Origin of the sequence: Sphingobacterium sp. NGMCC 1.201703, from assembly GCF_047784615.1 — a bacterium.
Lineage (GTDB): Bacteria > Bacteroidota > Bacteroidia > Sphingobacteriales > Sphingobacteriaceae > Sphingobacterium.
Genome location: NZ_JBLOHD010000012.1, coordinates 173,014 through 230,402 on the forward strand (window position 1 = coordinate 173,014; position 57,389 = coordinate 230,402).

At 40.9% G+C, this 57,389-nt stretch carries 58 protein-coding genes and 2 tRNA genes (2 of these 60 only partly in view); 39 read left to right on the top strand and 21 right to left on the bottom strand.

What is annotated here, in order from left to right; translation table 11 throughout:
* Positions 1-401: the beginning of an XdhC family protein gene (locus ACK8HY_RS22215; RefSeq protein ID WP_416134867.1), read on the bottom strand. The gene continues 730 nt to the left of window position 1, outside the view; 401 of the gene's 1,131 nt are visible here — the first part of the coding sequence; the start codon lies at positions 399-401; its stop codon lies off the left edge, out of view.
* 294 nt (positions 402-695) lie between these two features.
* Here ACK8HY_RS22215 and ACK8HY_RS22220 point away from each other — a divergent pair, with 294 nt between their 5' ends.
* The 7 genes from ACK8HY_RS22220 (at position 696) to ACK8HY_RS22250 (ending at position 8,570) form a co-directional block, all read left to right on the top strand.
* Positions 696-1,166 carry a (2Fe-2S)-binding protein gene (locus ACK8HY_RS22220; RefSeq protein ID WP_416134868.1) on the top strand — a complete coding sequence of 157 codons (471 nt, stop codon included), beginning with the start codon at positions 696-698 and terminating at the stop codon, positions 1,164-1,166.
* Between the two features lie 26 nt (positions 1,167-1,192).
* Complete coding sequence (locus tag ACK8HY_RS22225; protein ID WP_416134869.1) at positions 1,193-3,484, top strand: molybdopterin cofactor-binding domain-containing protein; 2,292 nt, start codon at positions 1,193-1,195, stop codon at positions 3,482-3,484.
* 158 nt (positions 3,485-3,642) lie between these two features.
* Positions 3,643-3,996 (top strand): hypothetical protein, encoded by a 354-nt coding sequence (locus ACK8HY_RS22230; RefSeq protein ID WP_343560870.1) that lies wholly within the window; start codon positions 3,643-3,645, stop codon positions 3,994-3,996.
* Positions 3,997-3,998: 2 nt separating this feature from the next.
* Entirely contained in the window at positions 3,999-4,760 is a 762-nt protein-coding gene (locus ACK8HY_RS22235; protein WP_416134870.1) for a PoNe immunity protein domain-containing protein, read from the top strand.
* A gap of 37 nt (positions 4,761-4,797) precedes the next feature.
* On the top strand, positions 4,798-5,676 hold the full coding sequence (fdhD, locus tag ACK8HY_RS22240; protein WP_416134871.1) for a formate dehydrogenase accessory sulfurtransferase FdhD: 879 nt from the start codon (positions 4,798-4,800) through the stop codon (positions 5,674-5,676).
* A 106-nt stretch (positions 5,677-5,782) separates the two neighbouring features.
* On the top strand, positions 5,783-6,133 hold the full coding sequence (locus tag ACK8HY_RS22245) for a DUF7009 family protein (protein ID WP_077433473.1): 351 nt from the start codon (positions 5,783-5,785) through the stop codon (positions 6,131-6,133).
* 34 nt (positions 6,134-6,167) lie between these two features.
* The gene (locus ACK8HY_RS22250) at positions 6,168-8,570 is read left to right on the top strand and encodes an FdhF/YdeP family oxidoreductase (RefSeq protein ID WP_416134872.1); all 2,403 of its coding nucleotides are present in this window, start codon (positions 6,168-6,170) and stop codon (positions 8,568-8,570) included.
* Here the strand turns inward: ACK8HY_RS22250 and ACK8HY_RS22255 are convergent.
* Positions 8,558-9,190 (bottom strand): NTP transferase domain-containing protein, encoded by a 633-nt coding sequence (locus ACK8HY_RS22255; RefSeq protein WP_416134873.1) that lies wholly within the window; start codon positions 9,188-9,190, stop codon positions 8,558-8,560. The genes ACK8HY_RS22250 and ACK8HY_RS22255 overlap by 13 nt on opposite strands.
* A 219-nt stretch (positions 9,191-9,409) precedes the next feature.
* On the opposite strand from ACK8HY_RS22255, the gene ACK8HY_RS22260 reads away from it, so the two are divergent.
* From ACK8HY_RS22260 to ACK8HY_RS22270, 3 genes are read left to right on the top strand one after another with little or no spacing between them, the layout of a single operon-like run.
* On the top strand, positions 9,410-9,874 hold the full coding sequence (locus ACK8HY_RS22260) for a (2Fe-2S)-binding protein (RefSeq protein ID WP_416134874.1): 465 nt from the start codon (positions 9,410-9,412) through the stop codon (positions 9,872-9,874).
* Between the two features lie 14 nt (positions 9,875-9,888).
* Positions 9,889-10,530: a hypothetical protein gene (locus ACK8HY_RS22265; RefSeq protein ID WP_416134875.1), complete on the top strand. Its 642-nt coding sequence runs from the start codon at positions 9,889-9,891 to the stop codon at positions 10,528-10,530.
* A 32-nt stretch (positions 10,531-10,562) separates the two neighbouring features.
* Entirely contained in the window at positions 10,563-12,773 is a 2,211-nt protein-coding gene (locus ACK8HY_RS22270; RefSeq protein ID WP_416134876.1) for a molybdopterin cofactor-binding domain-containing protein, read from the top strand.
* A 179-nt stretch (positions 12,774-12,952) separates the two neighbouring features.
* On the opposite strand, the gene ACK8HY_RS22275 is transcribed toward ACK8HY_RS22270, so the two are convergent.
* Entirely contained in the window at positions 12,953-13,282 is a 330-nt protein-coding gene (locus ACK8HY_RS22275; RefSeq protein ID WP_416134877.1) for a YegP family protein, read from the bottom strand.
* A gap of 364 nt (positions 13,283-13,646) precedes the next feature.
* Here ACK8HY_RS22275 and ACK8HY_RS22280 point away from each other — a divergent pair, with 364 nt between their 5' ends.
* Positions 13,647-14,108 carry an alpha/beta fold hydrolase gene (locus tag ACK8HY_RS22280; RefSeq protein ID WP_416134878.1) on the top strand — a complete coding sequence of 154 codons (462 nt, stop codon included), beginning with the start codon at positions 13,647-13,649 and terminating at the stop codon, positions 14,106-14,108.
* Between the two features lie 50 nt (positions 14,109-14,158).
* On the opposite strand, the gene ACK8HY_RS22285 is transcribed toward ACK8HY_RS22280, so the two are convergent.
* Positions 14,159-14,249: transfer RNA gene (locus tag ACK8HY_RS22285), tRNA-Ser, on the bottom strand.
* Between the two features lie 144 nt (positions 14,250-14,393).
* On the opposite strand from ACK8HY_RS22285, the gene ACK8HY_RS22290 reads away from it, so the two are divergent.
* Positions 14,394-14,867: a 3-oxoacyl-ACP synthase gene (locus tag ACK8HY_RS22290; RefSeq protein ID WP_416134879.1), complete on the top strand. Its 474-nt coding sequence runs from the start codon at positions 14,394-14,396 to the stop codon at positions 14,865-14,867.
* A 77-nt stretch (positions 14,868-14,944) separates the two neighbouring features.
* Positions 14,945-15,457 (top strand): BON domain-containing protein, encoded by a 513-nt coding sequence (locus tag ACK8HY_RS22295; protein ID WP_416134880.1) that lies wholly within the window; start codon positions 14,945-14,947, stop codon positions 15,455-15,457.
* 87 nt (positions 15,458-15,544) lie between these two features.
* On the opposite strand, the gene ACK8HY_RS22300 is transcribed toward ACK8HY_RS22295, so the two are convergent.
* The 6 genes from ACK8HY_RS22300 to ACK8HY_RS22325 all read right to left on the bottom strand — a co-directional run bounded on the left by ACK8HY_RS22300 (position 15,545) and on the right by ACK8HY_RS22325 (position 22,482).
* Positions 15,545-16,270 (bottom strand): tRNA threonylcarbamoyladenosine dehydratase, encoded by a 726-nt coding sequence (locus ACK8HY_RS22300; protein ID WP_343559535.1) that lies wholly within the window; start codon positions 16,268-16,270, stop codon positions 15,545-15,547.
* Positions 16,267-16,926: a TatD family hydrolase gene (locus tag ACK8HY_RS22305; RefSeq protein ID WP_343559534.1), complete on the bottom strand. Its 660-nt coding sequence runs from the start codon at positions 16,924-16,926 to the stop codon at positions 16,267-16,269. Before ACK8HY_RS22305 ends, ACK8HY_RS22300 begins: the two co-directional genes overlap by 4 nt.
* 66 nt (positions 16,927-16,992) lie before the next feature.
* The gene (locus tag ACK8HY_RS22310) at positions 16,993-18,282 is read right to left on the bottom strand and encodes an anthranilate synthase component I family protein (RefSeq protein ID WP_416134881.1); all 1,290 of its coding nucleotides are present in this window, start codon (positions 18,280-18,282) and stop codon (positions 16,993-16,995) included.
* Between the two features lie 3 nt (positions 18,283-18,285).
* A complete protein-coding gene (locus ACK8HY_RS22315; RefSeq protein WP_343559529.1) occupies positions 18,286-19,563 on the bottom strand; it encodes an adenylosuccinate synthase in 1,278 nt (425 codons plus the stop codon).
* 130 nt (positions 19,564-19,693) lie between these two features.
* Positions 19,694-20,185, bottom strand: a complete 492-nt coding sequence (locus ACK8HY_RS22320; protein ID WP_077433329.1) for a Fur family transcriptional regulator — start codon at positions 20,183-20,185, stop codon at positions 19,694-19,696.
* A gap of 77 nt (positions 20,186-20,262) precedes the next feature.
* Positions 20,263-22,482 carry a bifunctional (p)ppGpp synthetase/guanosine-3',5'-bis(diphosphate) 3'-pyrophosphohydrolase gene (locus ACK8HY_RS22325; protein ID WP_343559525.1) on the bottom strand — a complete coding sequence of 740 codons (2,220 nt, stop codon included), beginning with the start codon at positions 22,480-22,482 and terminating at the stop codon, positions 20,263-20,265.
* A gap of 150 nt (positions 22,483-22,632) precedes the next feature.
* Here ACK8HY_RS22325 and ACK8HY_RS22330 point away from each other — a divergent pair, with 150 nt between their 5' ends.
* From ACK8HY_RS22330 to bshB1, 3 genes are all read left to right on the top strand, one after another.
* Complete coding sequence (locus ACK8HY_RS22330; protein WP_343559522.1) at positions 22,633-23,268, top strand: DUF4294 domain-containing protein; 636 nt, start codon at positions 22,633-22,635, stop codon at positions 23,266-23,268.
* Positions 23,269-23,360: 92 nt separating this feature from the next.
* A complete protein-coding gene (locus tag ACK8HY_RS22335) occupies positions 23,361-23,852 on the top strand; it encodes a glutathione peroxidase (RefSeq protein WP_343559520.1) in 492 nt (163 codons plus the stop codon).
* Positions 23,853-24,020: 168 nt separating this feature from the next.
* Positions 24,021-24,752, top strand: coding sequence for a bacillithiol biosynthesis deacetylase BshB1 (gene bshB1 / locus ACK8HY_RS22340; protein ID WP_343559518.1), 732 nt, complete (start codon positions 24,021-24,023; stop codon positions 24,750-24,752).
* 90 nt (positions 24,753-24,842) lie between these two features.
* On the opposite strand, the gene ACK8HY_RS22345 is transcribed toward bshB1, so the two are convergent.
* From ACK8HY_RS22345 to ACK8HY_RS22360, 4 genes are read right to left on the bottom strand one after another with little or no spacing between them, the layout of a single operon-like run.
* The gene (locus ACK8HY_RS22345) at positions 24,843-25,652 is read right to left on the bottom strand and encodes a phosphate ABC transporter ATP-binding protein (protein WP_343559515.1); all 810 of its coding nucleotides are present in this window, start codon (positions 25,650-25,652) and stop codon (positions 24,843-24,845) included.
* On the bottom strand, positions 25,610-26,461 hold the full coding sequence (locus tag ACK8HY_RS22350; RefSeq protein ID WP_077433317.1) for a PstA family ABC transporter permease: 852 nt from the start codon (positions 26,459-26,461) through the stop codon (positions 25,610-25,612). Before ACK8HY_RS22350 ends, ACK8HY_RS22345 begins: the two co-directional genes overlap by 43 nt.
* On the bottom strand, positions 26,454-27,350 hold the full coding sequence (gene pstC, locus ACK8HY_RS22355; RefSeq protein WP_077433315.1) for a phosphate ABC transporter permease subunit PstC: 897 nt from the start codon (positions 27,348-27,350) through the stop codon (positions 26,454-26,456). The genes ACK8HY_RS22350 and pstC overlap by 8 nt, the downstream gene beginning before the upstream one ends.
* Before the next feature lies 1 nt (position 27,351).
* Complete coding sequence (locus ACK8HY_RS22360; protein ID WP_416134882.1) at positions 27,352-28,332, bottom strand: PstS family phosphate ABC transporter substrate-binding protein; 981 nt, start codon at positions 28,330-28,332, stop codon at positions 27,352-27,354.
* 136 nt (positions 28,333-28,468) lie between these two features.
* On the opposite strand from ACK8HY_RS22360, the gene ACK8HY_RS22365 reads away from it, so the two are divergent.
* The 9 genes from ACK8HY_RS22365 to ACK8HY_RS22405 all read left to right on the top strand — a co-directional run bounded on the left by ACK8HY_RS22365 (position 28,469) and on the right by ACK8HY_RS22405 (position 37,545).
* Complete coding sequence (locus ACK8HY_RS22365; RefSeq protein ID WP_416134883.1) at positions 28,469-30,574, top strand: HEPN domain-containing protein; 2,106 nt, start codon at positions 28,469-28,471, stop codon at positions 30,572-30,574.
* Positions 30,575-30,585: 11 nt separating this feature from the next.
* Complete coding sequence (gene cobA / locus ACK8HY_RS22370) at positions 30,586-31,344, top strand: uroporphyrinogen-III C-methyltransferase (RefSeq protein WP_416134884.1); 759 nt, start codon at positions 30,586-30,588, stop codon at positions 31,342-31,344.
* A gap of 2 nt (positions 31,345-31,346) precedes the next feature.
* A complete protein-coding gene (locus ACK8HY_RS22375; RefSeq protein ID WP_416134885.1) occupies positions 31,347-31,925 on the top strand; it encodes a precorrin-2 dehydrogenase/sirohydrochlorin ferrochelatase family protein in 579 nt (192 codons plus the stop codon).
* Entirely contained in the window at positions 31,915-32,616 is a 702-nt protein-coding gene (locus tag ACK8HY_RS22380) for a phosphoadenylyl-sulfate reductase (protein WP_343559501.1), read from the top strand. The genes ACK8HY_RS22375 and ACK8HY_RS22380 overlap by 11 nt, the downstream gene beginning before the upstream one ends.
* A 54-nt stretch (positions 32,617-32,670) precedes the next feature.
* Entirely contained in the window at positions 32,671-33,561 is an 891-nt protein-coding gene (gene cysD, locus ACK8HY_RS22385; RefSeq protein WP_416134886.1) for a sulfate adenylyltransferase subunit CysD, read from the top strand.
* A 37-nt stretch (positions 33,562-33,598) separates the two neighbouring features.
* On the top strand, positions 33,599-34,843 hold the full coding sequence (locus tag ACK8HY_RS22390) for a sulfate adenylyltransferase subunit 1 (protein WP_077433303.1): 1,245 nt from the start codon (positions 33,599-33,601) through the stop codon (positions 34,841-34,843).
* Positions 34,844-35,521: 678 nt separating this feature from the next.
* Entirely contained in the window at positions 35,522-36,853 is a 1,332-nt protein-coding gene (gdhA, locus tag ACK8HY_RS22395; protein WP_077433301.1) for an NADP-specific glutamate dehydrogenase, read from the top strand.
* A 99-nt stretch (positions 36,854-36,952) separates the two neighbouring features.
* A complete protein-coding gene (locus ACK8HY_RS22400) occupies positions 36,953-37,198 on the top strand; it encodes a hypothetical protein (protein WP_077433299.1) in 246 nt (81 codons plus the stop codon).
* Positions 37,199-37,206: 8 nt separating this feature from the next.
* Positions 37,207-37,545: a hypothetical protein gene (locus ACK8HY_RS22405; protein WP_077433297.1), complete on the top strand. Its 339-nt coding sequence runs from the start codon at positions 37,207-37,209 to the stop codon at positions 37,543-37,545.
* A 34-nt stretch (positions 37,546-37,579) separates the two neighbouring features.
* Here the strand turns inward: ACK8HY_RS22405 and ACK8HY_RS22410 are convergent, their stop codons facing one another.
* From ACK8HY_RS22410 to ACK8HY_RS22420, 3 genes are all read right to left on the bottom strand, one after another.
* Entirely contained in the window at positions 37,580-38,236 is a 657-nt protein-coding gene (locus ACK8HY_RS22410; RefSeq protein WP_077433295.1) for an MgtC/SapB family protein, read from the bottom strand.
* A gap of 62 nt (positions 38,237-38,298) precedes the next feature.
* Entirely contained in the window at positions 38,299-40,671 is a 2,373-nt protein-coding gene (locus tag ACK8HY_RS22415; protein WP_077433293.1) for an endonuclease MutS2, read from the bottom strand.
* Between the two features lie 20 nt (positions 40,672-40,691).
* Positions 40,692-41,450 carry a DUF4296 domain-containing protein gene (locus ACK8HY_RS22420; protein WP_077433291.1) on the bottom strand — a complete coding sequence of 253 codons (759 nt, stop codon included), beginning with the start codon at positions 41,448-41,450 and terminating at the stop codon, positions 40,692-40,694.
* A gap of 72 nt (positions 41,451-41,522) precedes the next feature.
* Between ACK8HY_RS22420 and ACK8HY_RS22425 the strand changes: the two genes are divergently transcribed.
* The 10 genes from ACK8HY_RS22425 to ACK8HY_RS22470 all read left to right on the top strand — a co-directional run bounded on the left by ACK8HY_RS22425 (position 41,523) and on the right by ACK8HY_RS22470 (position 49,467).
* Entirely contained in the window at positions 41,523-42,215 is a 693-nt protein-coding gene (locus tag ACK8HY_RS22425; RefSeq protein WP_077433289.1) for a YggS family pyridoxal phosphate-dependent enzyme, read from the top strand.
* Positions 42,208-42,660, top strand: coding sequence for a GNAT family N-acetyltransferase (locus ACK8HY_RS22430; protein ID WP_416134887.1), 453 nt, complete (start codon positions 42,208-42,210; stop codon positions 42,658-42,660). The genes ACK8HY_RS22425 and ACK8HY_RS22430 overlap by 8 nt, the downstream gene beginning before the upstream one ends.
* A gap of 26 nt (positions 42,661-42,686) precedes the next feature.
* Positions 42,687-43,478: a DUF3298 domain-containing protein gene (locus tag ACK8HY_RS22435; RefSeq protein WP_416134888.1), complete on the top strand. Its 792-nt coding sequence runs from the start codon at positions 42,687-42,689 to the stop codon at positions 43,476-43,478.
* 25 nt (positions 43,479-43,503) lie between these two features.
* On the top strand, positions 43,504-44,766 hold the full coding sequence (locus ACK8HY_RS22440; RefSeq protein WP_077433284.1) for an aspartate kinase: 1,263 nt from the start codon (positions 43,504-43,506) through the stop codon (positions 44,764-44,766).
* Complete coding sequence (locus tag ACK8HY_RS22445; protein ID WP_077433282.1) at positions 44,767-45,954, top strand: class I SAM-dependent methyltransferase; 1,188 nt, start codon at positions 44,767-44,769, stop codon at positions 45,952-45,954.
* Positions 45,955-46,000: 46 nt separating this feature from the next.
* Positions 46,001-46,990 carry an LLM class flavin-dependent oxidoreductase gene (locus tag ACK8HY_RS22450; RefSeq protein ID WP_077433280.1) on the top strand — a complete coding sequence of 330 codons (990 nt, stop codon included), beginning with the start codon at positions 46,001-46,003 and terminating at the stop codon, positions 46,988-46,990.
* Between the two features lie 58 nt (positions 46,991-47,048).
* The gene (locus tag ACK8HY_RS22455; protein WP_416134889.1) at positions 47,049-47,858 is read left to right on the top strand and encodes a hypothetical protein; all 810 of its coding nucleotides are present in this window, start codon (positions 47,049-47,051) and stop codon (positions 47,856-47,858) included.
* Positions 47,859-47,897: 39 nt separating this feature from the next.
* Complete coding sequence (locus ACK8HY_RS22460; protein WP_254846211.1) at positions 47,898-48,524, top strand: DUF1345 domain-containing protein; 627 nt, start codon at positions 47,898-47,900, stop codon at positions 48,522-48,524.
* 43 nt (positions 48,525-48,567) lie between these two features.
* Positions 48,568-48,957 (top strand): hypothetical protein, encoded by a 390-nt coding sequence (locus ACK8HY_RS22465; RefSeq protein WP_077433276.1) that lies wholly within the window; start codon positions 48,568-48,570, stop codon positions 48,955-48,957.
* 90 nt (positions 48,958-49,047) lie between these two features.
* Complete coding sequence (locus tag ACK8HY_RS22470; RefSeq protein ID WP_077433274.1) at positions 49,048-49,467, top strand: c-type cytochrome; 420 nt, start codon at positions 49,048-49,050, stop codon at positions 49,465-49,467.
* A gap of 193 nt (positions 49,468-49,660) precedes the next feature.
* On the opposite strand, the gene ACK8HY_RS22475 is transcribed toward ACK8HY_RS22470, so the two are convergent.
* Positions 49,661-49,740 (bottom strand) — tRNA-Leu (locus ACK8HY_RS22475).
* A gap of 182 nt (positions 49,741-49,922) precedes the next feature.
* Between ACK8HY_RS22475 and ACK8HY_RS22480 the strand changes: the two genes are divergently transcribed.
* Positions 49,923-50,879 (top strand): aldo/keto reductase, encoded by a 957-nt coding sequence (locus ACK8HY_RS22480; protein WP_416134890.1) that lies wholly within the window; start codon positions 49,923-49,925, stop codon positions 50,877-50,879.
* A 235-nt stretch (positions 50,880-51,114) separates the two neighbouring features.
* Here the strand turns inward: ACK8HY_RS22480 and coaD are convergent, their stop codons facing one another.
* Genes coaD through ACK8HY_RS22495 form a run of 3 tightly spaced genes read right to left on the bottom strand, consistent with a single transcriptional unit; the run spans position 51,115 to position 52,920 of the window.
* On the bottom strand, positions 51,115-51,591 hold the full coding sequence (gene coaD, locus ACK8HY_RS22485) for a pantetheine-phosphate adenylyltransferase (protein ID WP_416134891.1): 477 nt from the start codon (positions 51,589-51,591) through the stop codon (positions 51,115-51,117).
* Between the two features lies 1 nt (position 51,592).
* Positions 51,593-52,132: a 16S rRNA (guanine(966)-N(2))-methyltransferase RsmD gene (rsmD, locus tag ACK8HY_RS22490; protein ID WP_416134892.1), complete on the bottom strand. Its 540-nt coding sequence runs from the start codon at positions 52,130-52,132 to the stop codon at positions 51,593-51,595.
* Positions 52,123-52,920, bottom strand: coding sequence for a DUF3822 family protein (locus ACK8HY_RS22495; protein ID WP_077433266.1), 798 nt, complete (start codon positions 52,918-52,920; stop codon positions 52,123-52,125). The genes rsmD and ACK8HY_RS22495 overlap by 10 nt, the downstream gene beginning before the upstream one ends.
* Before the next feature lie 85 nt (positions 52,921-53,005).
* On the opposite strand from ACK8HY_RS22495, the gene ACK8HY_RS22500 reads away from it, so the two are divergent.
* The 3 genes from ACK8HY_RS22500 to ACK8HY_RS22510 form a co-directional block, all read left to right on the top strand.
* Entirely contained in the window at positions 53,006-54,430 is a 1,425-nt protein-coding gene (locus tag ACK8HY_RS22500) for an ATP-dependent DNA helicase (RefSeq protein ID WP_416134893.1), read from the top strand.
* Between the two features lie 89 nt (positions 54,431-54,519).
* Complete coding sequence (locus ACK8HY_RS22505; protein ID WP_416134894.1) at positions 54,520-57,006, top strand: DPP IV N-terminal domain-containing protein; 2,487 nt, start codon at positions 54,520-54,522, stop codon at positions 57,004-57,006.
* An 8-nt stretch (positions 57,007-57,014) separates the two neighbouring features.
* Positions 57,015-57,389, top strand: partial view of a hypothetical protein gene (locus ACK8HY_RS22510; RefSeq protein ID WP_416134895.1) — the 5' portion only. The gene runs 165 nt beyond the window's last position; the window shows 375 of its 540 coding nt (coding positions 1-375); its start codon is at positions 57,015-57,017; its stop codon lies off the right edge, out of view.

Sequence of the window (57,389 nt, forward strand, 5' to 3'; positions counted from 1 at the left end):
CAGGTCGCCAAAAGAGCTTCATGCCGCTGTTGTAATAGGCTTTCCAGCAGTATGATCGGATGATCTGTCCGCTGCAGGTCTATATATTCAAAAAGTATGTGCACAATACCATTGCATCCAAGCTGCAGCCCGATCGCCGAGCCTTCCGCAGTATTGGTATCGTAAGTGACAAGCCGATTTTTACGTTGATGAATGGCCAGCAATGCTTTTTTGAGTGCATCGCCTTCCAAACAGCCGCCGCTGATCGCGCCAGTCATCCGGCCATCTTCCGTGACCAGCATACGTGCTCCCGGTCTACGGTAGGAAGAGCCCTCCACCTTGACTACCGTGGCCAATGCCATCGCGTTATTTTCGGAAACGGCTTCACGCGCAGCCAATACAATGTCTTTGATCTCTTTCATGCAATTACGGGCAAGCCGGGTTGAACGCGGATATATATTGATTAAATGGAACAGCTTTTTATTACAATACCGTTGATCAAATTTAACGATTTACACGGTAAAAAACATGAAAACTGTAATATTGGTAAAAACATCCGTAAAATGTATAAATAATTGATTAATTTAAATACGATTTTGATGACCGAATGCACTGAAAGCGAATACATAAGTGAAAACTTATCGCATGGAATGGCGAAAAGCAGAATCATTCAACCGATTAAACAAAACTTGTAAAGTCAAGAAAAAAATAAGATTATGGCTAAATATTCAATTCTGGTAAACGGTAAAAAGCACGATGTTGATGTGCTGGAAGATATGCCCTTGCTCTGGGTTCTCCGTGATATTATCGGCCTGAAAGGCACCAAGTTTGGCTGTGGCAAGGCCCTGTGCGGAGCCTGTACCGTTCACCTCAATGATACCGCAATCCGATCCTGCTCTTTTCCCATTTCCGCCATCGGTGATGGCAAAGTGACTACGATTGAAGGACTCTCTGAAGCGGGCGACCATCCGGTACAGGAGGCCTGGGAGAAACATGTGGTCCCCCAGTGCGGCTACTGTCAAACGGGACAGATTATGAATGCTGCTGCGTTATTGAAAAAAAATGCCAAACCTTCGGAACAGGATATTGAGCAGGCCATGCAGGGCAATCTATGCCGCTGTGGTACCTATAACAGAATTAAAGCAGCCATCCTGGAAGCGGCCGGTACAACGGTCACAACCGGCTAACCCTTCACCAAAAAAGTAGAGATCGCATGAAAATATTAGCTCCTTTTCAAGAAAGAAAATCCCAAAAGGTAGATTCGGAGGTTTTTAGTGTTTCCCGGAGAGACTTTTTAAAAGCCAGTGGGCTGCTTACGGGCGGACTGGTACTCGGTGTCAGCTTTTTCAGCTGTGACGATAAAGGTAAAAAGGTGGCCACAGTGGCTCCTAATGTCTACCTGAGCATTGCTTCGGACGGCAAGGTAACTATTGTCGCCCACCGTTCGGAAATGGGACAGGGTATCCGCACTTCACTGCCGCTGATCGTCGCAGACGAACTGGGCGCCGACTGGAGTAAGGTCGAAATCGTACAGGCCGAAGGGGATGAAAAGAAATATGGCAACCAGAATACCGATGGTTCTTTCTCGGTACGCATGTTTTATAAACCCATGCGTGAGGCAGGCGCCATCGCACGCTTGTTGCTGTTACGGGCTGCTGCCAAAGAATGGCAGGTAGACATTGCTGAGCTGGACACCCAAAATGGCCAGGTTATTCAACAGGGTTCGGGCAAGAAGAAAGATTTCGGCGATCTGGTGCAAACAGCCTTATCCCTGCCTATTCCTAAAGTAAATGAAATCAAACTGAAAGACAGCAAGCAATTCAATATGATCGGCAAGGAGACGCCAATTATTGATCTGCATAATATTGTCACTGGTAAAGCTGTTTTCGGAATCGATGCGGTTACAGAAGGAATGAAAATCGCGGTGATCAAGCGCTGTCCTGTTGTTGGAGGTACCGTAAAATCCGTCAACGACAGTAAAGCTTTGGCGGTACCCGGTGTGATCAAAGTGCTGACGATCAAAGGTGCTGGTTTGCCGGCAACGTTATCCCGGCCACTCAGTGGGGTAGCGGTTATTGCTGAAAATACCTGGGCAGCGATCAAGGCCCGTGATCTGCTGGAGGTGGAATGGGAATTGGGCCCCAATGCGGGCTACGATTCCACCAAACAGATTGAGGAACTCAAGCGGGTGGTGGCGCAGGAAGGCACGCTACGCCGTAAACGCGGCGATTTCAAAGCGGCCAAGGCCAATGCAAAAAAGGTCATTGAACATACTTATATCGCGCCCTACCTGGCGCACGCTACCATAGAACCACCCTGCGCCCTCGCTGTGGTGAAAAATGGAAACTGTGAAATATGGGCATGTACCCAAAACCCGCAGGGTGCCCGTGATGCGGTAGCCAAGGAGCTGGGAATTGCGGTGGAAAAGGTAAAAATGAATGTCACACTACTGGGCGGTGGATTTGGCCGGAAGTCCAAGCCAGATTTTATCCTCGAAGCGGCGGTACTGGCCAAAGAGTCGGGGCTGCCGATCAAGGTACAATGGACACGGGAGGACGATATCCGCCATGACTATTATCATGCACTGAGCGTACAACGTATTGTGGCAACCATTGACAGCCAAAACAAACTAAGCGGTTGGGCTCACCATATTGCCAATCCGTCGATCTCGGCAACCGAAGACCAAGCTGTAGTACAACCCAGTGATGGCGAACTTATGCTGGGGGCTTCGGATTTCCCCTACAACGTGCCGGCCATCAATATTGCAACACATGATGCCAAAGCACATCTGCGTATCGGCTGGCTGAGATCGGTACGCAACATCCCACAGGTATTTGCTGCGGCCACCATGTTGGATGAAATTGCTGAAGCCAGAGGTATCGACCCCGTTGCCAATGCCTTGGAACTGCTTGGAGAAGACCGTCATATCACTTTTGACCAGGAGCTGATCAAAACCAGCTATCCCAACTATGGTGAGAAGATCAGTGACTATCCCTGGGATACAGGCCGTATGAAAAAGGTAATCGAACGGGTAGCCAAGGAGTCGGGCTGGGGAAAAACAATGCCTGCAGGCAGCGCACTGGGTTTTGCAGCACATAAGAGCTTCCTGACCTATGTGGCCTGTGTGGTGGAGGTACGTGTGGATCAGGACAAGAAAATCAGCATTCCGAATGTATATTACGCAGTGGACTGTGGCCTGGCTGTCAATGTAGACCGAATCAAATCGCAATTTGAAGGCGGAGCACAATTTTCTGCAAGCCTGGCACTCAAAAGTACCATTACCGTAAAAGATGGTCAGGTAGAACAGGGAAATTTTGACGGTTATCAGATTATCCGGATGCCCGATTCACCCAAACAGATCCATGTGCATATTGTGGACAGTGATGCCAAACCGACGGGGGTGGGCGAGCCACCGGTACCGCCATTTACCCCGGCGCTCTGCAATGCCATTTATGCGGTAACGGGAAAGCGGATCTATACATTGCCGATTGATCTGAAGGTATAAGTGGCTTGAAAATTGGTTTTCTGACACTTCTTTGGGTTTTTGGCTTTAATTTTTATGTCTTTAAAACGAGTAAAGTGGATATTTCTTTATTAAATGAAATAATGATACTAATTTAGTGTACTGAAGTGATATAAAATTTGAAATTCTATAAAATTTAAATGAAACAAATAGTACTTGTTGTAAGTTGTCTTTTAGCAATGAGCTGCAATTCAAAAAAACAGGAAGATCCAAAACTTATCGGTAAGTGGAACGGAGCAGTGAAAGATTCGGAAACAGGCGGTTCCATTGAGAAAATCTCGCTGGAATTTACAAAGGACGGAAAACTCATTCAGCAGTCGGGGGAAGGTGAAATGCAGCTTATAACTACATCAACCTACGAAACCCAACAGGATAAACTTATCACTGTGGAGACGGCTACAAAAGAGAAAACTGAAGGTAATTATAGCATAAAGAATGACACATTATCAATTATTTATGAAGGAGTTCAGAATAAATATGTGAAACTTAAGTAAACATGGGTTTTTTCAGCAAAATTTTTGGAGGCGCAGAACCTAACAGTTCATCGCAACCAGTAAGGGCGCAACATAAAAAAATAAAATACTTCGAGAACGAACTGGAAAGAATTGATCTGTGGATGCAAGATGACGATGAAGACTTCCAGCGCTATAAAGAAAAAAATGGCAGTCTGGAAAATCACCATTATATTGAAGCCTGTAGTATCAGGCTTCAAAAAATCCAGCTTATTTATTCCAAAGGCGGGGAGCTAGAAGCGATACTTCCTATACTGGACGAAGCGATAACCTTTCTCCTTCAGGCAGATCCAAAGGAGTTCAAAAATAACTCGCTATTTCTTAAATGCTGTTCTTTGCTATTTCTGCTGAAAAAACTTCAGGATCATTATCCCGGAATACAAACTTTCATAAACATTTGGGAGAACAGCGATACTGAACCGGCTTTTAAACCGGTTAACTTGATATACTTTATCGTCGGTCTTGAGCGCAAGGACAAAAGTACAAATGATTATCGCCCATTTGTGTTATTACAGGACATCATCAACCTTCCTGACAAAGAAGCGGAGCTAGCCATCAAGCAATACCTGAAAAACTGGTATGCGATGCACAAGGAGGAAGCTTGGTACAATTCCCATCTGAGGGAGTGGGGCTATTGTGGTTATTGGGCATTTGAAGTAGCTGCTGTAGTAAAAAGAATGGGGCTAGATGAAAATACCTTTAAAGACAGTGTTTATTATCCGTACGACATGGTACATTGGAAATAAGAACCTTTAATAGTTAGGACGTATAAAGACCTGCATAATGAAATCCACTGTATTACAGCATATCACCATAAAAAACATTGACTTGGTCAAAGTGAGCGACCGATCGCAGGAGCGGATATCGGATTGTATCTCGGTAGAGGAGCCCTTGGAAATCCGGATACAAACGACAGTGGGGGGAATAACAGCGCATAAGAATATTTCCGTCACGATGCGTACCCCGGGGCATGATGCTGAACTCGCCACTGGATTTCTCTTTACCGAGGGACTTATTTCGGAAGCGGGCCAAATCAAGTCGGTGGATCACGTCGATGCATTGTGTACCCGAAATAGCCATAATATTATTTTGGTGGAACTTTGTGACGGATTTGCACCCGAAACAAACAGCTTGGACCGGAATTTCTACAGCAGCTCCAGTTGTGGCGTATGTGGAAAAGGATCAATTGGGGCAATCAAAACAGTCAGTATTTTTAAGGAACTTGTTGCCGAACCTTTCACGCTGAACTACGAAGTGCTCTACACATTATCGGACCAGCTCCGCGCTGCGCAGGGAAACTTTTCCGCGACCGGCGGTATACATGCAGCAGGCCTATTCGATCTAAACGGACAGCTTATTGCATTGCGGGAGGATATAGGGCGCCATAATGCACTCGATAAGCTCATTGGCCATGCGCTGATGAACGGTTTATTGCCCTTGCAGAAAACGATACTGCTATTGAGTGGCCGTGCCAGTTTTGAGCTTGTGCAAAAAGCGGCCATGGCGGGTATCTCCTGCATTGCGGCAATCGGTGCCCCTTCCAGCCTAGCAATCGAACTGGCCGAGGAATTTGACATAAGCTTATTGGGATTTTTGCGGGATCACAGATTCAATATTTACCATCAGGGAAACAATATGACGATTGGAGGGTTAATACCATAAGTTCCGTACGATCCAAAAAAACGATGTCGATCGACAATAAAATTTAGAGAGATTAACAAATTTAGAAAGATAAAATCAGGCAGCAAATTGATAAATAGCTAGAAAGATGAAAATACGAATCAAGGATAATACAGTCAGGCTGCGGTTGACCAGGTCTGAAATTGATCAGTTAGGTACCCAGGGGGAAGTATCCGGGCGGACCGAATTCATCCAGCAGGATCTTGTTTACAACATTGTCCAGTCAGCTACCGAATCACTTGTAGCCTCTTTTGTGGGCCATAAAATCACGGTCGGTTTATCAGCTGAGATGATCAGGGAATTGGTCCAAACGGAACGGATCGGCTTCGAGGGGCAATCGGGAAAAGTAAAATTGCTCGTGGAAAAAGATTTTGCCTGTATTGACAATACGACGGAAGATCAAAGTGACAATTATCCGAACCCCAATCTCGCATGCTGACTTTAAAAAAATAAGTATCCCAATACCTATCGTCATGGAAGAAAACAACAGAAAGCAAAAACTGGAGCATGATATTCAGGCCGAGCCACAGGCAGAAAACCCTTATAAGCTTCTTGACCTTAAGCTGACCCCCGTGGAAAAATCGGCGGCGGGTATTCCGGCAGTTTTGGCTGCCTTTGCAGATCTTATTGAAGAAAAGACGCTTTTTAGGGGCTCCAAAGCCTTATTCAAAATGAATCAGATGGGCGGATTTGACTGTCCCAGCTGTGCTTGGCCTGATCCTGACGATGAACGCTCGCCCGTAGGTGAATATTGTGAAAATGGCGCTAAAGCCCTGGCCGAAGAGGCAACCACGAAGCGGGTGACACCGGGATTTTTCAAAAATAATTCGGTCTATGAGCTGGCACAGCTCAGCGATTATGAGATCGGAAAAATGGGACGCCTGACAGACCCGATGTATTTAGCGCCGGGGGGAACGCACTATGAACCGATCAGCTGGGAGGGGGCATTTCAGAAAATTGCCACTCAACTCAATTCCTTGGCCTCACCACATGAAGCAGCTTTCTATACTTCTGGCCGTACCAGCAATGAAGCTTCTTTTGTCTATCAGCTATTTGCCAAAGAATTTGGCACCAATAATATGCCCGACTGTTCCAATATGTGCCATGAAACTTCGGGTTCGGCACTACGTCCAACCATCGGTATCGGAAAGGGCACTGTCAAGCTCGCAGACTTTTATGAAAGCGAACTGATTGTCATCATCGGACATAATCCGGGAACCAACGCCCCCCGCATGATGAGTGCGCTGGAAAAGGCCAAAAAAAATGGCGCCAAAATTATTGCCATCAACCCCTTACCGGAAGCTGGCCTGATGGGTTTCCAGAACCCGCAACAGATCAATGGTATTATCGGCAAGGGGGTAAGTCTGGCCGATCTCTACTTACCCGTGAAGATCAATGGCGATATGGCGCTCTTAAAAGCACTGGAACTGATCTTACTGGATCTGGAGCATAAAAATCCAGGAAAAGTACTCCATACCGACTTTATCAAGAATAAGACTAAAAGTTTTGAAGCCTTTCGGCAGCAGTTTGATGAACCCAAATACACACTTGAACAGCTAAGCAAGCTGAGCGGTGTTGCTGTAGCCGACATTCAACAGGCAGCGGAACTGCTGGCTTTCAAAAATAAGATTATTTTCTGCTGGGGAATGGGACTGACGCAACAGCCCAATGGGGTGGATATGATCCGCGAGATCCTGAATATCCTGCTGCTGAAAGGAAGCATCGGGATCAAAGGTGGCGGTGTCTGCCCAGTACGTGGGCACAGTAATGTGCAAGGCAACCGTACTATGCTCATTGACGAGAAACCCACAGATGAACAGCTGGATAGGCTGCAACAGTATTTCGGATTCGAACCGCCACGCGAACATGGCTACGATGTGGTACGCGCCATCAAGGCCATGCACGCCGAAAAGATTAAATTTCTCTTCTGTATGGGCGGCAATTTCCTGTCAGCGACACCTGATACCACATTTACGGCAAACGCACTGCGAAAGCTCGATCTATTAGTTTGCGTATCCACAAAGTTAAACCGCGGGCACCTGATCCACGGCAAAGCAGCCCTTATTTTACCTACTTATGGGCGTAGCGACAAAGATATCGTCAATGGGGAGGTTCAGATTGTCAGCACAGAAAATTCCATGGGCGTGGTACAGGCTTCCAAAGGTGTCTTAGATGCGGTATCCAAAAACCTCATCAATGAAACGCAGATTGTATGCCGTATGGCAATGGCGACCTTGGGTGAACGCTCCGTTATCGACTGGCAGCGTTATCACGATAGCTATGATGCAGTACGTGATGCGATCGAGCACTGTATTCCCGGTTTTGAAAACTATAATGTCAGGGTACGGCAGAAAGAGGGCTTCTATCTACCCAATGAAGCCCGTGATTCCCAGTCTTTTGCCCGGCAACTGGGTGGTTTAGCACCTTTTACACAAACTGAGCTGCCGGATAACCAGCTCGCAGATGATGAATATATGATGGCGACAACACGTACCCATGATCAATTCAACACGACCATCTATGGCCTGGACGACCGTTATCGGGGAATCAAAAATGAGCGCCGTGTGATTTTTATGAATCCGAAAGATATAGTCAAGGCGGGTTTTAAAGCCGGAGATAAAGTCGATCTTTATAATTATGATGATGGAATAGAGCGTGTAGCACCTTTATTTCTGATCGTGTCCTACGCCATTCCGGAGAAGAATACAGTCACTTATTTCCCCGAAACGAATGTGCTTGTATCGGTTAATAATGTGGTCAGGGAAAGTAATATGCCAGCTTCCAAATATGTGAAGATTAAGATCAAAAAACATGATCCGGAGGTGTATAAGAAAGTGGATGAAATGCTTTACCGTGGCGCCCTTCAGCGGCCCTGAATTTGGTTAGCAATAATCGCTTTTACCCTGCTGGCCTCAGCAGGGGTATTGACGTTGGTAAGTACTTTTTCATCGGGAGCAGCAATCCCTGTGACCTGCTGCTGCATCAATAGCTGACGTGGGGATAGTTTATCTGCGGCAACCATCTGCTGAAGGAGGGGATAGCTGGCGGGCTCCCAAATGGCAAACAATGGCTCGGGGAACTGGCTTCCGGGTTCTGTAAAGGCCGTAGCTATTTGAGATGGATCCCGCTGTTGCACCAGATACGCAATCGCCGCATGATCCACCAAGGGTAAATCACAGGCGATAACAAGCCATGCCTGCTCGGGATGCGCGTCAAATGCAGTCAGTATACCACCCATAGGACCAATATCCGAATAGTTATCGGGCAGTAGCTCATAGCTACATACAGCTGCATCAGCCATCATTTCGGGCATTTGCTCCGCACGACAGGAGATATAGACCTTTTCGCAGTAAGCATGCAGCAGATCTGCCAGGTGATAACGTTGTTGTTTACCATGCCATTTAATCGCTTCTTTAGCTCTCCCCATGCGTTGGCTTCTGCCACCGCTGAGCACGAGTCCATTCAATCGAGGGTGTATCGTATCGTTCGGAATCATTGTTATCACTGCTAATTATATCAATTGTACGGAAGTTACGGAATTTAGTTTGGCCTGGAAAATATTATGTTTTGCGAAGTACGTTGTCCCTGAACCTGAACTCATTTACAGCACATTTGGACTATATTACCTATTTGTGTAATAATTTATCCTATATATGGGTCAAATGCTTATTTTTATAGCTAGATCCTCTACAGAGTAACTAAGAATAAACAAATTATGAACAGCATACGAATCAATAAAAAGAAATATACGGTAGACGTTGATAGCGAAATGCCTTTGTTGTGGTTCCTAAGAGATCATGTGGGATTGACAGGTACAAAATATGGATGCGGCGTTGCACAATGTGGGGCCTGTGTGGTTCATCTCGACGGGGAGGCTGTACGTTCATGTGTAACAAAGATGAAACGTGCGGTCGGCAAAGAAGTCATTACCATTGAAGGTCTATCGGAACATGGCGATCATCCTTTGCAACTCGCCTGGAAAGATGTGGATGTACCACAATGTGGTTATTGCCATGCCGGCCAGATTATGTCCGCTGCCGTGCTGTTACGTGAGCGTCCTAACCCCACAGACCAGGATATTGACGATGCCATGGCCGGAAATATCTGTCGTTGCGGTACTTATTCCCGTATCCGTAAAGCAATTCACCAGGCTGCGGAACTCCAGAAACAAAAGGGCTAACCTTAAAAATCGTCATGAAAACAGATAAAGAAAAAAAAGAGATAAGTAAGTTTAGGCTTCCTGCAACACTGAGTGTTATTGCGTTATTTCTGATCGGAATAGTCTCCGCCTTTTCGGAGGATGCACACTATACAGGCAATAAAGAAATAGCTGTCGTAGTGAAAAAAGATAGTGTGCGATCTGTCAATGCTTTTAAAAAAGTATATGCCGTATTGCAAAGTCCCCGTTGCATGAACTGTCATCCCAGCGGTGATATTCCGTTACAGGGCGACGACAATAGACTCCATGCCATGTTTCCCAAACGCGGTGCTGATGGGAAGGGATTATTGGCCATGAAATGTGCAAACTGCCATCAGACCGAAAATACTACGGGTTTAAAAACACCGCCGGGAAGTCCGGATTGGCATTTACCACCCTCCAGCATGAAAATGGTCTTCCAGGGACGTAGTGCGAGTGAACTCGCAAAACAATTGGTAGACCCAAAACAAAATGGAAACAAAGACCTCAAAGCATTAATTGCCCATGCCGATGATGGCCTTGTCAAATGGGGCTGGAATCCCGGAGAGGGTAGAACATTGCCACCGATAAGTCATGCCGAATTTAAGGAAGCATGGATTACCTGGCTGACTAACGGTGCCTATGCGCCAGCGCAATAAGGATAGGATAAACCAATTTTGAAAAACGAACGATGAAAGCAGATAAAACAACCCTAGATAGAAGGTCTTTTTTGAAGGCCGCCTTGTTGGCTGGCGGTGGATTGATGTTGCAGTTTTACTGGCCGGGAGGGAATGCTGTAGCCGCAGAAAAAGATCATACCGCACCCGCTACGTTGAATAGTTATATCAAGATCCACCCGGACGGAAGGGTGACACTTTTTAACCCCAATCCGGAATTTGGCCAAAACGTCAAAACTTCGCTGCCCATGATTTTGGCCGAGGAACTGGATATCAGCTGGGATAGTGTGCAGGTCGAACAGGCCGATTTTTTTCCTGAACGCTTCGAACGTCAGTTTACCGGTGGCAGTCAGTCTATCCGTAGAGCCTGGCCCATACTACGTACAGCTGGTGCTACTGCAAGACAGATGCTGATAATTGCAGCCGCACAGCGTTGGGCAGTTCCAGCGGATGAAATCAGCACATCTACCGGGAGCCTGTATCATAAGAAAAGTAACCGTAAGTTATCCTACGGTGAAGTGGCATCTGCGGCCGCGCTGATTCCAGTACCTAAAAATGTACCGCTCAAAGCTGTCGCCGATTTCAAAATTATCGGTTCATCTAAACGCAATGTCGAAATCGATAATATTGTGACCGGGAAGCCTTTATTTACGAGCGATTTTAAAAAGGAGGGAATGCTCATTGCCATGATTGTCCATCCGGCTAGTTTTGGAAGAGAAATTACAGGTATAGACGACAAAGCTGTGCGTCAAATGCCAGGAATAAAAGATGTATTTATCATGGAGCCTGTTCTCAAGGGGTATAAGAAAAACGGATTCGACGTTTTCAGCTATCAGCAGGTCGCGGTCATCGTTGGCAATAGCACTTGGGAAGTGATGCAGGCGAAGAAAAAATTGATCCTGCAATTGAGCAGTCCTACAGGCAACGCCCAAAACGGGAAACCTGATTTTTTGGAAAGTACGGCCCGGCATTATGCAGATATGGAACAGGCTTCTACGCAGCCTGCACAAGTGAAACGCCGGGATGGTGATCCCGAATCGGCCTTTAAAAATGCAGCCCGGATTATCGAGCGTACCTATACCGCACCTTTTCTTGTCCACAATACGATGGAACCGGTAAGCTGTTTCGCGGATGTTGGTGCAGATTATGCGGAGTTGTATGTCCCCATACAGACGCCTGAGTTTATCACCAGAACACTGTCTGCCCGACTGGGACTACCAAAAGAGAAAATAAAAATTAACCTGGCACGGATGGGTGGTGGTTTTGGACTGCGGGCCTATGGACATCATGTCGTCGAAGCGGCAGTTATTTCCCAAAAAATCCAAGCCCCCGTTAAACTGATGTATACACGGGAGGATGAAGCGACGTATGGAATCTACCGACCTAGTTATAGCGCCACCTATAGGGCTGCTTTAGATGAAAATAACCAACTAATTGGTTTTCATATAAAAGCAGGCGGTATACCTGAAAGTCCATTACACGAAAACAGATTTCCGGCAGGAGCGATAGACAATTACCTCGCAGAGACTTGGTCTATACCCTCAGCAATCACAGTCGGGGCTTTTCGAGCCCCCGGATCTAATTTCATCGCCTGCGCTGAACAGTCGTTTTTGGATGAGCTGGCCTTTGAAATGAAAAAGGATGCCTTGGATTTCAGGTTGGAACTGCTCATGCGGGCGAAGGAGAAACCTGTTGGGCAGCGCAACGATTATGATGCCGACCGTTATGCAGGCCTCATCCAACTATTAAAAGACAAAGCTGCGAACCTGGCAAGGCCTGCCGGAACAGGGCGGGGGACAGCGGCTTATTTTTGTCATAATACCTACGCTGCCGCACTGGTGGATATCGGCGTGAAGAACAATGAGCCTTATGTCACACAGGCCCTAGCAGTCATGGACTGTGGGATTGTCGTCAATAAGGATGCAGCTATCAATATGGCTGAAGGGGCACTTATCGACGGCATAGGAAATGCCCTGTATGGTGAGCAATTATTTAAGGATGGGGTACCCTTGAGGAGTAATTTTAATACCTACCGGATGATCCGCATGCATGAGGCTCCCGCAAAAATCGAAGTATATTTTGTGGAAAACCAGGATAACCCAACAGGTATGGGGGAGCCACTGTTTCCACCGACTTTCGGCGCCGTGGCCAATGCGCTGTTTGATCATACAGGAAAAAGATATTACAGACAGCCTTTTGTGAAACAATCGGGAGAAAAGAGCTGACTTAAAAGCATATTCAGCTTTGATCCGTTGGCTGGCTACCTTAAACTGAGCTCCTTGCTGGGGGATTTAAGATCATTGATAGCACAATCCACGTTAAGAATAAGAAATAATCCAGTGAGTTATATGAAGAAGCCCGATAGCAATGATCGGGCTTCTTCGTTTTTTATCTTTTTCAACAGTTAATCAAGATCTTCGATCGTTGCATCTGGCGCATTTGATTTTACAGACTCGATACCGTTTTCCATTCCGCTTGCACTTTCATATAGCTCACTTGTACCGATAACCTGGCCGTTGGTCGCTTTCAAGTTGAAATAGTGTTTCCCATTTGTTGAAGTCTTTCTTTCGAATTTATCGTTGTCCTGAGCGTTTCTTTTTACCGATTCAATTCCATTTAAACAATTTGCTTTTGTTTTATAACCTTCACTGTTCAGAATAACCTGGCCATTTCCAGCCTTTAAATTAAACTGGAATTCGCCATCTTTTCTGGTTTTCACTACAAATTTTCCCATTTTTTCTACTCTCAATTTTATGTGATAAATACAATTTACTTTGTTAATAAAGATAACGTATTAAATTGTTTTTATTGTGAAACAATGATTAAATTATCTGTCTTGAGACCATAAGTTATCAAAATAGTAGACAAAAGCTTACATAGCATGAAAAGTTCGCATTATTGAGATTCGGGAAAATCTTGCATTTGTTTACTAAACTGCAATTGATAGGACCCACCATGTTTTGTAGCCCAAATGGCCGTTTCTCGGAGTACGGGTGTTCTTACTGGAGTAACAAGCTTTGAAAAATTTGCGGAAGAGTTCGCAGAAGGTTTATTTTTAAAAGATATATAAGAGGAAAAATAGTATAAACACAGCTTGGTTGGATCGAGAAGAATACCCGTTCAAGTCTAACTATATAAGTACAAAATCGGGTAAAATCCATTACATTGATGAAGGCGAAGGTGAGGTATTATTGTTCGTGCAGGTTCACGCCGAAAATCTGGCCTTTGTTGTCAATGCGTTGCAACTTAATAATATAACCTTGATATTACATGATTGGGGTGGCCCAATCGGAATAAGTTATGCAGAAAACAATGCCGACAATGTAAAAGGACTTATTGTCTTCAACAGTTGGTTTTGGTCAGTAAAGGAAGATAAAACATTACGGAATTTCAGTAAATTTATGGGGTCAACATTAGGAAAAAACCTCTGCAAATACTTTAATTTTTTCCCTCGGGTATTAATGAAAATGGATTTAGGTTATAAGAAAAAATTCAACAAAACTATCCAAAGGCATTATACTGAACCGTTCCCTCATCCCGAAACCCGAAAAGGTATATAGTAAAACAAAAATGCCACGAATAATTGCTATTCGTGGCATTTGTATCATTTTGGCGGAAAGGGAGGGATTCGAACCCTCGATACAGTCATCCCGTATACAGTCTTTCCAGGACTGCTCATTCGACCACTCTGACACCTTTCCGTGTTTCAGTGCACAAATGTAGTCATTTTTTGTTTTATTGCAATACTAGAAATCTTTTTTATAGAATGATTTGCGCTATACTATTGATCATAAGCCCTTTGTTTTTATATTTTTTTGAATAAAACATATTTCTTATTTTTCAGAATGACAAATAGCTATTTCGAGATAAAAAAGAAACTTTTAGAAATCGCAATCCAACGGACGAACGATCGCATCGAAATGGTCGAATCGGCATTGGAAACTGCCCGGGACTCAAGTAATGACGATACAAAAAGTAGCGCAGGAGATAAATACGAAACCTCGCGTGAGATGATCCAACAGGACATCAACCGGTATCAGGGGCAGCTACTTGAGGCAAACAAAGATTTAATACAGCTCACAAATATTACGTCAACAATAGCGGATAAAATTGATTTTGTCAAATTGGGCAGTCTTGTTAAAACAAATGTCGGATTCTACTTTTTTATCGCTTCAAGCATTGGTGCCATAAAAATTGGTGATAATAATATTTTTGTTATCTCCCTGGCGTCGCCAATAGGTCAGCTGCTTTTGGGAAAGAAAATAGGGGATAGTTTCCTCTTTAACAAATTAAATCAGACCATATCCGAGCTTTATTAAATTATCCAAATGGAGGGAAGGTAAACAATATGCGCTGATAACTGTTTCTAATATATAGACGAACATAAAACAATAAGATGAAATTAAACAGGTTACTTTTGATATTTTCATTTGGTGTTTTGCCTTTTTTTCACGCTTGCCGTTCACCAGAATCCGATAATAAGCTAAAGTCTAAAATTGAAGCAGCTTTAGCGGATAATCAAGGCATTGCAGTGGATGTGGAGGAAGGTAATGTGACATTGAACGGGCAGCTGGGATCAGACTCATTAAAACAGGTTGTGGAAGAAAAAACAAAGATCGCTGGCGGTGAAAATATTAAATCCATCCACAACAATATTATGGTAAATCTACCTGAACCCGAAGACGCCCGTGAAAAATATCACGAGATAGTGGAAGGAGCAGTTGATTCTACTCTCACTCGGGATGTCAATCGGGTGCTGGAAGATTTCCCGACCATCACAGCGCAGGTGAAGGAGGGAATTATTATTGCAACAGGCAATATTGAAAAGACAAAAATAGATTTGCTAAAGAAAAGACTGGAACATATCAAACCCAAAGGAATTGATATGAAAGGTGTAACTGGTCGATAATTTTCTTATTCCTATTAAAATATAAAAGCTATGCATCTGTTGATGCATAGCTTTTATTATGTGTACATATGTTTATTTGCTACAAATTTAAACATTTTCCATTAAATCCCGAATAGCTACCGAGGCAATAGCTCCGCCAAATGCTGCAGGTAGATAAGACATTGTTCCATAGGCCGACTTTTTGAAATTACTTCCATCGGTATATAACAGCGAACTTTTATCGGGCAATTCCGTAGAAAAAGCAACTTTAACACCATCACGGATGCCGTGCTTACGCAATTTCTTACGAATATGCTGGGCCAATTTACAGTTGTAGGATTTACTGATATCTGCAATTTCTATTTTCGTTGGATCAACTTTACCGCCAGCACCCATTGAGCTTACAAAGGGTATTTTGGCTTCCAGCGCTCTCCGGATAAAGAATAATTTGGGTGTAATGCTATCGATGGCTTCCACACAGTAGTCTGGTGCTAAATCCAACAAAGCCGGTATCTTTTCAGGAATAATAAAGTCCTGAATGACCGTTAAATCTAATTCCGGATTAATAGCCAATAGGCGTTGCCTCATGATTTCAGCCTTAGCTTCACCATGGTTTGTTGCAAGTGCTGGCAGCTGTCTATTTCTATTGGATGGATCTACCGTATCACCGTCTATAATGGTCATCTTACCAACCCCTGCACGACAGATAAATTCAGCCGCAAAGGATCCCACACCGCCCAGACCAAGGACCATCACATGGGAATTCGCTAATTTTTCCAAAGCTGCTCTACCAACCAGTGCTTCGGTGCGTGACAGCCAACTTAAATCTTTCATTTTTTTAATACAATCTTATAATTATGATATAATGCCTGCTTGAGCACCACTATCGGAATAGATCGGACTTTTGCGACATATTGATATAGGGTAGCAACCTGAGTTGCAGTATAGGTATCTGTTTCCAAAAATAAATGCCCTAACGGGATGTTTCTTAGCACTTCGTCCTGACTTCCATCCAAACAATGCGTTCCGATCGAAAGATGAAATCCCCTGTCTATGAGCTGCTTGGCCAAGGCCCAATTCTTGCGATAACCATGGAAGATAACAGGTAAATGAAATTTTGCTTTTAACAAAGAAGCTAAAACTTCCTGAAAGGCGCGAACGCAATGAATTATCAAAGGTTTATGAAAAGTCATCGCCAATTGAATCTGCCGATCAAAAACCTGCTGCTGTACACCGAAAGGGACAGTAATATTTTTATCCAGACCGCATTCACCTACTGCCACCACATTCGCTCCCTGTATTATCGTCTGCATCAACGCTAAGGCTTCCTCTGTATTGCCGTTTATATACCAGGGATGCAAACCAATAGAACAGTCCTCCCCAATAATCGTCTCATTGTGGTTCAATGCTATATTTACAACAGATAGGGTAGAACCATTCTGCATTGCATTGGATCGATGTGTATGAATATCAATATAGGGAATCTGCATTGTCAATGCACAAAGGTCGAAAAAATAGTTGAAGCAAAAAATATTCTCTATAAAATTAGTATAGTTTTATCGCTCCAACTTGCTGTTGAGCGCCTGTAAAATTGCAGAAGCTTTTAAAAGACATTCCTGATATTCCTGTTCTCCTAATGCTTGGTTGGTAACAGCACCACCTGTATGAAATGACAGGTAATGTTCCTGCTGATTGTAAAGGAGGGAACGGATCACGACGTTAAAATCAAATTCGTCATGTAAGGTATCAAAATAGCCTATGGAGCCTGCATATACACCTCTTTTTGAGTCTTCTATCTGATCGCAAATACGCATAGCGGCAATCTTTGGAGCGCCTGTCATGGAACCCGCAGGAAATGTATGTCTAAATACCTCCATATTGGACACCTTTGGATCTTGTATACAGGTAATTGTCGATATCATCTGATGTACCTGTTTAAAAGATTGGATTTCAAACAATCGTGTAGCTTCCACTGTTCCGGGAAGGGCACTTCGTGTCAAATCATTTCGGACAAGATCCACAATCATTACATTTTCAGCAATCTCCTTCTGTGACTGGAGCATACGATTGATGATATCCTGATCTTCCTGTTTCGTAACACCTCTTTTAGCGGTGCCTTTAATAGGTTGAGAGATCAACTTGCCTTTTCTCTTTGCCAAAAAACGTTCCGGAGAAGCACTCATGACAAAATGCTGCCCAACTCTGAAAAAGTTGCTGAATGGAGTAGGTGATACGGCATTCAATTTTAAATAGATCTCCACTGGGGAAATATCTGCATTCTCAGCGAAGAATTCCTGACAGAGATTTACTTCATAAATATCACCGCGTTGAATATGCTGTTGTACCTTATCAAAAGCAGTAAGATATTCTTCTTTCGTCCACCGCGCCTGTATTCGAATAGCTAAACTCGTATCTGCCTGCGGGATCATTGTATCGCAGATGGACTGGTAGACTGAAGCCGGATCATCCGCTTGAATCTGCACCTGCCTTTCTGTTATGCTCACGGTAATTGCTGGAACAAAAAAATAGGCAGCCGGAAACCCTAGTTTATCTATTGCGCTGGTCTGTAATTCTTCAATCTCATTTTTGAGATCATAGGATAGAAATCCGGGAATAAAACCATTTTGATGTTTTTTCAGGAACTGTTGCAGTTGATCCAATACATTATCATCCGCACAAAAAGCATGTAATGCTTTCACTGCCAGTACACTCTCAAATCGTCCCCATTGGTCTGGCGACCCATTGCTATTAAAGAAAGAAATTTCATCAAATTGCCCTGACCAGTGCAGGGCTTTTTGATGAAATTTATCTTTGGAATCGAGAAGATCAAAACTTTCGATCCGCATATTTTATTTTGATAAAGCCAATGTTTGTTTACGATCTGGACCTACCGACAAAATCGTGATCGGAACTTCGAGAGCTTTCTCTAAATAAGAAATATAATTACTTAAAGCCTCAGGAATCTCAGCTTCAGAGCTGATACCGGTCAAATCTTGTTTCCATCCCTGGATTTCTTCCAGAATTGGCTCTGCCTGATGTGTTATAATCTCATATGGCATATAATCGATCACTTCACCATTATATTTATAATGTGTACAAGCGTAGATCTTATCGAAGGTATCCAATACATCCGCTTTCATCATGATCAGGTCAGTCACACCATTCAACATGATCGCATACTTCAATGCAGGGATATCAATCCACCCTGTACGGCGTGCACGGCCTGTTGTGGCTCCGAATTCATGCCCCAACTGACGTAGTCGCTCGCCAGTCTCATCATGAAGTTCAGTAGGAAAGGGACCTCCACCCACGCGGGTTGCATAAGCTTTGAAAATTCCGTATACTTTACCGATTTTGTTTGGCGCAATACCAAGACCGGTACAAGCTCCAGCAGTTGTTGTGTTGGAAGAAGTCACAAATGGGTAAGAACCAAAATCCACATCCAACAGGGTACCCTGAGCGCCCTCAGCCAGTACACGTTTGCCTTCTTTCAGATACTGATTCACCAAGTGTTCTGAATCCACATGTGGAATGGTTTTAATGAATTCAATTGCCTCCAAAAACGCTTGTTCTTTTTCACTGAAATCAGGAATTTCTCCATAGTGGGAAAGAATATTCAAGTGTTTTTCTTTCAACTTTTGGTAACGCTCCTGAAAGTCTGGAAGTGTTGTATCACCTACACGTAAACCGTTTCTACCAGTTTTATCCATGTACGTTGGACCAATACCTTTTAACGTAGATCCGATCTTACCGGCACCCATTTTCGATTCTGAAGCAGCGTCCAATAATTGGTGTGTCGGCAAAATAAGGTGTGCTTTGCGCGCTAATACCAAATTGCCTTTACCCACCGGATCAAAACCAGCTGTCTTAAGGTTGTCTAATTCTCTTTTTAGGATAATTGGATCGATAACGACTCCATTACCAATAAGATTTAGTGTACCTTCATTGAAGATACCAGATGGAATTGTGTTGAGCACGAATTTTTTGTTATCAAATTCCAACGTGTGTCCGGCGTTAGGGCCGCCTTGGAAACGAGCGATTAAATCGTATTTTGGACAAAATACGTCTACGATTTTACCTTTACCCTCGTCACCCCATTGTAAGCCCAAAAGCACATCAACTTGCATAGCTTTTAAAGTATAGTAATTAAAATGTTATTAATAAAAATAGACTCATTAAAAAAATAAAAATGTTCAGGAATTTTTCTCCTGAACATTCCTGAACAAATGTACTATTATATTTAACAAAAATATAAGATTAATTTGAAATAGCTTCCTGAGCTACACTTTCTTCTTTTTTATTTTTTTCCTGACATTCCTGACATACACCGTATAAATTTAAAGAATGGTGTTTGATGTCAAACTTCAATAAGTCCCCCATAAGGCTCTGGATCTGATTGATACGTGGATCACAAAATTCAACAACCTTATTACATTCAATACAAATCACGTGATCGTGCTGTTTAAAGCCATAAGATTTTTCGAATTGAGCCATGTTACGGCCAAATTGATGTTTGGTGACTAAATCACAAGACACCAGGAGTTCGAGGGTATTATAAACTGTAGCACGACTGACCCTGTATTTTTTGTTCTTCATATGGATATATAAAGACTCCACATCAAAGTGATCAGTACGTGAATAAATCTCCTCCAAGATCGCATAACGCTCCGGAGTTTTTCTTAGATTTTTATTTTCTAAGTATGCTTCAAAGATTTTTTTTACAGTTGCAAAATTTTCAGCTTGATTCATAGTAAAAATATTCTTGTACAAATTTACCAATTTAGATTGACATTTGATAGTAATTCTAAATTGTGATATTCATTTGATTAATTTTCAGATTCATAACGATTTACTCCTGTTATACCTCTTACTTGTTTGAGATTTTTCATCAAGCTTTCCAATTGCTGGGTGTCATTGACATACACCATGATATTTCCGTCAAAAATACCATCATTACTGGATATAGACAGCGAGCGGATATTAACTGCAAATTCCTGGGAAATAACGGTAGTGAGTTTGTTTACCAAACCTACATCATCGATCCCCACAATATGCAAACCGGTCAGGAATGCAGAGTCTTTTGTGGAAGCCCATCGGGCCTTTAGGATACGATAACCGTAGTTGGCCATCAATTTGGATGCATTTGGGCAACTGGTACGGTGAATCTTGATCCCATCATTAACAGTCAGAAAGCCAAAAACATCATCCCCAGGAATCGGATTGCAGCAAGGGGCTAAGGTATAGTCAACTTTTTGCATATCATCCCCAATAAGAATGGTATCGAATTCTTTCTTATTGATTTTCTCGACTAGACCACCAATATGGCTGTTAAACTGATTACCAGAAGAAGAACCCACGTTGATTTCAACCGCTTTTTCATGAGCTACATATTCCCGCAACTGCTTGATATCAACGACTCCTTTTGCTACATTATAAAAAAGATCCTGAGAACTTGGATACTTCAGATAATTAGCAATCTTGTTGATATTATCCGTATTATAGGTTACTTTCAAAGATTTCAATTTACGCTCTAGAATTTCCTTGCCATCCTCTGCCACTCTTCGTTTTTCCTCTTTAAGAGAAGATCTAATCTTCGATTTTGCTTTTGCGGTAACGACAAAATTGAGCCAATCTTCTTTTGGTGACTGCTTGCTGGAGGTGATGATCTCCACTTGATCTCCATTCTGTAAGACATGGCTTAATGGGACCAACTTATGGTTCACTTTGGCACCGATACAACTTGCGCCGATATCGGAGTGAATCTCAAATGCAAAGTCCAAGGCCGTCGCATTGTTGGGCAATTGGATTAACGTGCCTTTTGGTGTGAAAATAAAGATCTCGTCTGAGAACAAGTTCATCTTGAAGTCATCCACGAAATCCATGGCATTCTGGTCAGGACTACTGAGTACATCACGTACCTTTTTGATCCATTGATCCAGACCTGAATCGGAATTGGACTCTTTGTATTTCCAGTGTGCCGCAAACCCTTTCTCCGCAATTTCATTCATCCGTTTGGTTCGAATCTGCACCTCCACCCATTGGCCTTTAGGCCCCATCACTGTTGTGTGTAAGGATTCATAACCATTTCCTTTGGGTGAAGAAATCCAATCGCGCAAACGGTCTGGATTGGGACGATACAAATCTGTAACGATGGAATATACCTTCCAACATTCGGTTTTTTCCTTCTCATCTACCGCATCGATAACGATACGAATGGCAAACAAATCATATACTTCCTCAAAAGGTATTGATTTCTTGCGCATCTTGTTCCAGATCGAGTGAATAGACTTCGGTCTTCCAAATACGGCCGCTTTAATCCCTTGCTCTTCCAGAATCTCCTTAATAGGGCCTATGAAATCACCTATGAATTTCTCGCGTTCAGCTTTTTTCTCATTCAGTTTACGGGCAATAAATTTGTATGTATCCGGATCAGTAAACTTCATGGATAGATCTTCCAGTTCGGATTTAATGGCATACAGCCCCAGGCGATGTGCCAAAGGGGCATACAGATAGCTGGTCTCTGAAGCAATCTTCAGCTGCTTGTCTCTCGCCATAAACTCCATAGTCCGCATATTATGCAGCCTGTCAGCCAATTTGATAAGAATAACACGCACGTCATCCGCAAGGGTGAGCAGCATTTTACGGAAATTCTCAGCCTGCATTGAACTATTGGGATCAAATATTCCGGAAATTTTTGTTAATCCATCGATAATGCGACGAACTTTCTTCCCAAACATTTCCTCGATTTCGTCCAAAGTTACATTGGTATCCTCAACAACATCATGAAGCAAAGCGCATACAATGGAAGTCGTTCCCAGTCCGATTTCCTCCGCAGCTATTTGGGCTACCGCAATAGGATGATAAATATAAGGTTCCCCTGATTTGCGCCGCATTTCCTTATGACTATCCAATGCCAAATCAAAAGCTTTACGAATCTCTTGCTTATCGCCACGCTGCAAAGTAGGCTTACAGGCACGCAATAATGCACGGTAGCGTTTTCTTATCTCTTTGTTTTCTGCCTCTATATCAATCACATAATCTTTCATAAACGTTGCAGGTAAATGATGTTTTTTTGAGTATTTTTGTTTAATTTAGTTAATGTATTTCGAATACGATTATCAAGCTAACTTATTTTGTAATAAATTTACCAAAATATAATAGCATTGACAAATTAAAAGAGTTATCCAGTCATTCAGATGAAGACAATAGTATGTGGTTTGTTGCTTTTTCTCCTTGGGACTTTGCCAGGTATGGCTCAGACACAGTCTCTTGTTCTTCCTTTGTACGGTGAAGGAGCCCAGGAGACAGTCACTGATTATATGACCACAACTTTGCCTTCAGGTGAGATATTACCTTGGTTTCCCATTCCCGAAGTGATTATTACCAGGAAGAGGGTATGGTCAAGCGAGGAAGCCCGACGGGAATATTTGCGCTTTAGAAGAAATGTACTAAAGGTGCTTCCCTATGCAATCTACGCACAGAAAAGGTACGACCAACTGGATCGCGATCTGGCCATGACGTCCAACAAAAAGCAGCATGAGGTCTTGGTGGAGAACTGTGAGAATGATGTGAAACAAATGTTTAATAGGGAAATTAAAAACATGACGATTTCCCAGGGTAAAATCCTTATAAAGCTGATAGACCGCTATACCGGACATACCAGCTATGAAATGGTGAAGGAAATGAAAGGCGGAATCTCCGCATTTTTTTACCAAGGGGTTGCCAAAATTTTCGGGCATAATCTAAAATCAACATACGATCCAAAAGAGGACTTTGAAATCGAAAATATTATCCGTGAATTTGAAAGGTCGAGACCCAAACCAGTGATGTAAGGGTTCCGTTTAAATCAATTTACATCATTTACGGTGATATTATTCTGGGACCGGGGATGGAGATCGTCATGTAGCACCTAAATTAAAACGATATGAAAACGATCTATGACTTTGATGCTTTGCAATTCAATGGAACCATGAAGTCTCTTGCGGATTTTGAAGGAAAGGTTTTGTTGGTCGTCAATACAGCAAGTCAGTGCCTGTTCACAAGACAGTTTAAATCGCTCGAAAAGCTCTACCAAAAGTATAAGGAAAGGGGATTTGAGGTACTGGCATTTCCGTCCAACAATTTTCGAAATCAGGAACCTTTGACAGGCACTACATTGGAAACTTTCTGCAGAATAAACCAACAGGTCAGTTTCCCCGTATTTAAACGTAGCCATGTCATTGGCACTTATACGACCCCCTTATACAGTTTTCTATCAAATAAAGCGGAGAATGGCCATATAAATAGCAAACCTTCCTGGAACTTCCACAAATATCTAATCAACAGGCAAGGGGAAGTTGTGGATTTCTATTACCCCACGACTTCGCCATTGTCAAGTAAAATTTGTCGTAATATCGAACGACTTTTGGCAGAGTAAGCCACAAACTTCTTACCTTTGGCCTCGGCTTCCAAAGCGTACAGTCTATATGTATTTATTGTCTTCAAGACGACAATAAATACGACAAGATGAACTGTATATACAAAAACGGTATTTTACCCGATTTTGTTGAGCTTTGAGAACTTAAACAGAATAGAAGAGATAAATATGCTAAAACTAGATTTACTTGTCATTGCCGTACATCCCGATGACGCAGAATTAGGGGCAGGCGGAGTAATGGCAAAATATGTTGCCGAAGGAAAAAAAGTAGGAATTGTAGACTTGACACAGGGTGAGCTGGGCACACGTGGTACAGCGGAAACCAGAGCCCAAGAGGCAAAAGATGCAGCAGCTATACTCGGATTGGCGGCTCGCGAGAACCTTGGTCTGAGAGATGGCTTTTTTGAAAATGCCATGGCCGAAAAAATGGCCATTATAAGTGCAATAAGAAAATACCAGCCTGAAATCGTTATCACGAATGCGATTACAGACCGTCATCCCGATCATGGTAGGGCAGGGCAACTTGTCAATGAAGCCTGCTTTCTTTCTGGCTTAAGAAAAGTAGAAACCAGAGACGATAATAATCAGACTCAGGAAGCTTTTCGCCCGCGGCTCGTATTGCAGTTTGTGCAGGATTATTATATTAAACCCGACGTGGTCATTGATATTACAGATTACTATGCTATAAAGGAAAAGTCAATCCTGGCCTATAAAACACAATTTTACACAGGTGAGAATATCAATCCTGACGAACCGCAAACGTATATCTCCAATCCGGATTTTATGGAATCTACAGCTGCTAGAGCGCGGGAATTTGGTCGTTATATCCAAGCAAAGTATGCCGAAGGGTTTACATCTAAAAAGATATTGGGCGTCGACGATATCTTTCATCTAAGATAACGAATTTGCAAGGGCTTGTAAAAGAAAAAGAGTTAAAGATTGTATGTAGCATACAACCTTTAACTCTTTTTCTAATAATGGAGCATTCTATCACGAGATAAAACCTTTTACATATTGTTTCGTGATCTCATGCTGTGGATTTAACAATACTTGTTCGGTAGGGCCAAATTCAAGGATTTCACCACCGTAAACAAAAAGGATATAGTCGGATACTCTTCGGGCCTGCCGCAAGATATGCGTCACCAGAACAATGGTATAATCCTGTTTTAATTCGATCAATAATTCTTCAATTTTCGCTGTAGATAATGGATCCAATGCAGAAGTTGATTCATCACCGAGTATAATCTCTGGTTCTACAGCAAGCCCCCTTGCCAAACAGAGCCGTTGTTGCTGTCCAATCGAAAGACCACTTGCAGACTGTCCCAAACGGTCCTTTACCTCATCCCATAGCGCCACATTTCGCAGTTGTGTCTCCACAATCTTATCCAGTTCTTTTTTACTTTTGGTGCCATGTATACGCGGGCCATAAGCAACATTATCGTAGATAGACATTGGTAACGGGTAAGGTTTTTGGGACAATAGCCCCATTTTCTTACGAATATGTGTTACCTCGGCATCCTTACCATAAATATCCTCACCATTAACAAGTACAGACCCGGTGATTTCAACACCTTTTGTATCGTCAACCAGCCGATTAAGTGTTTTCAAAAGTGTAGTTTTACCGCAACCTGAAGGTCCAATAATGGAGGTTACGCTATTATTGGGCAGGGCAAGATTAATATTCTTTAAGATATGTCTTCCATCTATATATACATTGAGATCCTTGATCTGAATGTGAGGATCAGTCAAAGGACTGTTTAACGACGATTCTTTTGTTTCGATTGAAGGATATGCGTGCATACTACGATAATTAAAATAATGATTGTTAAAACCAGAGCCGAGGCATAAGCCCGTCCCTGCACCTCAGGAATTGGGCTACTTAACTGAAAAAATATAGCCAAAGGAAGTGTTGCTGCGGGCTCGTCAATATATTTGGGCAAATTGTCGCTGAATCCAGTTGTCAATAATACACCAGCAACATCACCAATAGCTCTCCCGAAAGCCAATAGAATGGCTGTCAATAGTCCGGCACGAATACTCCGCAGCATGACCTTTGCAAGTTCCCAACGTGTTGTACCCAAGGAAAGGGTTACATTTTTCAGGTCTTCAGGAATCGTTTTGATCAGCTCGTCTACTGTGCGCACGACAATAGGAATCGTTAGTAAAGTCACCGTGATGATGCCACCCAATAGGGAAGCCCTAATGCCAAAATAAACCATAATCCCAAAACCCACAGCCCCATAAACAATAGATGGAACACCATAAAGCACATCAAACAAAAGTTTTGAGAACTGCGTTATTCGGGATTTTGTCCCCAAATAAATATTGAGATAAAGCGAAATCGGAATGCCAATCAAAGCGGATAGAGCGGTCGCTACACCCGCTAGGTATAATGATCCTAATATGGCATTTAGAATTCCACCTTCTTTGCCGATGTAAAATCCACCTTTGGGCAACTGGCTAACCATCTCCCAATTGAGATAGGGAAGACCTTTATAAAGTATCGTGCCTACAATGAAAAATAGCGAAGCAGTTACTGTAATTCCCGATAAATGCATAAAGCCTTTTGCGATCTTTTCGCTCAATAACCTTCTCTTGGTATTATCCATCTAAACCTCCTTCAAGACGCCTCAATATCAGACGTGATATTAAATTGAAAACAAATATGATGACAAATAGCAATAGTGCTGAAAACATCAATGCAGACTCATAAAGTGGAATGGACATCATCTCACCAAAATTGTTAGCGATTAAGGCCGGAATGGGATACCCTGCGTCAAATATAGATGTAGGCACCTTGGGCACGTTTCCACAAACCATTAATACGGCTATCGTCTCTCCGAAAGCCCGAGAGGTAGACAAGACGATAGCGGCAATGATACCGGGCTTGGCTTTTTTGAGAATAACATGTTTTATGGTATCCCATTTCGTTGCTCCCAAGGACAAAGAAGCTGCTTTCAATTCATATGGAATTGTTTGGAGCACTTCAACCATAATCGAAATCATGATAGGAAAAATCATGACCGCCAATACAATCCCCCCAGCTAAGACCGAATAGCCTGATGTCACCACACCAAAAACCGGAGCAATATAAAGCTGGATCAAGGGAACTATAAATAACACGCCCCAAACACCATATAATACCGGCGGTATGGCTGCCAAAACATTGACAAGAGGCAGCATCATATTTTTCAATGCGTCAGAAGCATATTCAGTCAAATAGACTGCTGTCAAAATACATAGTGGTATTGCAATAGCCAGCGATATCAATGTGACTGCGAGCGTACCCGCGATAAAAGGCAGAAATCCAAATGAACCCTTCATCGGCGCCCACACCTTATCTGTCAATAACTGAAATACATTGCTATATTCAAACAATGGGATGGATTTTACGGTTAAACCAACCGCAATAATCAGCACAACTGACAGCGATATCAGCAGCAATATGAATGTGGAGCGTTTTACTAAAGTATCCTTGACTAGACGTATATTGAGCATGTTATAACTTTTTTAGTTCTTTATTGATCAGTGTTTCAGTTAAAGGCACATAACCATTTTTTAACAGCTGTGATTGCGCTTGTTTTTGCAGCACAAATGAGATAAACTCCTTCAAGAGCAGTGACTCTGTTTTATTCCGTGTAACAAATGTCAGCTCACGGGCCGGTGGAGCAGGGTATCTGCCTGTCGCAACTGCTTCAGTCAGGTCTGATAAAGACCCATAGAATTGCTCATCTGCTTCAATCTGTCCATTTTTGTTCAAATCCAATGGCAACACATCAATACGATCAAATACTTTGTTTGTCTTTAAATTATAGACATAGTTAATATTATTGAAACCTATACCAAATACATCATCTTTAATTGCCTGGGCGATGCCCGGATCTCCGAAGATGCCAACTCCTTGAAGGTCTTCTTGTTTATGACCGAAAAACTTAGCCCAGGTTTCTGCTGCACCCGCGGCATCCGAACGCACATACACATTAATTGGATCCGGGGTAAATTGAGCATCAATCTGATTCCAAGTCTTAAATTTTCGACTGACAAAAATACCTGCAAGTTCCTCTTGTGTTAAGCCCCTTCTCAACAGCGCTTTATAATTCGGATTACCGGGGTTTAATGTGCATATCACGGCATCTTTGGCAACGACAATTGGAACAGCGCCTTTTTTTATCTCTTGGGCATGCAGATCCCTTGACACAAGACCAATGTCTACCATACCTGTTAGCACATCGGCAATCCCTTTTCCTGCACCTCCTGCAGATATATTAAAACGCACATATGGATGAATCTTTTTAAAATCTTCACTCCAGATTACCGCTAGCGGGTAGAGCGCAAAGGCTCCGGATAACGAAATATTTCCCTCAAATCCACGCTCTTTACTATATCCATTCTTTACTTTTGGAGCGCAGGAAGTAACTTTAAATACAGTTATAAAGCTAAAAATCAGAAGTATCAAATATCTATTTATCGTTACACCCATTAGTCTACAGGTTTAGTATATTAAATTTTATACGGCAAATATATATTAATTTGGTAGATATTATAGAATATTAAAAAAATATTTTTACATTTGACATCGAGAAAAGAATACTAAATCAATAGATTTTATTTGTTTTATGCAAAGCTTCCGTACAGAACTAGAAAATCCAGTCGTGGAAAAGGAGATTATTGAACTTGAAAAAAAGATTCGATTATTTCACGAAGGTAAGATCGCTGATGAGAAATTTAGATCACTGCGTCTCGCCAGAGGTGTATATGGACAAAGACAACCAGGGGTTCAGATGGTTCGTATCAAACTTCCATTTGGAAAAGTTACTTTTAAGCAATTGATCAAAATCGCGGCAATATCAGATGAGTATGCCAGCCGCAACCTGCACTTGACTACACGTCAGGATATTCAGATTCATTATGTCAGTCTGGATCGCACACCAGAACTTTGGTCAAAATTAGCCGAGGACGATATTACCTTAAGGGAAGCCTGTGGCAATACTGTTCGCAACGTAACGGCTTCACCAACCTCGGGTATTGATCCGAAAGAACCCTTCGATGTATCACCTTACGCCCAGGCTACATTTGAATACTTTCTACGTAATCCAGTCTGTGCGGAGATGGGTAGAAAATTCAAGATGTCGTTTTCGGCAAGCGCAGAGGATACCGCTTTTTCATATATCCATGACTTGGGCTTTATTCCAAAATTGAAATATATTGATGGGGTAGAAGTGCGCGGTTTTAAAGTGTTGCTCGGTGGTGGCCTAGGGTCGCAACCATTTTTGGCGTCTTTAACAAATGAATTTCTTCCGGAAGATGAACTTATCCCATATATAGAGGCGACGCTAAGAGTGTTTGACCGATATGGCGAACGCAACAACCGTAATAAAGCACGTTTTAAATATCTTATTCAAAAGCTGGGCCTACAAGAGGTGCTAAATTTAATCGAAGCGGAAAAAATTGCCACAAAAGTGAAGACTTTCCCTATTGATCGGACAAAAATTGAACAGCCCTTACCTCCAGATGACAGCCAGGTAGCGGCCTTGGATCTAGATACAGATCTAAACTATCAAATATGGAAGAACACAAATACATTTGGTCAAAAGCAGTTAGGTTATTTTGGTGTCTATGTACGGGTTTCTACAGGTGATATAGGTACTGATAAAGCGCGGGCATTGGTCGCTGGATTAAAAAATCTTGTTGCGGATGATATTCGGATAACGCAAAACCAAAGCCTGCTTTTAAAATATGCCACGGAGAAATCATTACCGCATATTTATCAATTGCTTAAATCACTGGATCTAGCCCAAGTCGGTTTTGATAGCACAGCTGATGTAACAACATGCCCAGGGACAGACACCTGTAACCTTGGTATCTCCAATAGTACTGAAATGGCTCGGGTCATTGAATCCTATATCGCTGAATTTCATCAGGATTTTGTGTTCAACAGGGATTTGAAAATTAAGATCTCCGGCTGTATGAATTCCTGTGGTCAACACGGACTGGCACATATTGGCTTCCACGGCAGCTCGGTTAAAGCGGATGGCAAGGTCGTACCTGCTGCACAGGTTATGCTTGGCGGTGGTACAATCGGTGACGGCGAGGGTAGAGTAGCGGAACGGATTATCAAAGTACCAACCAAACGGGTATTGCATGTCGTTGATTTAGTGCTTAACGATTACAAGAAGAATGCTGAAGACGCTGAGAACTTCCATGCCTATTACGACAGACAGGGTAAAAATTACTTTTACAATTTATTAAAACCGCTGTCGGATCTGACGACGCTTGCTGAAGATGAATTTGTGGATTGGGGCCATGAAGGAACTTTCCAAACAGCAATAGGTGTGGGCGAATGTGCCGGAGTGGTGATCGATTTGGTGGCAACATTGATCTATGAAGCAGAAGAAAAATTGCAATGGGCAAACGAGACCTTTCAGGAAGCGAAATTCGCTGACGCTATTTATCATGCATACAATGCCTTTGTTCAGGCAGCGAAAGCTTTACTATTAGATAAAGGTATCAGCGCGAGCACGCAAAATACAGTCATCAACGAGTTCCAAACACATTTTGTGGAATCTGGCGAATATAATTTTGGCCAAACATTCCCAGAACTTGTTTTACAAATCAGTAAAAATGAACCAACTGAAGACTTTGCAACGGGCTATCTTCAAGAAGCCACCAAGTTTATCAATGAGGTTTACCAACGTAAAAATTTAACGCCTGTATTGGCATAGGAGGGAATGGAATGTCGATAGAAGCAAAAGTAACTTTAGTAGGCGCAGGGCCGGGAGATCCGGAATTGATTAGCCTAAAAGGCATCAAAGCGATACAGAAAGCGGATGTTATTTTATATGACGCTCTGGTCAATGATGAACTATTGGATTATGCAAAAGCAGATTGTATAAAGATTTATGTTGGAAAACGTGCCGAACAGCTTTCAACATCACAAGATGAGATCAATCGTCTATTGGTTGATTACGCATTAAATTATGGGCATGTCGTGCGTCTGAAAGGCGGGGATCCCTTTGTTTTCGGACGAGGTGGTGAGGAGATTGATTATGTGGCGCAATACGGTATTGAAACAGCGGTCGTACCGGGTATTTCGTCAGCGATTGGCCTGACAGGATTACAACAAATCCCATTAACTTACAGAGGGATCAGCGATAGTTTTTGGGTAATAACAGGTTCAAAATCTGATGGTAGTTTATCCAACGACTTACATCTAGCTGCAGAATCCAATGCGACTGTAGTCGTTTTGATGGGTTATGGAAAATTAGCGGAGATTGTGAACATTTATAAAGATAAAAATCTTCATAATCTGCCAATTGCCCTGATTCAGAATGGCTCGTTGCCAAATGAAAAGGTTGTGTTAGGTACAATTGATAATATCCTCGACGAGTCTACTGAAAAGAGAATCGGAGTGCCAGCTATTATTATTATCGGTGAAGTGGTCGCCAAACACAGGTCGTTTCAACAGATTAAAGAAAAAGCGCTTGCATTATAAAGATGAATCAGCTATTTCCCATATTCGTCAAGCTTGACCAGATCCATACTTTATTAATTGGAGGAGGAAAAGTTGCGCTGGAAAAATTCCAGGCACTGATCGCCAATGACGAGACATTGCAACTGACAATTGTCGCGAAAGAGATAGTTCCGGAGTTTAAGCAATTGCTCGAGATTTATCCCCATGTGCAACTTTATATCCGACCATTTGAGGCGAGTGACATTGAAAATAAACAACTTGTTATTGCTGCGACAAATAATATGGAGCTGAATGATGAGCTGCGTAAGCTAACATCCCTTCATAATATTCTTTTTAACGCGGCGGACAAACCGGATCTATGTGATTTTTATCTGGGATCTATTGTTACTAAAGGTAATTTGAAAGTAGCGATTTCCACCAACGGCAAGTCTCCAACAATTGCAAAACGGGTGAAGGAACTGCTCAACGATCTATTACCGGAGGAAATCGACGAAACGCTTTCGCTGATGAGCGAATATCGTGAACAGCTGAGAGGAGACTTTGAATTTAAGGTCAAGAAGCTGAACGAACATACCAAAAATATATTACGTCATGAACGTTAAGGAAATTAAAGAAATTATTGGGGATAAAAAAGGGGCAGAAATGCTACAGGTAATTGCGTCACTGTATCCTTCAGAAGTTGTTTTTTCAACTTCTTTTGGGATAGAAGATCAGATTATTACCGAATGGATCGGCAAAAATAATATCGGAATCGATATTTTCACGCTGGATACCGGCCGACTGTTCAAAGAAACATACTCCTTATGGAGCCGTACACTTGAACGATATCAATTAAATATCAAAACATATACACCGGATACCACATTACTGGAAGATTTTATCAGTAAAAAGGGACCAAATTCTTTTTATGAATCTGTTGAAAACCGTAAGGAATGTTGTCGGATCAGGAAGATTGAGCCACTACAACGCGCGATTAAAGGAAAGAAAATTTGGATTACGGGTATACGGTCCGAACAATCAGCCAATCGGCATGATATGGATTTTATAGAATATGATGAGGTTAACGATATCATTAAAATCCATCCTTTATTTGACTGGACTTTTGAACAGGTGAAAAAGTATTGTCAGGAACAATATATCCCCTATAATGTCTTACACGACAAAGGCTTTCCGAGCATAGGTTGCCAACCCTGTACAAGGGCCATTCAGGAAGGTGAGGATTTCCGGGCAGGAAGATGGTGGTGGGAAGATCAAAGTAAAAAAGAATGTGGTTTACATGCGGTTAAATCTTAATCCTGAAAATTGTACATCCAAATTCATTAAATTAAATTTTATTATTTCAAAAAAATGGACTATTTAGATCATTTAGAAGCGGAAGCAATATATATATTAAGAGAGGTCGCCGGACAATTTGAAAAGCCAGCGTTATTATTCTCAGGCGGAAAAGATTCCATTACTTTGGTTCATTTGGCAAAAAAAGCATTTAGGCCAGGTAAATTTCCTTTTCCATTGGTTCATATCGATACAGGGCATAATTTTCCCGAAACAATTGCTTTCCGGGATTCACTTATTGAAGAGATCGGAGAAAAGCTAATTGTCGGTTATGTACAAGAAAGCATAGATCAGGGCAAGGTAGTTGAGCAAAAAGGCAAAAATGCAAGCCGTAACGCGCTTCAGACGGTAACCTTATTGGATACAATCTCCAAATACGGTTTTGATGCCTGTATCGGTGGCGCTCGTCGGGATGAGGAAAAAGCACGCGCAAAAGAACGTATTTTCTCAGTTCGTGATGAATTTGGGCAATGGGATCCGAAAAGACAAAGACCAGAACTATGGAGCATTTTTAATGGCAAGATCAACAAAGGCGAAAATGTGCGCGTCTTCCCAATTTCAAACTGGACGGAGCTCGATGTCTGGAATTACATCAAGCGCGAGCAAATAGCCTTACCATCCATTTATTTTAGTCATGAACGGGAAGTAATTACCCGGAATGGGCAATTAATGGCGGCTGCACCCTTTTTGAATATTGATGATGAGGATGTTGTTGAGACTAAATCTGTTCGTTTCAGAACTGTGGGCGATATGACCTGTACCGCGGCAGTAGATTCCACCGCCACAGCACTCGATGATATCATCGCGGAAATCAAGGCTTCGACAGTTAGTGAACGTGGAGCACGTATGGATGATAAAGTATCTGAAGCAGCAATGGAAGAGCGTAAAAAACAGGGTTATTTTTAATTCTTCAACCCCAATTTAATACTTGATATTGACAACAATGAATATATTGAAATTTATAACAGCTGGTTCGGTAGACGATGGTAAAAGTACCTTGATAGGTCGACTGCTATATGATACCAATTCTATTTTGGACGATCAATTGGAAGCGATACAACGCGCGAATAGGAAAAATGACGATGGAACCGTAGATTTAGCGATCTTAACGGATGGACTAAAAGCAGAACGTGAGCAAGGAATAACGATCGATGTTGCCTATAAATATTTTCAGACAGATAATCGAAAATACATCATCGCAGATGCTCCTGGACATATCCAATATACGCGAAATATGGTTACCGGTGCTTCAAATTCCGAATTGATTATCATCTTAGTTGACGCACGGAAGGGAGTCATTGAGCAAACAAAAAGACATTCCTTCATTGCTAAATTATTAGCAATGAAACAAATACTGGTTTGTGTTAATAAAATGGATATGGTTGACTATAGCGCCACTGTTTTTGAACAAATCAAACATGATTATCTACAATTGGCTGCCAATCTAGGACTTCAGGATGTTGACTTTATCCCAGTATCCGCATTGAAGGGGGATAATATCGTTCATAAATCTGATCGTATGCTCTGGTATTCAGGAGAATCACTCTTGGATTATTTGGAAAACGTTGAAATCCATGAAAATCAGGCCGCGAATTGGAGATTCCCGGTGCAATGGGTTGTAAGACCACAAACGGATGATCTGCATGATTATAGGGGATATGCTGGCAGAGTGTTGGGAGAGGGGCTTGCTGTTGGCGATCAGGTGATTATTTATCCTTCGGAAACATATAGCACTGTAAAAGCAATAGAATTTAATGGCCTACAACTTGAGCGTGCAGAAAATGGACAGTCAGTTATTCTTCATTTAACGGATGATGTGGATATCAGTCGCGGCGATACAATTGCAAACGTTGAAAAGCAACCAAAATTTGAACGTAATATTCAGGCAAATGTATGCTGGTTTGATAACAAACCTTTGGATACGGAACAGATTTACTTGGTTCAGAGCCATAGTAAACTCACAAAAATAAAGATAGTTGATGTGCTTTATAAATTTGATATCAATACACAGGAAAAAGTTTTTGATGAAACTATCAAGCTTAATGATATTGGCCGGATAGCTATTAAATCAGCAGAAAATCTTGTGTTTGATCTGCAAGCCGAAAATTCTGCAAATTCACAAGCAATCATCATCGATCCAAGGACTAATCTAACTGTTGGCGCTTTGATGATACAGGCTGTTGATTAATTATATTTTTAATCTGTAAATATTCAACCTAAATATTTATTAAGGAATCTGGGTGAAAAGCTCGGATTCCTTTTTTTATATAAAGTATGTAAGTCTATAAATCTTTTAGATCCCGCAGATACTATAGAATCATCAAACAATATAAGTTCAAATAGTAATTACCAGGATTGAAAAAGCACTCCAAAACTTTGAGCTATCATAAATGTCTATTGTTATTATAATTTATATTATGTTAAATAATAATTCTTTTAAACCTCCCTGTTTCACAACATACTTAATACAATTGTATTGAAATATTACCATAGCCATTTTTATTCTTCTTTCCAATCGCGTCTATATATGTCCAAACCAATCCAATTGAATAACTTATGGTTAATTCATAAGCTTTTATAAAAATTAAAATTTATTACGACCAGAATTACATAAAATGCTATATTTTATGTATTTCGTTGTAAAAACGAAAATGATTCTTTTTTTTAACCGTATTATCGAATAAAATACTCAAATGATCTAATTTTCACTAAAAATCGCTACAGTCAAACACAAACAAGCATATTATAAAGAATTTGAAATTTCATTATACCAACTAAATTTTTGTAAATAATGAATGAAAATTGGTTTTTTATTAAAAAACACATAAATTAGTGCCAGCCAAAGGGAAATTTTACTAATTAAAACATGTCAAAAAATTTTAACGAGTTCATTGCGAGCGTTGAGAAACGCAATCCGAATGAACCAGAATTCTTACAAGCTGTAAAAGAAGTTACAGAGGATCTATTTCCTTATATCACAAACAATCATCCTGAATTCTTCGATCAAAAGATTCTAGAGCGCCTTACTGAACCTGAACGTATTATCTCTTTTCGTGTAACCTGGTTGGATGACAATCATGAAGTGCAGGTAAACCGTGGGTATCGTGTACAGATGAATAGCTCCATTGGTCCATATAAAGGCGGACTTCGCTTCGCTCCTTCTGTGAATCAGAGCATCTTGAAATTCCTGGCTTTCGAGCAGGTTTTCAAAAACAGTTTAACAGGCTTACCAATCGGTGGCGGTAAAGGAGGTTCTGATTTTGATCCTAAAGGCAAATCAGATAATGAAATTATGCGTTTTTGCCAAAGCTTTATGACTGAATTATACCGCCATATTGGCGCGGATACAGACGTTCCTGCTGGGGATATTGGGGTTGGCGGTCGTGAGATTGGCTTTCTATTCGGACAGTTTAAGCGTCTTCAGAACAATTTTACTGGAGTTTTGACCGGTAAAGGTGAATTGTGGGGCGGTTCTTATATCCGCCCGGAAGCTACTGGATATGGTCTCTTATATTTCGTAGACTGCATATTTAAGCATAAGGGACAATCGCTACAAGGAAAAGTAGCTACAGTGTCAGGTGCGGGAAATGTTGCATTCTACGCGGTTGAAAAAGCAATGCAATTAGGTGCAAAAGTAATTACCGTGTCCAATAGCCTAGGTACATTATATGACCCAGATGGTTTTGATACTGAAAAAATGGCTTTTGGGGCAACTTTAGGTCGCAATTTGGATCAATACCCTGCCCGTTATCCAAATGCACAATTTTTACTTGGACAAAAGCCTTGGCAATTTAAATGTGATATCGCATTACCATGTGCGACACAAAATGAACTGGATGAGTCTGACGCAAAAGCACTAGTGGCAAATGGCTGTATTTGCGTAGCAGAGGGTGCTAATATGCCTTCTACTGCCGAAGCCATTAAGGTCTTCTTGGATGCTAAAATCAGTTTCGCTCCCGGAAAAGCGGCAAATGCTGGCGGAGTTGCCGTCAGTGGCTTGGAGATGTCTCAAAATTCGATCCGTACACAATGGGGTACTGAAGAAGTAGATAGTCGCCTAAAAACAATTATGGGAAGCATTCACGAGACTTGTTTGAAATATGGCAAAGAAAGCGACTTTGTTAATTACTTAAAAGGTGCCAATATTGGCGGCTTTATTAAAGTAGCCAACGCCATGAAAGCTCAGGGAGTAGTATAATCAGCCTTTTTCTAATCATATCATAATCCTGAACGCTCAAATGTATTTCATTTGGGCGTTTTTTTATACTTTTATGGTAATTTTAAAACAAGAGATTACATGAGATTAATAGCGGAACTCCCCCATCCTGATTGCAAGATTTCCATTTTTGGAATGAACCAGAAATTCATTATCAAATTTGAACAGGGAAATCTGGAGCAATCCTATAAAATTGCAGAAGTTGATATCATAGGCGGCGTAAATGGTGTCTTTGAATTACTTGATGAGGAATTTCTTAAAAGTGTGTTAGATCAGTTTGCTTTAATGCGTCAATCATTTAACAGTGCTTACAGTAGATACGAATAGTAGCAATTATGTTAAACTATCTTTATTTCGCAGCATTTTGGACTTGCCAGATTGTATCCTCTATCCTATTTAAACTAGGTGGAATTCATCCAAAGTATAAATGGGCTGCGTTGATTATTGGAAATATTATTTTGCTTTCCGCAAGCTGGTTTCTTATCCAACTTTTTAAAAATGTCTCGCAGCCTATAGTTATTGCATTGTGTTCAGGCGGGACTTTTTTAACTGTCCAGCTGGCCATGGCGTTGTATTTCAAAAGCCCACTTAGTTGGCAGCAGGTAGTCGGTATGTTTGTTATTATTGTGGGTATGGTAATGATCACCTTTGGTGGCAAAGACCAGACAGCTTAACAGTTTGATTTTATCCTGAAAAAATTGATGGGTTTTATTTATTATAATAAAACTCATCAATTACAAGTGAACTTGCGAGCTGTTGATTAAAACGGTCTAAATCTGTCATTTTTCCGGAAATATCATACATTACTTCCAGTTTTCCACTAATTTTCTCGATTACACGGCGTGAAGCTTTAATTTTAAAATCCATCGCCATTTGTTCAAACTCATGTAGATGATAAAATTCATTCGAACTAAATTTGATATGTAATGAACGCACTAGATAGTAACGCGATAATAATACTTCTATCCGTTGGAAAAGCGCAAGGATAAGCACCATAAAAATGGCGAAGGAGATTGCATAAACTAATTCGCCCAATCCGGCAAACATTCCAATCCCGGCTGTGGCCCAGATAACAGCTGCAGTAGTTAGGCCACTGACTGATAATTTACCTTTAAATATAACTCCTGCTCCTATAAAACCGATACCTGTAACGATATTGGCAGCAACCCGATCCGTACTATTGCCAATAAATAAACAGGATACAATCGTGAACATGGCAGAGCCAAAGCAGATCAGTACCACTGTACGGAATCCAGCCGATTTATTTCTGTATTCACGCTCAAAGCCGATTAAACTGCCACACAAAATCGAAGTTAGGGCATTTAGTAAAGGCTTACTACTCAAAAAATCAATAATGCTTTCCATTTTAAGTGCTGTTGGACGATAATATAAAAAACTCCCATTTAAATAATGGGAGCTCTCTTTTCCTATAAATAAGCGTAGGTTATTCCATCACCACCGCGGTCTTGATGTTCATCCTCAAACCGGCTGACATGGCTGTATTTACGTAAATAGTCCCGAATGAATTTTCGCAAAATACCGTCCCCTTTGCCATGAATAATTTTTAAGGATGGATAGCCTACCATAACGGCCCTATCCAGTACTTTTTCTAATTCATGCAGTGCATCTTCAGTTCGCATACCACGGAGGTCAATCTCCGGATTAAAATCCGCTACCGTTCCAGCCGATAACGACTTCGATAAACTTTTAGCGGATTTCTTATTTTCTCTCCCTTCGAGCTTAATGACATTTTTTCGTTTCTGTACTGTACGCAATTCCCCCAGGGCAAGAATCAAATTGTTTTTTGCTATTTCAACAATCTGTGCTTCAGCGCCATTGTCAATGATTTGCACCCAGTCGCCTATACTTAGTTCCGAGGAATCTGTTGTTTTTTCTTTTATGACTTGCTTAGCCGCCTGTTCTTTCGGTAAAACGGCTTTTAAAGCCCGATCCAAATTGTTACGTAATTCACGGGTTTTCTCCTTGTCAGCTTTCACTGACTTAATCTGCGCAACCGTATTCTCAATTAATTTATTGGAATTTTTGATAATTTCCTGTGCTTCCTCTTTCGCTTTTTTCAGGATAACCCGCTTATTCTCTTCCAGATAACTTTGTAGCTCTAAATATTCCGATTTAAGAGATTCAAGTTCTTTTTCTCTTTTATTAATGGCAACTTTCGTGTCAAATACTTCCTTCTTTTCCCGTTCAAGATCGATCAACAGGGTGTCTACCTTTTTCTGTTGCACACCAATTTTGCCTTTGGCAGATTCAAGAATTTCTCTGCCTAAGCCTATTTTCTGAGCGATTTCAAAAGCATAAGAACTGCCCGGTTTGCCGACCTGAAGGATATACATCGGGCGCATCTCACGGTTGTCGAATAACATGGAAGCGTTCTCCAGCCCTGAGGTATTGCTCGCGAACACCTTTAAGTTTGAGTAGTGTGTTGTTACCACGCCCCGGATCTGCTTTTTATTCAACGCTTCCAATACGGCTTCGGCAATCGGCCCACCAAATAAAGGGTCCGTTCCAGTACCGAATTCATCAATAAGCACCAACGTGCGTCCATTGGCAAATTCTGTAAAATACTTCATTTTAGACAAGTGCGCACTATAGGTACTGAGATCACTTTCGATAGATTGATCGTCACCAATATCAGCAAAAATTTGCTTAAAAACTCCGATTTTCGTTGTTGGTTCAGCGGGGATCAATAAACCCGATTGCGCCATGATCTGTAGTAAACCCACTGTCTTCATACAGACAGACTTACCACCGGCATTTGGACCAGATACGACGATAACACGTTGCAACTGATCGATCTGTATGTTTAATGGAACTACAGTGCCTTTATGATGTTCGTTGAGCAGCAATAACGGATGACGAGCATTAACCAAGTTGATTTCAGCTTCTTTAGATAGTTCAGGCATCTCCGCCTCGATGTCCAAGGCAAAAAGGGCTTTAGCCCTAACGAAATCGACTTTAGTCAATAAGCCATGATAAGACAGTAATAACGGAAGATGTGGACGTACTTTATCCGTAAGTTCCACGAGTATCCGGATAACCTCCCTCCTGCGTTCAAACTCAAGATCCCTAATTTTATTGTTGAGTTGAAATACTTCTTCCGGCTCAATATAAGCAGTTTGCCCTGTAGCGGATTCATCGTGAATTAGCCCTTTAAGTTTCCTTTTGTTTTCAGCCAAAATAGGAATACATAGCCGCCCATCGCGCACAGTCAAATTGCCATCCGCTGTCCAACCGTTGTCCTGTGCATTTTTGAAAATACTGTTTATGCGTTTAAGGGCATCTTGTTCCGCGCGTTGTATTTGCTGGTTGATCTCAAGCAGTAAGCGGGAAGCATTATTTTTGAGTTTTCCGCGCTCGTCGATGACCATTTCAATATCACGAATGATTCCTTTCTCTATCGGTAAATGCTCGAATAATACCTCGAGATTCGGATAGAGACCTTCCCTTTCGTTAAAATAGCGGATGATGGCATAAACAGTTTTCAGGGACAACAAGACCCTGAAAAATTCTTCTTCAAGAAGAAAAGCACCTTCCACCCGCGCCTTTTCAATAATGGACTTTAAGGGGAAAAAATTTTCGACTGGAAATGCTGCATCGTTGACAAGAAGATCTTTGAATTCACTCGTCTGCCTTAAAAAACGATCTATTTGATCAAAGCGAGTTTGGGGTTGAATTTTTTCGACCAATTCTCGACCTGATTCGCTCAGGCATTTTTGTTTTATTTTATCTTTTATCTCGAAAAATCCGAGCTTATCTATCGCATTTAATGGATATACCATAAAATTATATTCTTTGATGGTTAAAGTTTTGACACAGGCTTTAAGGTCTGTGGCGGAGTAAGAAGCGGTTCTGCGGGCTTCTGCTCCATTTGTTTTGGTAACCTTGCAGTGTCCTTTGCTGCCGTGCCAGGTGTTGTTGGCTGGGACACAGGATTCCCTGTCGAAGTAGGTGCCGCTGATCCAATTGGTAAGATTGAACCACCAGTAGATAGCTGATTCATTAAATAACTATCCAAACTAACACCTGTTTTCTGCTGGAAATTTTTGTTAAACAATAACGAAGCCTCTTTAAAACTGAACTTTTCCTTACTTGGTTTGTAATGGATAAGAGCATCAATACGTTCCTGATACTGTTGCTGTTGTCGCATCACGCGACTTGTACTATCCTGGATCCGTGCATTGACAATAGAGTCTCTTGTACGGATAGAATCCTGCTTTTTGCGTTCGATATCCGTATAAAATTTATTCTCTTTGTTCAGGTTATCCTCCACTTTCTTGTAAATAGCCGACATGACCTCCGCATCTTTACCATAATAGTCCAGGTTCCTCTTAAAAGACACAGAGTCCAGTCCGTATTTATCAAAAGTTACCTGGTACAAAGGCACCATCACTTTGCGTGCACTATCAATGGGCAAGATATTGAGATATGAATCTATCAATTGAATTTCTGTCAAAGCATCTACAAATTTGCTTTGTGAGATAATATCCTTCTCTTCTGGTCTGACACATGAACCAAATAAAAAAATCACAGCAAGTAGATTCAGTATTAATCGTAGCATTTCGTAGTTTTGTACAAATTTACAAAAAGCACCGACATTTGGCACTTTTTACATCATCAAACTATATCGGAAATGAGCATTGCGAGTAATTTAGAAGCTTTAAGATTGGAAACCGAAGCGAAGGGCGTTCAGCTTGTAGCGGTTTCAAAGACAAAGTCCAATTCAGAAATCATGGAAGCCTACGCGGCTGGGCAACGTATTTTTGGTGAAAATCATGTTCAAGAATTAATTGAGAAAGCAGAGCTTTTACCCGAAGATATTCAGTGGCATATGATTGGGCATTTACAAACCAATAAGGTAAAATATATTGCGCCGTTTGTTAGCTTAATTGCTTCTGTAGACTCCTTAAAACTTTTAAAGGAAATTAATAAACATGCATTAAAGGCGGATCGTATTATCGATTGTTTATTGCAGGTTTATATTGCCGATGAGGACACCAAATTTGGTTTAGATCATGCGGAACTGATTGAGTTGCTCCGCGATGAAGAATTCCTCGGACTAAAAAATATCCGTATTTGTGGACTGATGGGAATTGCATCCAATACAGACAATGAAAAAGTCGTAAAAGCGGAGTTCTACGAACTAAAGATGTTATTTGATGGGGTTAAAGCCAGCTTCTACCGCAAAGACGATTATTTTAAAATACTTTCCATGGGAATGTCATCGGATTACAAATTAGCGATTGAAGAAGGTTCCACTATGGTTCGTATCGGAAGCACAATTTTTGGCAAAAGAGTAATTAAACATTATAAAAACAATGACTAAACCAATTATACGCGCTGCAATAAAATCCGACTGCCCACAGATGCTGGAGCTAATCAAAGAATTAGCCATCTATGAGAAAGCGCCAGATGAAGTAACCGTTTCCCTCGCGGAGTTTGAAGAAGCGGGATTTGGAAAAAAACCTATCTGGGGTGCGTTTGTCGCGGAAGTTGACGAAAAAATTGTTGGAATTTCATTATATTACGTCAGATACTCTACCTGGAAAGGAAGGAGACTTTACCTAGAGGATTTAATCGTTACCGAAAAAATGCGCGGTCTAGGCATAGGCAAACAACTGTTTGACAGAACACTTGCCTACGGAAAAGAATGTGGCTATCATGGAATGGTCTGGCAAGTTTTGGATTGGAACGAGTCTGCCATAAAATTTTATGAACGATACAAAGCTGATTTTGATTCGGAGTGGATTAATGTGTCGATCACTTATTAAAAATTAACAGGGGAAAAATCAATTCAATGCGGTATTATCTCTTTTTGAAAATTCTATTTATAGGTTGCCTATTTTATTCATGTCAGAACAAAGGCGCTACCCCCACTATTAAACAACTTGGGGATACTCTTGTTTATCACAGAAAAACGGTTGATGAGCATAGTAATTATTTTCTAAAAGGAGATGATCAATTGGATACCACCTATTTTCGGGCAAGTTATCCAGTCTTCGAAGAAATTAAGATCAACACCCTGATTTCTTCTATTGTTCATCTGGAGGGAGATACCAGCATGGAAGAAGCCGCTCATCGTTTTATCAATGCCTATAATGAATATGTAGATGATAACAATGGTAAATCCACGGCGACCTGGAATCGGGATCTCCAGGTAGATGTTGTAGCAAATACGCCTGCATATCTCGCTATAAGAACCAAACAGGAAGAGTATACCGGCGGAGCGCATGGCGATCATGTAACGTTATACTCGAACTTTGATCGACAGTCTAATAATCCAATTACAATTGATGACATCATTCGCAAGCAGGATAAAGACAGGTTCATTAACATTGCCGAACAATGCTTTCGTAGACAGGAAGGATTGAATACGGATGATTCCTTGAATGGAAAATATTTTTTTGAAGATGGTAAGTTTTCACTCGCAGATAATTTTACATTTGAGAAAAACGAACTCTTATTCTACTATAATATTTATGAAATTAAATCTTATGCTGAAGGTGGCACGGAGTTACGTATTCCTTATACAACTTTTAAAGATCTAATCTCAGAAAAAGGATTACATTATATTAATAGCATCAACTAGCAATCAACTAAACTCAATAAAATAAATGCAGGTTTTTAAATTTGGAGGAGCATCAGTAAAGGATGCGGAAAGTGTCAGAAATTCAGCGAAGATTATTTCGAAATACAAAGGTGAAGCTTTGTTGGTCGTTATATCTGCCATGGGTAAGACAACAAACCTTCTGGAAAAATTGACCCGGGAATATTATAATCATACAGGCTTGCAGTTTCAGACCCTTGAAGAAGCCAAAGCATTCCATTTTCATATTCTTCATGACCTATTTCCCAATGCTGAGCATCCTATTTTCGATGAAATTTCCAACTGTTTCGTCGAGATTGAATGGATTTTGGAGGAGGATCCACAAGACTCTTATGACTACCTCTTTGACCAAATTGTGTCGATGGGCGAATTGATCTCTACCAAAATCGTGGCTGCATATGTAGCTTTTATTGGTGAAAAAGTCAAATGGTTGGATGCACGCGACTATATCCTAACCGATAATACCTTCCGCGAAGCCGTGGTGGATTGGAGTAAAACAGAAGAGAAAATCCGTGCCGAACTTCCTTCCATATTAGATGAATATATTGTCATTACACAGGGGTTCCTTGGTTCTACATCGGAGAATTTCACCACAACTTTAGGCCGCGAAGGTTCCGATTATTCTGCGGCTATATTTGCGTCATGTTTAAATGCTGAAAATGTAACAATTTGGAAAGACGTCCCAGGCGTTCTCAATGCTGATCCGAAATGGTTTGAAAAAACTGAACTGATTCCTGAACTATCTTATACCGATGCTATTGAACTTACCTATTATGGTGCGACAGTAATCCACCCGAAAACGATCAAACCATTGCAGAATAAAAAAATTGCTTTAAATGTGCGCTCTTTTGTTGACCCAGATTCTCCGGGAACAGTCATTAGAAGTACAAATCAGACGTTACCGGTTCCTTCGTTTATATTTAAAGTAAATCAGATTTTTGTCTCAATTTCACCACGGGATTTTTCATTTATCGTGGAAGATAACCTCAGAGATATCTTTAATCTTTTCCACCAACATCGCATCAAAATCAATATGATGCACAATACGGCCATCAATTTCACCGTCTCAGTGGACGATACCGGAAAGAACGTGGTGGATTTAATTAACGATCTTGAACAGCGGTTTAAAGTTACCTATGAGTCTGGCCTAGAACTAATCACGATCCGTTACTATAACCAGGAAACCATCGAGCGTGTTCTTGTTGATAAAGAAGTGATCAGTGAGTTAAAGGATAGATATACTTGCCAGCTTCTCGTTAAGAAAATATAGATGAATACATTAATTCTTCAAAAGGAGGTACAGCTGTTTTTGGAAAAACACCTAAAAGAGTCTCCTGCTAAAATAGCTTTAAAGAAATCTCCTTTTGAAGGAATATCGTCTTCTGAACTAGCTGCACAGCTGGATGGTAAGCAGCGTGCGGGGACTAAAATCCCATTATGGACGACAACTCCTGGAATCTATTTTCCCGCAAAACTGAATCTGGAACAATGTTCATCTGAAAAAACAGCACTATTTAAAAGCTCGCTTATTCAAGAAGGCACACGTTTAATTGATGCAACCAGTGGTTTTGGCGTTGACAGCTTTTATTTTTCGACACGTGCAAAACAAGTCATATCCTGTGAGCTCAACTCGGATCTTGCGCAGATTTCATCGCATAATGCCAAGGTCTTATCTGCGACAAATATCGAGGTTATAGCGACAAATGGTGTGGATTACATATTTAATAGCCCACAGGAATACGTTGATTATATCTACCTAGATCCTTCGCGCAGGGTTCAGAATAAGAAAGTATTTCTGCTGGATGAATGTGAACCTAATTTGGTGGAGCTACAGCATTGCTTTTTTGAACGGTCTCATATTATTATTAGCAAGCTCGCTCCATTATTGGATATTTCTTCAGCATTAGGTATGTTGAATCATGTAAAGGATGTGTATGTTGTTTCCTTACAAAATGATTGTAAAGAACTTATTTTCATTCAAAAGAAAGATTTTGAAGGTGAGCCGGTCATTCATGCCGTCCGACTGTTCAAAGAGGAACAACAGGTCATCTCCTTTACTTATTCGGAAGAACGCAGTACCCTTGTGGAGTACAGTGCGCCTCTATCCTATCTTTATGAGCCAGATGTAGCCCTGACCAAGGCTGGTGCTTTTAAAACAATTGCCTCTCTTTTTGGAATAAAAAAACTACATAAAAATACACATTTGTATACTTCGGATCGGAAAATCCCAGATTTCCCAGGCAAAATATTTAAGATAAAAGAGGTTGAATCTTTTACAGAATTCAAGAAAAACAAAACTCCGTTACAAGCTGATATTATCGCAAAAAATTTTCCCTTAAAAACGGAAGAGATAAAAAAGAAATTTAAGATTAAAGACAGCGGCGACAGCTTTAGCTTATTCACCACAGTATTGAATGATCAGCTAATTGTCATACATACACACCGAATTATAGAATAGACAATTTCATTACAATTGTCCTATTTCTTCTATGTAATTTTAATGTATGGATAAAATCGTATTATCAGCATTAGATTTAGCTCCCATCAAAAAAGGAGAAAATACCGCCAGTGCAATTGATCGCAGTGTAAAAATTGCACAACATATCGAACAACTGGATTTTCAAAGAATCTGGGTCGCCGAACATCATAATATGGAATATATTGCAAGTTCGGCCACCTCCTTACTTATACAACATATTGCTTCCAATACAAACCGAATCAGAGTTGGTTCAGGCGGAATCATGTTGCCCAATCATGCTCCCTTAGTGATTGCGGAACAATTTGGCACCTTGGAAACATTATTTCCGGGTCGGATCGATCTTGGTTTAGGCCGTGCGCCGGGTACGGACCAATTGACTGCTATGGCTTTACGAAGAAATAATCTAAATACTGCGTTCCAATTTCCGCAGGAGGTAAAAGATCTCCAGCTATATTTTAGTTCCGATAATTATGATGCAAAAGTACGTGCATTCCCCGGTGAGGGACTGGAAATCCCACTATATATTTTAGGTTCCAGCACGGATAGTGCTTACTTAGCCGCTAGCTTAGGGCTTCCCTACGCTTTCGCCACGCATTTTGCTCCAGCGCAATTTGCCTCGGCGAGTATGATTTATCATCAGAACTTTGTACCCTCGAAGGTATTGGATAAACCCTATTTTATTTCCTGTGTCAATGTGATTGCTTCCGATACTAACGAAGAAGCCGAGTTTTTGTCCACGAGCTTTTTTAATTTATTTGCCGGCATTGTAACGAATACAAGAAAACCGTTATCTCCGCCTACAGAAGAGGTCATTTATAAGGGAATTCCAGCCATCGAACAAGCTGTACAGAGCATGGCTTCCTGTGCCTTTGTCGGAGATAAAAATAAGATCGGTCCTGAGATAGAAAAATTTGTTAAAGATCATAAAGTCGATGAAATTATGGCTACCTCCTATATCTTCGACGATGAAAAATGCCTAAAATCGTTTTCTTTACTTCAGAAAGCACTCTCCTAAAAAATCTTCAGGTTTTATATACCGTGAATTTTATATATTTAAATAAAATTCACGGCATATGAAAAACTATTCTGTTTTTACTTTACTATTTACACTACTTTTTATTCAAGCTTGTGATAGCCCCTCTACAAAAAAGGGAAACACTGCTCTAGATTCGACTGTGACGAAAGATGACACATCTTTGATATCGAAAGACAGTGCCAGGTTATCCGCAGCTGCTACATCCGACAGCTCAAAGGGACAGATTTTTTTAGTACGCAGTTATCGGATCTGGGAAAAGGAAGATCCAACCGCAGTATTGAACAATGATTGGTTTGATCTTTACGAGCTCGAAGGAAAGTATTATTTGGACAAAGTGGATTATGAAGTCAAGGATGGTTATGATGAGTGTGCTCAGGTCCCCTCAAAAAGTGTTGAGTCGAAAAGAAACTCCCTTTTGTTCTTAAATATAAAAGGGTTGAAAACAGGAGCATTGGAGAACTTAAAGATAAACCACTCAGAAATATGGCCCAAGGAATCCGTGGAATATAATTTTAGAAAGCAGCATGTTATACTCAAAGGGTCGGGAGATATAAAATCCACCGAAGTACAGACCGACGAAAAAGGACATGAAAAAATATTTCACGAAGTAGCCCATTATAAGCTCAATGCAACCTTTGGAGGAAGGAATGAATTGACATTATTTCAAAAAGATCAATATGAACATGTATTTATGTCCACGCAGTTTGTCGGCGATATAGATCGAGACGGACAATTGGATTTTATTTTTTCCAATCCAAGTCACTACGAGGAAGAGGCGCTCCTATTGTTTCTTTCTAATGGTGGAAATCCATTGATTTTCGAGGCAAATGAGCAATTTGATTGTTAATCTATGACCATGGGAAAAATAAAAACAGTCCTACATCAAATGAAGTCCATTCATCGGGCTTTAATAGCAATTTGCGCCTTTATCCTTACATATCTGCTCTCCCCGATTAAAACCTTGCCCTTGCTAAGCCTGGTGTTAAGCTGGTTTGGATTTTGTGTTTCTTATATACTGCTTTCTTGGTATACATTTTATACAATGCCTGTGTCTTCAATCACGAAAAAAGCACAACAGGAAGACGGCAGCCGACTTTTTGTATCCCTTTTTATTATACTAGTTACCATCAGTTGTTTTATTTCAGTCCTAATGATTATTATATCAAGTAAGAGTAAGCAACTTGACGACTCCTATATTATTACCATTTGCATGCTTGCCATGGTGGCTTCGTGGTGCTTGGTCCATACAATATATACTTTTCATTATGCTCGTCTGTACTATGAAAACGGTTCCGATGGTAGTGGCCTGGAGTTTCCGGGGAATGATAAGCCAGACTATTTGGACTTTGCTTATTTTTCTTTTGTTATGGGCTGTACATTCCAGGTTTCTGATGTGGGTATCTCGTCAAAAAAAATTAGACGTATCGTCTTATTTCATGGCTTACTCTCCTTTACATTAAATACTTTTGTTGTCGCATTGACGATCAATATCATTTCCGGTCTGATCAATTGAGTTTTTGATCCAAAAACCGTATTTTAGTCCAAAATATATACACATGAAGTTTTTCCATCCATTAGTCGCGCTTGTTTTATGCCTTATTACAGTTGTTTCATGTAAAAAGAATGAAACTTCCGATGGAGAAACAACAGACGCCTCTGGAAGTTTTATCGGTAGAGTCCAATTTCAGAGCAGCTCGTTGTCGGTTGATCGATCCAATCGATTGATCCGTATTCAGCGCGAGGGAAATCCGGAATCTTATAAAATTGAGTTTTTTACCGGGGTTCCGAATATTACGGGTGTGCGCTTTACTAAGGTGAACGACAGTACCTGGATCTCCAACGATACCGCCAAACTAAAAGATGTGAGAATCCAGGGAAAACTGTTAAAAATAGATTACCAATTGGAAGGTCAGTCCTGGACGGTTACAGAAGCTATTCGTAAATAATAATCAATCTAAATTGTCATAATAATTTCATTTTTCATTGTTTAAGTATTCCATAATGCTTACATTTAGTTAAGCATAAGGAAAAGAGAAATGAAACACATAAAAAAGATTGGAGCTATTGCTTCTGTATTTGCTATAGCCATTGCCTTGAGTGCATTTAGTTTCCAACAGGAAGAGCCACAGGAAGATCCTAAACCCACAAATCTGAAAGTTCTCCCAAAAAACATTTCGCATGACGAATTGATCGCAACAATGAAAGAGTTTAATGTTGCATTAGGTGTCAAATGCGGATTTTGCCATGCGCCTTCAAAAGAAGATCCTAAAAAGATGGACTTTGCGAGCGACGAAAACCCTAAAAAAGAAGTTGGCCGCGCAATGATCAAGATGACACAAAAGATTAATAAAAAGTATTTCAATCACAGTTGGGACAGCTCTCCAGCTAAAGCGATTTCCTGTAAAACTTGTCATGGCGGTAAAGCCGAGCCAGAGATGGTATTAGCGAAAAACTAATCAAACTATATATTTTACGTAACACCATCGGATTCCTACCCGATGGTGTTTTTTTATTCGTTCAATCTTATTCGCTGAGTTTTATTTTTGTTGTTTTCGAATGCGATTTTGCATTTAGCGTATCGAAAACATGTTCTGTCAGAGGGAAAATTAAAATAAAAAAGGCTTTTCATATTGAAAAGCCTTTTTGTTGTACCCGGAGCCGGAGTCGAACCGGCACGGTTTCCCACTGGTGTTTGAGACCAGCGCGTCTACCAATTCCGCCATCCGGGCATATCCGTTTGGGATGATGCAAAAGTAAGGAAAGTTTTTATTTTTCCAAAGCCCCCTCTATTACTTTTCCTAAACTACCTGAAAATGAATCAGAAATTTTTTATAAAATTATTTATAGTGCCGGTTCGAAGGTCTAACTGGCATTTTTTTATTAGTTTTAAAAAGGAAATAATAGGCAACTCATGGAAAAGGTTAAGTTAGGAAATAGTGAAATTGAATTTAAACCGATCATTTTTGGCGGGAATGTATTTGGTTGGACTGTCGATGAGCAACAGTCCTTTGCTCTTTTGGATGCATTTGTCGATATGGGCTTTAGCTTTATAGATACGTCCAACAACTATTCTCATTGGGTACCCGGCCACACCGGATCAGAGTCCGAATCCATCATTGGGAAATGGATCAATAAACGGGATATCCGGGATAAAATTCAAATTGCCACCAAGGTTGGTGGTCGTCGGGCCGGCAATGACAGGCCCAATTTAAAAAAAGAACACATTATAAAGTCGGTTGACGAATCGCTCATGAGATTACAGATCGACACCATAGATCTTTATCAGTCACATCATGATGATCTTTCAACGGCAATAGACGAAACACTTGAAGCTTACCAACAATTGGTACAGGCAGGTAAAATAAAATGGATTGGAGCCTCCAATTTAAATCCCGAGCGTATTAAAGAGTCCTTACTGATCGCAGAACAGAACAATCTCCCTGCCTATATTTCCATTCAGCCCGAATATAATTTATATGACCGCTCAAAATATGAGCAAGATTATGAACAGCTCGCAGTCGAAAATCATCTAGGTGTGATCACTTATTATTCTTTGGCCAGCGGATTTCTTTCAGGAAAATATAAGTCAGTTGATGATATTAAAAATGCGAAACGCTCTGATGCGCTAAAAGGCCGGTTTAATGACCGAGGACTTCGTATTCTCGACGCCTTAGCCCAAGTAGCCCATAGTCAACAAGTCGCGATGCCTACAATTGCGCTCGCATGGATTCTGCATCGGCCTTCAGTAAGCGCGCCCATCGTAAGCGCTACTTCTCTGCAACAGCTTGAAGAATTAACCCATGCAACCAAGATAAATTTGTCTTCCGAAGAAATGTCTCTATTAGATACGGCTAGTGCCTATAAATAAAGCTGATCCAGATATTCTAACAAACTGAGGATTAATCTCAACCTTATCATCATTCAGAATATTATTTGGCACCTATATGGCTAAAATCGTCACACTAGCGACCTAAAACTAAACATACGATTCACAACAAGACACATAAAACACTGTTTTTCAATTAAAAACAAATGCGGACAAAATAAAATTTTGTCCGCATTTCGTTAAAAAATATATGTGTTTAGCGCCTAATTACGAACTATTATGGCTTCCTCTCATTTAACAATGTGAGCACTTCTGTGGGCACCATCGCCCTGATATCCCCTCCATTAAACCATACATCCCGCACGATGGTTGAAGATATATGCGCTTTCCCAGACCTACTCATCAAAAAATAACTTTCAACAACCGGGTTTAACAACAGATTATTTTGTGCGATCGCATTCTCAAATTCAAAATCTCCTGTATTTCGCAAACCACGTAATATAAATTTAGCACCAACTTTCTGGCAGAAATCCACAGTCAAACCATTATACTTCACCACTTCGATTACATTGACATCCCGAAAGACCTCTTGTATGCATTTGACCCGTTCATCATGGTCCAACATGCCCTTTTTATTTGCATTATACCCAACAGCAATTATGACTTTATCAAATAACGGCAAAGCTCGTTCGACTAGATCTTGATGGGCTAACGTGAAGGGATCAAATGAGCCTGGAAAAACAGCAATTTTCATACTATAAAGAATTTGTGTAAAATGAAAAAGATGAATACCCGTACTTTCTGGTTTCTATAAAATTCGGATGCTCTTCCATTTGCCTTGTAGATGGATGTTCGACAATAAGAAGCCCATTATCATTTAATAGATTGTTTTCGAGAATCAATTTTGGCAGTTGAGGTAGCTTTGGAATATCATAAGGCGGATCTGCAAAGATTAAATCATAGGTACTTTTGCAGCTGGTAATAAATTTAAAAACATCCGCTTTCTTGGCTTTTATCTGCTCCAGCTTCATTTTTTTTGCTGTGTCCATAATGTATTGTACACATTTAAAATGTAAATCGACCGAATCCACATGTTCTACTCCTCGTGAAGCTAACTCAAAACTAATATTCCCCGTTCCAGCAAAAAGATCAAGGCAATTTAAGCCATCGAATTCTAAGCGGTTCTGCAGAATATTAAACAGAGCTTCCTTCGCGATATCTGTGGTTGGCCTTACCGGTAAATTGCTGGGTGGATTCAGCCTTAGACCACCGATTTTACCCCCTATTATTCGCATAATATTGAATCAAATAACACATTATATGCTGTTAAATTACCACTGACCTCCTGATCTGCAAAAGCTACTTTTGTTTTTAGATCCAATATTTCAACATCTCCCGCATAGGATGCAATTCGTTTATAATACGATTCATTGGGCACCTCACCGGAAAGGAGTACCTTATCAATTGACCCGCCAAGGTTAAATTGACTCAATATATTCAACACATAATAACTAATATCATCCAGATTATGGATTTCAAAGCTATTGTAAAGTTGGAAAACTCCATTTTTGAATAGGTAAAAGTCAACAATAGTATCAGCGACGAAATGTAGCCCCAGCACACTACCCCTAATTGCTATACGTTCCTGCGCCCGGTCCAATACAACTGCAAACTCAGGAAGAATAACAGCATCCGGAAACAGTCTAAGCCAACGATTCAAAAGCAACTTATCAAATTGATATAAAGCAACAAAGCCAAGGTTATCTAAATGGTAAATAAATGTATTTTCAAGATCTGAAGTCCCCAGGAACTGTACATATTGCGCAATATTATCCTCCTGAAAGACCTCTTTAGGTATAAATGTAAAACTCTGGTGCGGAATAACAATCCGAACGAACCGAAAAGGTAAACTCATTATTCTTGTCGCATCTAAGATTGGCTCCTCCGAAGGGTATTCTATCAGTATCGGCACTACTGACTTCTTATCGACTACCGCTAACACATCTTTTTGAAAGCCAGCCTTTACCAAAAGATTATACTCAGGTAAATAATGAATGTTAAATTGTTTTGAAATATAATTCATTCGCTGAATTGTAAAAATAAAAACTTGTTAAAGCAAAAATAGCTTTTTCTGAAGGATAAGACAAACCTTTTAAATAACTTTGGGGGTGTTCATCAAAAACCTGTTAATACAACAATTCCCTTGGCAACCGACTGCACAGCAGCTGGAAGCATTCGAGTTATTGGAAGAATTTCTTCTCGCATTTGACAAGCAGTCCTGTTTTGTCCTCAAAGGCTATGCCGGGACCGGAAAAACAACATTGATAGCAGCATTGGTCAAAGTATTGCCTGTGCTAAAAAAACGTGCTGTGCTTCTGGCCCCCACAGGGAGGGCCGCCAAAGTGATGAGCTATTATTCCGGACGAAAAGCACTGACCATCCACAAAAAGATTTATCGAAAGAAATCCGCCATCTCCTTTCAACTGGACTTTACATTAGCAGAGAATTTACACGAGGACACCCTATTTATCGTCGATGAAGCCTCGATGATTTCCAATGAATCGGTAAGTGTATTTTCAAAAAGCCTCTTAAATGACCTTTTCAGATATGTACAATCCGGCAAAAATTGCAGCCTCCTGTTCGTTGGTGATACTGCCCAATTACCGCCGGTGGGTTTATTGGACAGCCCCGCCTTGAACCCCAATTATCTTGAACATGAATTTCATCTCTGTGTGTATCCCTACGAATTGACCACTGTGGTCCGACAGGCTCAAGATTCGGGAATATTGTACAATGCAACAAAAATACGGAACGAGATCATATCCGCTGAGGAAGGACAGCTTGACTTTCCTTTTCCAAAATTCATAACAAAAGGATTTAAAGACCTTTACCGCATGACAGGAGAACGATTGATTGAAGGGATAAATTACGCTTATGATAAATATGGCATTGAAAATACCATGATTATATGCCGTTCAAATCGCTCAGCTAACCTATACAATCAGAATATCCGCAATAGAATACTTTTTAGAGATGAAGAATTAACGGGTGGAGATTACATCATGGTGGTGAAAAACAATTACTTCTGGCTACAGGAAAACAATATGGGCGATGGTTTTATTGCAAATGGTGATATGGCTAAAGTCCGGAAGGTAAGTAATATCCACGAGCAACATGGCTATAGATTCGCGGATGTTACACTCGAATTTGTGGATATTGATGAAATCGAACCCATTACCTGCCGTGTTATCTTGGATAGTCTTTATACGGATGGCCCCAACCTCTCCTATGAAAGTCAAAAAAATCTGTATGAAGAGATTGGTATGGACTATGCAGAAATTTTAGATAAGAAAGATCGACTGGAAGCCATTAAAAAAGACCCCTATTATAATGCACTCCAGATTAAATTTGCATTTGCAATTACCTGCCACAAAGCACAAGGTGGCCAATGGCCAATTGTTTTTGTTGACCAGGGCTATATCAATGATGAAATGTTGGATCTTGAATTTCTGCGTTGGTTGTATACCGGCATTACTCGGGCAACAGAGGAACTTTTTTTGGTAAATTTTAATGAAAACTTCTATCCATCATAGGATTATTACATGAATCATTCGTATGACTGTATAATATTGAATATTTTAGTGGCCAAAACCAAGATTACACAATTATCTATATTTATTTGATGCATAAGTTCTATTTTATTTTTGCAGCCAGTTTATTACCCTACTTTAGCTCGGCGCAGCAGATTCCGGAGCATTCGGTAAAACCTAACTATCAATTAGCTGCCAAATTTTCCCCAGAGAAATTAAAAAAAATGATTTTCTCGACGACCATCAAACCAAACTGGATCAACTTCTCAGATCGCTTTTGGTACGATTACGCAAGTCCACAAGGCAAAAATTGGTATATCGTCAATCCATCACTTAAAAAGAAAGAACCTCTTTTTGATAGCGAAAGCGTTGCTGCACAAATAACAAAGATTGTCAAAAATCCCGTTGATGCACAACACCTGGACTTACAAGGCTTAAGATTCACTAAAGATGAAAAAAAGATCAGATTCCAGGTTCAGAGCACGAAAGATACCCTGAAGTCCAAAGATGAGATTGAAAAACTTAAAAACAAGTCAGACACAACAAAGAAAAAGCTCTTTTATTTGGAATATGATTTCGCATCGAAAACAGTAACCGAAATCAGCGATTCTACAAAGGTTAAAGCTCCACTGGCTTGGGCAAGCTTTTCTCCGGACACCAATACGATCTATTTCGCCAAAGACTTTAATCTGTATTGGATGGACAAGGCCAACTATCTCAAAGCAGTCAAAAATGAGAAGGATAGTACGATTGTCGAGCACCAGATCACGAAGGATGGCGTACAATATTACGCTTGGGGTGGCGATGAATATAGTACTACCACGGGCGACGAAAAGGACAAAGACAATGAAACGAAACGTAAACGCGTATGGATAAGCTGGTCACCGGATGGCCGCTATTTTACCTTGACCAGAAAAGATAACCGGTCGTTGCGACCTTTGTGGGTGATCAACAATGTTGGTTCAGCCCGTCCTACCCTGGAGACTTATAAATACCAAATGCCGGGCGAGGTTGATTCAACTGAAACTGAATTCTATATCTTTGAAGCAGCAACAAAGACCCCACGCCGCATAAATATAGCCGCTTTTAAAAACCAGACCATTTCCAACTGGACCAAAACCCCGGACAAAAATTCATATAAGGAAGATTATTATATTAACTACTGGCTGGGTAACAACGAAGAATTTTATATTTCACGCTCCAGCCGTGATTTAAAAAGAATAGATCTCCTAAAGGTAAATGTAAATGGAACTTTAAACCCTATTATTCAGGAACGATCCAATGTGTATCTGGATGTTCAAAAACCGCTTTTGACCGAAAATGGCAAGCGATTGGTTCACTGGTCAGAAAGAGATGGATGGGGACATTACTACTACTATGACACGAATGGTAAGCTTCTTAATCAAATCACTAAGGGAAGTTTTCACTGCGAAGAAATTACAGGGATAGATCCGACGACACAGACGCTGTTTTTCACGGCGTCTGGCCGCGAGAAAAATGAAGATCCCTATTACCTCCACCACTATAGCGTCAGTTTGAACGGAAATGGAATTAAACTTCTGAATCCCGGAAACTTTGATCATCAGATTGAAATGAGCGAGTCGTCCAAATATTTTGTAAACAACTCTTCAAGAGTGAATACAGTGCCAGAATCTGTGTTATTGAACAGCAATGGACAAAAGATCATGACTCTCGAAAAGGCCGACCTTTCGCTTTTATTTGCTGCGGGCTATAAATTCCCCGAACCATTTAAGGTAAAAGCCGGAGATGGCACGACGGACCTCTATGGCGTTATGTACAAGCCTTTTGATTTTGACAGCACAAAGACCTACCCCATTGTAGAATATGTTTATCCAGGGCCACAAACAGAGGCTGTCAATAAATCTTTTGGACGTAGCATGGACCGAATCGACCGATTGGCTCAATTTGGCTTTATCGTAGTCACTGTCGGTAACCGAGGTGGTCACCCATCCCGTTCACAATGGTACCATACCTATGGTTATGGCAATCTGCGTGATTATGGATTGGAAGACAAAAAGGTGACAGCGGAACAGCTTGCTGACCGTTATAAATTTATCGACATCAATCGTGTAGGTATCACAGGCCACTCTGGCGGTGGATTTATGTCCACAGCAGCTATGCTTGTCTACCCAGACTTCTTTAAAGTTGCCGTATCCGGAGCCGGCAACCATGAGAATCAGATTTATAACCGCTGGTGGAGCGAGCGCCATCATGGCGTCACAGAAAAAGTATCGGCAAAAGGCGATACGACTTTTTCATACCAGATCAATAAAAATACGGAATTAGCCAAGAATCTAAAAGGAAGGCTCTTGATAGCGACTGGCGATATTGACAACAATGTGCATCCTGCAAACTCGATTCGGATGGTAGACGCACTGATCAAGGCAAATAAACGATTTGATTTCCTGCTCTTACCCGGTCAAAGACATGGATTTGGTGATATGACAGAATATTTCTTCTGGAAAATGGGTGATTATTTCAGTCAATATCTCTTGGGTGATTCTAAAATGAACGAAGTCGATATGACAGAGATGAACAGAGAAAAACCTCAAAAGTAAGCGGGTTTATGACCTACACCGACAAAATAAAGTTTTTATCCGTTACCTTAAGATCATTTGAGGTAACGGATTTTTCTTTAGATATGCTCGCGGGCATTAGCCTTCAGGATTTGCTCAGCCTTTCTCTGGAAAAAGATAAAAAGATTTCTTTCCGGGCCGCATGGGTATTCGAAACAATTGTACTAAAGGATACAACTTTACTACAAGGGCTTTTACCGCAATTCTTTGATAATTTGAAAAACCAGAGAAATTGGAGCTGTCTGAGAAGCTATAGTAAAATTTTGATATACCTGACTTCTAATAAGAATAAGAGCTATCTTCTTGATGACAAGACCGAAGAACAACTCATTGAACACGCTTTTCAATGGATGATAGACCAGCAA

Excerpts from the sequence above, each read along its gene's own strand:
- ACK8HY_RS22220 (WP_416134868.1), top strand. The coding sequence starts at position 696 with ATGGCTAAATATTCAATTCTGGTAAACGGTAAAAAGCACGATGTTGAT.
- ACK8HY_RS22225 (WP_416134869.1), top strand. The coding sequence starts at position 1,193 with ATGAAAATATTAGCTCCTTTTCAAGAAAGAAAATCCCAAAAGGTAGAT.
- ACK8HY_RS22230 (WP_343560870.1), top strand. The coding sequence starts at position 3,643 with ATGAAACAAATAGTACTTGTTGTAAGTTGTCTTTTAGCAATGAGCTGC.
- ACK8HY_RS22235 (WP_416134870.1), top strand. The coding sequence starts at position 3,999 with ATGGGTTTTTTCAGCAAAATTTTTGGAGGCGCAGAACCTAACAGTTCA.
- fdhD (WP_416134871.1), top strand. The coding sequence starts at position 4,798 with ATGAAATCCACTGTATTACAGCATATCACCATAAAAAACATTGACTTG.
- ACK8HY_RS22245 (WP_077433473.1), top strand. The coding sequence starts at position 5,783 with ATGAAAATACGAATCAAGGATAATACAGTCAGGCTGCGGTTGACCAGG.
- ACK8HY_RS22250 (WP_416134872.1), top strand. The coding sequence starts at position 6,168 with ATGGAAGAAAACAACAGAAAGCAAAAACTGGAGCATGATATTCAGGCC.
- ACK8HY_RS22255 (WP_416134873.1), bottom strand. The coding sequence starts at position 9,190 with ATGATTCCGAACGATACGATACACCCTCGATTGAATGGACTCGTGCTC.
- ACK8HY_RS22260 (WP_416134874.1), top strand. The coding sequence starts at position 9,410 with ATGAACAGCATACGAATCAATAAAAAGAAATATACGGTAGACGTTGAT.
- ACK8HY_RS22265 (WP_416134875.1), top strand. The coding sequence starts at position 9,889 with ATGAAAACAGATAAAGAAAAAAAAGAGATAAGTAAGTTTAGGCTTCCT.
- ACK8HY_RS22270 (WP_416134876.1), top strand. The coding sequence starts at position 10,563 with ATGAAAGCAGATAAAACAACCCTAGATAGAAGGTCTTTTTTGAAGGCC.
- ACK8HY_RS22275 (WP_416134877.1), bottom strand. The coding sequence starts at position 13,282 with ATGGGAAAATTTGTAGTGAAAACCAGAAAAGATGGCGAATTCCAGTTT.
- ACK8HY_RS22290 (WP_416134879.1), top strand. The coding sequence starts at position 14,394 with ATGACAAATAGCTATTTCGAGATAAAAAAGAAACTTTTAGAAATCGCA.
- ACK8HY_RS22295 (WP_416134880.1), top strand. The coding sequence starts at position 14,945 with ATGAAATTAAACAGGTTACTTTTGATATTTTCATTTGGTGTTTTGCCT.
- ACK8HY_RS22300 (WP_343559535.1), bottom strand. The coding sequence starts at position 16,270 with ATGAAAGATTTAAGTTGGCTGTCACGCACCGAAGCACTGGTTGGTAGA.
- ACK8HY_RS22305 (WP_343559534.1), bottom strand. The coding sequence starts at position 16,926 with ATGCAGATTCCCTATATTGATATTCATACACATCGATCCAATGCAATG.
- ACK8HY_RS22310 (WP_416134881.1), bottom strand. The coding sequence starts at position 18,282 with ATGCGGATCGAAAGTTTTGATCTTCTCGATTCCAAAGATAAATTTCAT.
- ACK8HY_RS22315 (WP_343559529.1), bottom strand. The coding sequence starts at position 19,563 with ATGCAAGTTGATGTGCTTTTGGGCTTACAATGGGGTGACGAGGGTAAA.
- ACK8HY_RS22320 (WP_077433329.1), bottom strand. The coding sequence starts at position 20,185 with ATGAATCAAGCTGAAAATTTTGCAACTGTAAAAAAAATCTTTGAAGCA.
- ACK8HY_RS22325 (WP_343559525.1), bottom strand. The coding sequence starts at position 22,482 with ATGAAAGATTATGTGATTGATATAGAGGCAGAAAACAAAGAGATAAGA.
- ACK8HY_RS22330 (WP_343559522.1), top strand. The coding sequence starts at position 22,633 with ATGAAGACAATAGTATGTGGTTTGTTGCTTTTTCTCCTTGGGACTTTG.
- ACK8HY_RS22335 (WP_343559520.1), top strand. The coding sequence starts at position 23,361 with ATGAAAACGATCTATGACTTTGATGCTTTGCAATTCAATGGAACCATG.
- bshB1 (WP_343559518.1), top strand. The coding sequence starts at position 24,021 with ATGCTAAAACTAGATTTACTTGTCATTGCCGTACATCCCGATGACGCA.
- ACK8HY_RS22345 (WP_343559515.1), bottom strand. The coding sequence starts at position 25,652 with ATGCACGCATATCCTTCAATCGAAACAAAAGAATCGTCGTTAAACAGT.
- ACK8HY_RS22350 (WP_077433317.1), bottom strand. The coding sequence starts at position 26,461 with ATGGATAATACCAAGAGAAGGTTATTGAGCGAAAAGATCGCAAAAGGC.
- pstC (WP_077433315.1), bottom strand. The coding sequence starts at position 27,350 with ATGCTCAATATACGTCTAGTCAAGGATACTTTAGTAAAACGCTCCACA.
- ACK8HY_RS22360 (WP_416134882.1), bottom strand. The coding sequence starts at position 28,332 with ATGGGTGTAACGATAAATAGATATTTGATACTTCTGATTTTTAGCTTT.
- ACK8HY_RS22365 (WP_416134883.1), top strand. The coding sequence starts at position 28,469 with ATGCAAAGCTTCCGTACAGAACTAGAAAATCCAGTCGTGGAAAAGGAG.
- cobA (WP_416134884.1), top strand. The coding sequence starts at position 30,586 with ATGTCGATAGAAGCAAAAGTAACTTTAGTAGGCGCAGGGCCGGGAGAT.
- ACK8HY_RS22375 (WP_416134885.1), top strand. The coding sequence starts at position 31,347 with ATGAATCAGCTATTTCCCATATTCGTCAAGCTTGACCAGATCCATACT.
- ACK8HY_RS22380 (WP_343559501.1), top strand. The coding sequence starts at position 31,915 with ATGAACGTTAAGGAAATTAAAGAAATTATTGGGGATAAAAAAGGGGCA.
- cysD (WP_416134886.1), top strand. The coding sequence starts at position 32,671 with ATGGACTATTTAGATCATTTAGAAGCGGAAGCAATATATATATTAAGA.
- ACK8HY_RS22390 (WP_077433303.1), top strand. The coding sequence starts at position 33,599 with ATGAATATATTGAAATTTATAACAGCTGGTTCGGTAGACGATGGTAAA.
- gdhA (WP_077433301.1), top strand. The coding sequence starts at position 35,522 with ATGTCAAAAAATTTTAACGAGTTCATTGCGAGCGTTGAGAAACGCAAT.
- ACK8HY_RS22400 (WP_077433299.1), top strand. The coding sequence starts at position 36,953 with ATGAGATTAATAGCGGAACTCCCCCATCCTGATTGCAAGATTTCCATT.
- ACK8HY_RS22405 (WP_077433297.1), top strand. The coding sequence starts at position 37,207 with ATGTTAAACTATCTTTATTTCGCAGCATTTTGGACTTGCCAGATTGTA.
- ACK8HY_RS22410 (WP_077433295.1), bottom strand. The coding sequence starts at position 38,236 with ATGGAAAGCATTATTGATTTTTTGAGTAGTAAGCCTTTACTAAATGCC.
- ACK8HY_RS22415 (WP_077433293.1), bottom strand. The coding sequence starts at position 40,671 with ATGGTATATCCATTAAATGCGATAGATAAGCTCGGATTTTTCGAGATA.
- ACK8HY_RS22420 (WP_077433291.1), bottom strand. The coding sequence starts at position 41,450 with ATGCTACGATTAATACTGAATCTACTTGCTGTGATTTTTTTATTTGGT.
- ACK8HY_RS22425 (WP_077433289.1), top strand. The coding sequence starts at position 41,523 with ATGAGCATTGCGAGTAATTTAGAAGCTTTAAGATTGGAAACCGAAGCG.
- ACK8HY_RS22430 (WP_416134887.1), top strand. The coding sequence starts at position 42,208 with ATGACTAAACCAATTATACGCGCTGCAATAAAATCCGACTGCCCACAG.
- ACK8HY_RS22435 (WP_416134888.1), top strand. The coding sequence starts at position 42,687 with ATGCGGTATTATCTCTTTTTGAAAATTCTATTTATAGGTTGCCTATTT.
- ACK8HY_RS22440 (WP_077433284.1), top strand. The coding sequence starts at position 43,504 with ATGCAGGTTTTTAAATTTGGAGGAGCATCAGTAAAGGATGCGGAAAGT.
- ACK8HY_RS22445 (WP_077433282.1), top strand. The coding sequence starts at position 44,767 with ATGAATACATTAATTCTTCAAAAGGAGGTACAGCTGTTTTTGGAAAAA.
- ACK8HY_RS22450 (WP_077433280.1), top strand. The coding sequence starts at position 46,001 with ATGGATAAAATCGTATTATCAGCATTAGATTTAGCTCCCATCAAAAAA.
- ACK8HY_RS22455 (WP_416134889.1), top strand. The coding sequence starts at position 47,049 with ATGAAAAACTATTCTGTTTTTACTTTACTATTTACACTACTTTTTATT.
- ACK8HY_RS22460 (WP_254846211.1), top strand. The coding sequence starts at position 47,898 with ATGAAGTCCATTCATCGGGCTTTAATAGCAATTTGCGCCTTTATCCTT.
- ACK8HY_RS22465 (WP_077433276.1), top strand. The coding sequence starts at position 48,568 with ATGAAGTTTTTCCATCCATTAGTCGCGCTTGTTTTATGCCTTATTACA.
- ACK8HY_RS22470 (WP_077433274.1), top strand. The coding sequence starts at position 49,048 with ATGAAACACATAAAAAAGATTGGAGCTATTGCTTCTGTATTTGCTATA.
- ACK8HY_RS22480 (WP_416134890.1), top strand. The coding sequence starts at position 49,923 with ATGGAAAAGGTTAAGTTAGGAAATAGTGAAATTGAATTTAAACCGATC.
- coaD (WP_416134891.1), bottom strand. The coding sequence starts at position 51,591 with ATGAAAATTGCTGTTTTTCCAGGCTCATTTGATCCCTTCACGTTAGCC.
- rsmD (WP_416134892.1), bottom strand. The coding sequence starts at position 52,132 with ATGCGAATAATAGGGGGTAAAATCGGTGGTCTAAGGCTGAATCCACCC.
- ACK8HY_RS22495 (WP_077433266.1), bottom strand. The coding sequence starts at position 52,920 with ATGAATTATATTTCAAAACAATTTAACATTCATTATTTACCTGAGTAT.
- ACK8HY_RS22505 (WP_416134894.1), top strand. The coding sequence starts at position 54,520 with ATGCATAAGTTCTATTTTATTTTTGCAGCCAGTTTATTACCCTACTTT.